Origin of the sequence: Streptomyces sp. NPDC091282, assembly GCF_044757385.1 — a bacterium.
Lineage (GTDB): Bacteria > Actinomycetota > Actinomycetes > Streptomycetales > Streptomycetaceae > Streptomyces > Streptomyces gramineus.
In genome coordinates this window covers 112,314-168,688 of sequence record NZ_JBIVUX010000003.1, presented here as the reverse complement: position 1 = coordinate 168,688, position 56,375 = coordinate 112,314, and the positions used below count along the sequence as shown (strand labels likewise).

At 71.1% G+C, this 56,375-nt stretch carries 55 protein-coding genes (2 of these 55 cut by a window edge); 14 read left to right on the top strand and 41 right to left on the bottom strand.

Features of this window, described 5'->3' with window-relative positions; translation table 11 throughout:
- Positions 1–592, bottom strand: partial view of an HAD family hydrolase gene (locus ACIQOE_RS14525; protein ID WP_365554932.1) — the 5' portion only. It extends 215 nt beyond the left edge of the window; 592 of the gene's 807 nt are visible here — the first part of the coding sequence; its start codon is at positions 590–592; its stop codon lies beyond the left edge, outside the window.
- Positions 593–868: 276 nt separating this feature from the next.
- Positions 869–2,113 (bottom strand): ATP-grasp domain-containing protein, encoded by a 1,245-nt coding sequence (locus ACIQOE_RS14520; RefSeq protein WP_401411750.1) that lies wholly within the window; start codon positions 2,111–2,113, stop codon positions 869–871.
- Between the two features lie 275 nt (positions 2,114–2,388).
- Between ACIQOE_RS14520 and fahA the strand changes: the two genes are divergently transcribed.
- From fahA to ACIQOE_RS14505, 3 genes are all read left to right on the top strand, one after another.
- Positions 2,389–3,606: a fumarylacetoacetase gene (fahA, locus tag ACIQOE_RS14515; RefSeq protein ID WP_401411748.1), complete on the top strand. Its 1,218-nt coding sequence runs from the start codon at positions 2,389–2,391 to the stop codon at positions 3,604–3,606.
- 252 nt (positions 3,607–3,858) lie between these two features.
- The gene (locus tag ACIQOE_RS14510) at positions 3,859–4,797 is read left to right on the top strand and encodes a M56 family metallopeptidase (RefSeq protein ID WP_351318035.1); all 939 of its coding nucleotides are present in this window, start codon (positions 3,859–3,861) and stop codon (positions 4,795–4,797) included.
- 149 nt (positions 4,798–4,946) lie between these two features.
- Positions 4,947–5,612, top strand: coding sequence for a tetratricopeptide repeat protein (locus ACIQOE_RS14505; protein WP_401411746.1), 666 nt, complete (start codon positions 4,947–4,949; stop codon positions 5,610–5,612).
- 102 nt (positions 5,613–5,714) lie between these two features.
- Here ACIQOE_RS14505 and recQ read toward each other — a convergent pair whose 3' ends face one another.
- Positions 5,715–7,724, bottom strand: a complete 2,010-nt coding sequence (recQ, locus tag ACIQOE_RS14500) for a DNA helicase RecQ (RefSeq protein WP_401412513.1) — start codon at positions 7,722–7,724, stop codon at positions 5,715–5,717.
- Between the two features lie 244 nt (positions 7,725–7,968).
- Between recQ and ACIQOE_RS14495 the strand changes: the two genes are divergently transcribed.
- The gene (locus ACIQOE_RS14495; RefSeq protein WP_351318029.1) at positions 7,969–8,490 is read left to right on the top strand and encodes a hypothetical protein; all 522 of its coding nucleotides are present in this window, start codon (positions 7,969–7,971) and stop codon (positions 8,488–8,490) included.
- Positions 8,491–8,577: 87 nt separating this feature from the next.
- Here ACIQOE_RS14495 and nuoN read toward each other — a convergent pair whose 3' ends face one another.
- From nuoN to ACIQOE_RS14425, 14 genes are read right to left on the bottom strand one after another with little or no spacing between them, the layout of a single operon-like run.
- On the bottom strand, positions 8,578–10,227 hold the full coding sequence (gene nuoN, locus ACIQOE_RS14490; protein ID WP_351318027.1) for an NADH-quinone oxidoreductase subunit NuoN: 1,650 nt from the start codon (positions 10,225–10,227) through the stop codon (positions 8,578–8,580).
- Positions 10,224–11,795, bottom strand: coding sequence for an NADH-quinone oxidoreductase subunit M (locus ACIQOE_RS14485; protein ID WP_401411743.1), 1,572 nt, complete (start codon positions 11,793–11,795; stop codon positions 10,224–10,226). Before ACIQOE_RS14485 ends, nuoN begins: the two co-directional genes overlap by 4 nt.
- Positions 11,796–11,800: 5 nt before the next feature.
- A complete protein-coding gene (nuoL, locus tag ACIQOE_RS14480) occupies positions 11,801–13,696 on the bottom strand; it encodes an NADH-quinone oxidoreductase subunit L (protein WP_365570499.1) in 1,896 nt (631 codons plus the stop codon).
- 14 nt (positions 13,697–13,710) lie between these two features.
- Positions 13,711–14,010, bottom strand: a complete 300-nt coding sequence (gene nuoK, locus ACIQOE_RS14475; protein WP_351318021.1) for an NADH-quinone oxidoreductase subunit NuoK — start codon at positions 14,008–14,010, stop codon at positions 13,711–13,713.
- Positions 14,007–14,849, bottom strand: coding sequence for an NADH-quinone oxidoreductase subunit J (locus ACIQOE_RS14470; RefSeq protein WP_351318019.1), 843 nt, complete (start codon positions 14,847–14,849; stop codon positions 14,007–14,009). Before ACIQOE_RS14470 ends, nuoK begins: the two co-directional genes overlap by 4 nt.
- A complete protein-coding gene (gene nuoI, locus ACIQOE_RS14465) occupies positions 14,849–15,451 on the bottom strand; it encodes an NADH-quinone oxidoreductase subunit NuoI (RefSeq protein WP_351318017.1) in 603 nt (200 codons plus the stop codon). Before nuoI ends, ACIQOE_RS14470 begins: the two co-directional genes overlap by 1 nt.
- A complete protein-coding gene (gene nuoH / locus ACIQOE_RS14460) occupies positions 15,444–16,814 on the bottom strand; it encodes an NADH-quinone oxidoreductase subunit NuoH (RefSeq protein ID WP_401411740.1) in 1,371 nt (456 codons plus the stop codon). Before nuoH ends, nuoI begins: the two co-directional genes overlap by 8 nt.
- A complete protein-coding gene (locus tag ACIQOE_RS14455) occupies positions 16,811–19,315 on the bottom strand; it encodes an NADH-quinone oxidoreductase subunit G (protein WP_365554947.1) in 2,505 nt (834 codons plus the stop codon). Before ACIQOE_RS14455 ends, nuoH begins: the two co-directional genes overlap by 4 nt.
- Positions 19,312–20,658 carry an NADH-quinone oxidoreductase subunit NuoF gene (gene nuoF / locus ACIQOE_RS14450; RefSeq protein ID WP_390633106.1) on the bottom strand — a complete coding sequence of 449 codons (1,347 nt, stop codon included), beginning with the start codon at positions 20,656–20,658 and terminating at the stop codon, positions 19,312–19,314. The genes ACIQOE_RS14455 and nuoF overlap by 4 nt, the downstream gene beginning before the upstream one ends.
- On the bottom strand, positions 20,658–21,515 hold the full coding sequence (gene nuoE / locus ACIQOE_RS14445; RefSeq protein WP_351318009.1) for an NADH-quinone oxidoreductase subunit NuoE: 858 nt from the start codon (positions 21,513–21,515) through the stop codon (positions 20,658–20,660). Before nuoE ends, nuoF begins: the two co-directional genes overlap by 1 nt.
- The gene (locus tag ACIQOE_RS14440) at positions 21,512–22,849 is read right to left on the bottom strand and encodes an NADH-quinone oxidoreductase subunit D (protein ID WP_351318008.1); all 1,338 of its coding nucleotides are present in this window, start codon (positions 22,847–22,849) and stop codon (positions 21,512–21,514) included. Before ACIQOE_RS14440 ends, nuoE begins: the two co-directional genes overlap by 4 nt.
- The gene (locus ACIQOE_RS14435; protein WP_351318006.1) at positions 22,846–23,589 is read right to left on the bottom strand and encodes an NADH-quinone oxidoreductase subunit C; all 744 of its coding nucleotides are present in this window, start codon (positions 23,587–23,589) and stop codon (positions 22,846–22,848) included. The genes ACIQOE_RS14440 and ACIQOE_RS14435 overlap by 4 nt, the downstream gene beginning before the upstream one ends.
- Entirely contained in the window at positions 23,586–24,140 is a 555-nt protein-coding gene (locus ACIQOE_RS14430; protein ID WP_351318004.1) for an NADH-quinone oxidoreductase subunit B family protein, read from the bottom strand. The genes ACIQOE_RS14435 and ACIQOE_RS14430 overlap by 4 nt, the downstream gene beginning before the upstream one ends.
- Positions 24,141–24,153: 13 nt before the next feature.
- On the bottom strand, positions 24,154–24,513 hold the full coding sequence (locus ACIQOE_RS14425) for an NADH-quinone oxidoreductase subunit A (protein ID WP_007383963.1): 360 nt from the start codon (positions 24,511–24,513) through the stop codon (positions 24,154–24,156).
- A 754-nt stretch (positions 24,514–25,267) separates the two neighbouring features.
- On the opposite strand from ACIQOE_RS14425, the gene ACIQOE_RS14420 reads away from it, so the two are divergent.
- The gene (locus ACIQOE_RS14420) at positions 25,268–26,074 is read left to right on the top strand and encodes a C40 family peptidase (RefSeq protein WP_362175112.1); all 807 of its coding nucleotides are present in this window, start codon (positions 25,268–25,270) and stop codon (positions 26,072–26,074) included.
- Between the two features lie 455 nt (positions 26,075–26,529).
- Positions 26,530–27,156, top strand: a complete 627-nt coding sequence (gene def, locus ACIQOE_RS14415) for a peptide deformylase (RefSeq protein WP_362640594.1) — start codon at positions 26,530–26,532, stop codon at positions 27,154–27,156.
- Between the two features lie 6 nt (positions 27,157–27,162).
- Here def and ACIQOE_RS14410 read toward each other — a convergent pair whose 3' ends face one another.
- Entirely contained in the window at positions 27,163–28,446 is a 1,284-nt protein-coding gene (locus tag ACIQOE_RS14410) for a geranylgeranyl reductase family protein (protein ID WP_351317998.1), read from the bottom strand.
- Between the two features lie 99 nt (positions 28,447–28,545).
- Here ACIQOE_RS14410 and ACIQOE_RS14405 point away from each other — a divergent pair, with 99 nt between their 5' ends.
- Positions 28,546–29,118 (top strand): GNAT family N-acetyltransferase, encoded by a 573-nt coding sequence (locus ACIQOE_RS14405; RefSeq protein WP_401411735.1) that lies wholly within the window; start codon positions 28,546–28,548, stop codon positions 29,116–29,118.
- A 110-nt stretch (positions 29,119–29,228) separates the two neighbouring features.
- The gene (locus ACIQOE_RS14400) at positions 29,229–29,537 is read left to right on the top strand and encodes a PASTA domain-containing protein (RefSeq protein WP_401411733.1); all 309 of its coding nucleotides are present in this window, start codon (positions 29,229–29,231) and stop codon (positions 29,535–29,537) included.
- 15 nt (positions 29,538–29,552) lie between these two features.
- On the opposite strand, the gene ACIQOE_RS14395 is transcribed toward ACIQOE_RS14400, so the two are convergent.
- The 4 genes from ACIQOE_RS14395 to ACIQOE_RS14380 are packed head-to-tail and all read right to left on the bottom strand — an operon-like array spanning position 29,553 to position 34,319.
- Entirely contained in the window at positions 29,553–30,248 is a 696-nt protein-coding gene (locus ACIQOE_RS14395; protein WP_351317992.1) for a demethylmenaquinone methyltransferase, read from the bottom strand.
- Positions 30,249–30,271: 23 nt separating this feature from the next.
- Positions 30,272–31,606, bottom strand: a complete 1,335-nt coding sequence (locus ACIQOE_RS14390; protein ID WP_401411731.1) for an acyltransferase — start codon at positions 31,604–31,606, stop codon at positions 30,272–30,274.
- A complete protein-coding gene (locus ACIQOE_RS14385) occupies positions 31,606–33,915 on the bottom strand; it encodes a bifunctional polysaccharide deacetylase/glycosyltransferase family 2 protein (protein ID WP_401411729.1) in 2,310 nt (769 codons plus the stop codon). Before ACIQOE_RS14385 ends, ACIQOE_RS14390 begins: the two co-directional genes overlap by 1 nt.
- A gap of 20 nt (positions 33,916–33,935) precedes the next feature.
- Positions 33,936–34,319 carry a hypothetical protein gene (locus tag ACIQOE_RS14380; RefSeq protein ID WP_365554959.1) on the bottom strand — a complete coding sequence of 128 codons (384 nt, stop codon included), beginning with the start codon at positions 34,317–34,319 and terminating at the stop codon, positions 33,936–33,938.
- 306 nt (positions 34,320–34,625) lie between these two features.
- Here ACIQOE_RS14380 and ACIQOE_RS14375 point away from each other — a divergent pair, with 306 nt between their 5' ends.
- On the top strand, positions 34,626–35,600 hold the full coding sequence (locus ACIQOE_RS14375; protein WP_401411726.1) for a chitinase: 975 nt from the start codon (positions 34,626–34,628) through the stop codon (positions 35,598–35,600).
- 35 nt (positions 35,601–35,635) lie between these two features.
- Here ACIQOE_RS14375 and ACIQOE_RS14370 read toward each other — a convergent pair whose 3' ends face one another.
- The 14 genes from ACIQOE_RS14370 to ACIQOE_RS14305 all read right to left on the bottom strand — a co-directional run bounded on the left by ACIQOE_RS14370 (position 35,636) and on the right by ACIQOE_RS14305 (position 48,381).
- A complete protein-coding gene (locus ACIQOE_RS14370) occupies positions 35,636–36,082 on the bottom strand; it encodes an imidazolonepropionase-like domain-containing protein (protein WP_351317982.1) in 447 nt (148 codons plus the stop codon).
- A gap of 7 nt (positions 36,083–36,089) precedes the next feature.
- A complete protein-coding gene (gene mqnC, locus ACIQOE_RS14365) occupies positions 36,090–37,289 on the bottom strand; it encodes a cyclic dehypoxanthinyl futalosine synthase (RefSeq protein ID WP_351317980.1) in 1,200 nt (399 codons plus the stop codon).
- Between the two features lie 73 nt (positions 37,290–37,362).
- Complete coding sequence (locus ACIQOE_RS14360; RefSeq protein WP_365570474.1) at positions 37,363–38,217, bottom strand: A24 family peptidase; 855 nt, start codon at positions 38,215–38,217, stop codon at positions 37,363–37,365.
- Complete coding sequence (locus ACIQOE_RS14355) at positions 38,214–41,171, bottom strand: BTAD domain-containing putative transcriptional regulator (RefSeq protein WP_401411723.1); 2,958 nt, start codon at positions 41,169–41,171, stop codon at positions 38,214–38,216. The genes ACIQOE_RS14360 and ACIQOE_RS14355 overlap by 4 nt, the downstream gene beginning before the upstream one ends.
- Positions 41,172–41,397: 226 nt before the next feature.
- On the bottom strand, positions 41,398–41,748 hold the full coding sequence (locus ACIQOE_RS14350; protein WP_351317974.1) for an SsgA family sporulation/cell division regulator: 351 nt from the start codon (positions 41,746–41,748) through the stop codon (positions 41,398–41,400).
- A gap of 143 nt (positions 41,749–41,891) precedes the next feature.
- Positions 41,892–42,353, bottom strand: coding sequence for a pilus assembly protein TadG-related protein (locus tag ACIQOE_RS14345; RefSeq protein ID WP_365555124.1), 462 nt, complete (start codon positions 42,351–42,353; stop codon positions 41,892–41,894).
- A gap of 2 nt (positions 42,354–42,355) precedes the next feature.
- Positions 42,356–42,784, bottom strand: coding sequence for a TadE/TadG family type IV pilus assembly protein (locus ACIQOE_RS14340; protein ID WP_351317972.1), 429 nt, complete (start codon positions 42,782–42,784; stop codon positions 42,356–42,358).
- Entirely contained in the window at positions 42,785–43,234 is a 450-nt protein-coding gene (locus ACIQOE_RS14335) for a TadE family protein (RefSeq protein ID WP_362175431.1), read from the bottom strand.
- A 37-nt stretch (positions 43,235–43,271) separates the two neighbouring features.
- Positions 43,272–43,523 (bottom strand): hypothetical protein, encoded by a 252-nt coding sequence (locus ACIQOE_RS14330; protein ID WP_351317968.1) that lies wholly within the window; start codon positions 43,521–43,523, stop codon positions 43,272–43,274.
- A gap of 49 nt (positions 43,524–43,572) precedes the next feature.
- Positions 43,573–44,493 (bottom strand): type II secretion system F family protein, encoded by a 921-nt coding sequence (locus tag ACIQOE_RS14325; protein ID WP_401411720.1) that lies wholly within the window; start codon positions 44,491–44,493, stop codon positions 43,573–43,575.
- Positions 44,490–45,479 (bottom strand): type II secretion system F family protein, encoded by a 990-nt coding sequence (locus tag ACIQOE_RS14320; protein ID WP_351935069.1) that lies wholly within the window; start codon positions 45,477–45,479, stop codon positions 44,490–44,492. The genes ACIQOE_RS14325 and ACIQOE_RS14320 overlap by 4 nt, the downstream gene beginning before the upstream one ends.
- A gap of 6 nt (positions 45,480–45,485) precedes the next feature.
- Positions 45,486–46,793: an ATPase, T2SS/T4P/T4SS family gene (locus tag ACIQOE_RS14315; RefSeq protein WP_365554971.1), complete on the bottom strand. Its 1,308-nt coding sequence runs from the start codon at positions 46,791–46,793 to the stop codon at positions 45,486–45,488.
- Positions 46,790–47,629 carry a hypothetical protein gene (locus tag ACIQOE_RS14310; protein ID WP_362175161.1) on the bottom strand — a complete coding sequence of 280 codons (840 nt, stop codon included), beginning with the start codon at positions 47,627–47,629 and terminating at the stop codon, positions 46,790–46,792. The genes ACIQOE_RS14315 and ACIQOE_RS14310 overlap by 4 nt, the downstream gene beginning before the upstream one ends.
- 14 nt (positions 47,630–47,643) lie before the next feature.
- Positions 47,644–48,381 (bottom strand): hypothetical protein, encoded by a 738-nt coding sequence (locus ACIQOE_RS14305; protein ID WP_365554973.1) that lies wholly within the window; start codon positions 48,379–48,381, stop codon positions 47,644–47,646.
- A gap of 455 nt (positions 48,382–48,836) precedes the next feature.
- Here ACIQOE_RS14305 and ACIQOE_RS14300 point away from each other — a divergent pair, with 455 nt between their 5' ends.
- Positions 48,837–49,505 carry a hypothetical protein gene (locus ACIQOE_RS14300; RefSeq protein WP_365570468.1) on the top strand — a complete coding sequence of 223 codons (669 nt, stop codon included), beginning with the start codon at positions 48,837–48,839 and terminating at the stop codon, positions 49,503–49,505.
- Positions 49,506–49,511: 6 nt separating this feature from the next.
- Here the strand turns inward: ACIQOE_RS14300 and ACIQOE_RS14295 are convergent, their stop codons facing one another.
- From ACIQOE_RS14295 to ACIQOE_RS14275, 5 genes are read right to left on the bottom strand one after another with little or no spacing between them, the layout of a single operon-like run.
- Entirely contained in the window at positions 49,512–50,111 is a 600-nt protein-coding gene (locus ACIQOE_RS14295) for a hypothetical protein (protein ID WP_401411717.1), read from the bottom strand.
- Entirely contained in the window at positions 50,111–50,806 is a 696-nt protein-coding gene (locus ACIQOE_RS14290) for a hypothetical protein (RefSeq protein ID WP_401411715.1), read from the bottom strand. The genes ACIQOE_RS14295 and ACIQOE_RS14290 overlap by 1 nt, the downstream gene beginning before the upstream one ends.
- On the bottom strand, positions 50,803–51,603 hold the full coding sequence (locus ACIQOE_RS14285; protein ID WP_401411713.1) for a hypothetical protein: 801 nt from the start codon (positions 51,601–51,603) through the stop codon (positions 50,803–50,805). The genes ACIQOE_RS14290 and ACIQOE_RS14285 overlap by 4 nt, the downstream gene beginning before the upstream one ends.
- A gap of 46 nt (positions 51,604–51,649) precedes the next feature.
- On the bottom strand, positions 51,650–53,056 hold the full coding sequence (locus ACIQOE_RS14280) for a hypothetical protein (RefSeq protein WP_401411711.1): 1,407 nt from the start codon (positions 53,054–53,056) through the stop codon (positions 51,650–51,652).
- Complete coding sequence (locus tag ACIQOE_RS14275; RefSeq protein ID WP_362640617.1) at positions 53,053–53,355, bottom strand: hypothetical protein; 303 nt, start codon at positions 53,353–53,355, stop codon at positions 53,053–53,055. The genes ACIQOE_RS14280 and ACIQOE_RS14275 overlap by 4 nt, the downstream gene beginning before the upstream one ends.
- A 467-nt stretch (positions 53,356–53,822) precedes the next feature.
- Here ACIQOE_RS14275 and ACIQOE_RS14270 point away from each other — a divergent pair, with 467 nt between their 5' ends.
- The 4 genes in view from ACIQOE_RS14270 to ACIQOE_RS14255 are tightly spaced (at most 58 nt apart) and all read left to right on the top strand, a layout consistent with a single transcriptional unit that may run on beyond the window.
- Complete coding sequence (locus ACIQOE_RS14270; RefSeq protein ID WP_401411709.1) at positions 53,823–54,185, top strand: hypothetical protein; 363 nt, start codon at positions 53,823–53,825, stop codon at positions 54,183–54,185.
- Positions 54,173–54,919: a hypothetical protein gene (locus ACIQOE_RS14265; protein WP_401411706.1), complete on the top strand. Its 747-nt coding sequence runs from the start codon at positions 54,173–54,175 to the stop codon at positions 54,917–54,919. The genes ACIQOE_RS14270 and ACIQOE_RS14265 overlap by 13 nt, the downstream gene beginning before the upstream one ends.
- Positions 54,916–55,218 carry a hypothetical protein gene (locus ACIQOE_RS14260; protein WP_351317944.1) on the top strand — a complete coding sequence of 101 codons (303 nt, stop codon included), beginning with the start codon at positions 54,916–54,918 and terminating at the stop codon, positions 55,216–55,218. Before ACIQOE_RS14265 ends, ACIQOE_RS14260 begins: the two co-directional genes overlap by 4 nt.
- Positions 55,219–55,276: 58 nt before the next feature.
- Positions 55,277–56,375, top strand: partial view of an enoyl-CoA hydratase/isomerase family protein gene (locus ACIQOE_RS14255; protein ID WP_365570451.1) — the 5' portion only. The gene runs 101 nt beyond the window's last position; only the first 1,099 of its 1,200 coding nucleotides appear in the window; it begins with the start codon at positions 55,277–55,279; its stop codon lies beyond the right edge, outside the window.

The window sequence follows — 56,375 nt, the reverse complement described above, 5'->3', positions numbered from 1 at the left end:
TCGCCTTGGTCACGCCGCACGGCTGCAGCTCGACCGTCCCCGGTCCCGACATGGTGACCGTCGCCAGCGACCCGACCACCGCGCGGGCGGTCGCCGCCAGTTCGTCGTCGGACAGGGCGTGGTGGCGCAGCAGCACCTTGCTGATGGGCGCGCGCCACAGGTCGTCGCGCCGGCCGACCCGCAGCGCGGGCAGCGTCGGGTGGGGCATCCGGTAGCCCGGCTCGATGAGCGTGAGCCCGTCCACGCCGTCCTGGTCGACCGCCGCGTACACCTGGCCGACCTCGGCCTCGATCTTGCCCAGGGCGGTCTCCGCCAGGTCCCGGTCCAGGGTCACCGACCAGAGCAGCCGGTCCGCGCCGGCGTCGTACACCTGGGCGCCCTGGCCGCAGACCGCGAGTCCCGTGCAGCCCAGGTCCCCCAGGAGAGGGCGCACCCTCGGCGCGGGGCGCCCGGTCACCACGAGATGCCGGGCCCCGGCCCGGGCCGCCCGCGCGAGCGCGGCGAGCGACCGTTCCGACACGGTGTCGTCGGCACGCAGCAGCGTGCCGTCCAGGTCGGTGGCGATCAGTGAGTACGGCGTGGGTGCGACCATGATCAGAGAATACGGACAGCACGCCCGGGAGACTCACCGCGCGTTCCGGCCTCAAATGACGCCCGCGTCCACGGTGATGGGACGTCCGATGGGGCGTCCCGCTACGGAGCACGTGCCGTCCGCGGCGGGACGGGGTCGGCGGACGACGGGACGCGGTCGGCGGTCGGCGGTCGGCGGTCGGCGGTCGGCCGAGAACGGCAGACGGCAGACGGCAGACGGCAGACGGCAGACGGCCGGGAACGGCGGCCGCGGCCGGTGCGGACGGTGGTCCGGTGGCTAGTTCGTGGACGTGCCCGAGCCGCGGCGGTTGGTGCGCCACAGCTCGTACAGGTGCTTCGCGCCCGGTCGCACGAGGCGGGCGAGCATCGTGACGAACGGCAGCGGATCGTCACCGGCGAGCCAGGCCAGCTCGGTGCCGCTCGGCCGCCCCGGCGCGTGCGGTGTGGTGTAGCCGCTGCGCCGGTAGGCGAGGAGGGCGGGCAGGTCGATGTTCTCCACCACGTACCGCTGCCCGGCCCGCTGTTCCCCCTCCGGGACCCGGCGCCCGGTCAGGTCCAGGTGCATCGCGCGGACCACGTCCACCCCCGACTCGCTCTCGAAGAGCCGGAACTGGGCGCCCATCCGCGGGTTGAAGTCGAGCAGTTTGTACCGCCCGTCGCGGCGGTCGAAGCGCAGGTCGAGGTCGATGACGCCGGTGAAGCCGATCTGTTTGACGAAACGCGCGGCGAGGTCGGCGAGTTCCGGGTTGTCGACGACGTACGCGTTGGCCGTCATGCCCGCGTGCGGCGGCCACGAACGCACCTTCACGCCGGTGAACAGGGCGAGCGGGTTCGCGTCGGCGTCGGCGTAGGCGTGCACGATCCAGTCCTCGGCGTCCTCCCTCGGCAGGTACTCCTGGAGGATGACCCCCGGACGGGTGCCCCAGTCGCGCGCGAGAGCGAGCAGTCCCTCGCGCGTGGCGATCTTCGTCGTGCCGTTGACGGCGGGCCTGCTGCGCCGTACGAAGGCCTCGCGGTTCTTCGCGACGATCGGGAAGCGGGCCTTCTCGGCGAAGTCGGCGATGTCGTCGTACGACTGCGGGAAGGCGGCCGCGGGGCTGGAGATGCCGTGTTCCGCGCACAGTTCGTGCAGTCCCTGCTTGCTGGCGAGCCGGCGCGGCAGCGCGGGGTCCACGCGCGGGAAGAGGAAGCGGTCGCCGAGCGCGTCCTGGTGCTCGGCGATCAGGACGGCGGCCTCCTCGTCGGTGGGGATCAGCACGGTCGGACGGCCGATGCGGCGGCCGATGCGGAGCAGTCCCTCGACCAGGTGGTCCGGTTCCTCGGCGCCGGTCGTCGGCCACACGAACGCCCGTTTGAGGTAACGGGAGGAGGCCGCCGGCGTGTAGGCGTCCTCCGTGATCGCGTACATGGGAACGCCCATGCGGCCCAGGCTGCGAATCGCGCCGACCCCGCCGTGATGCAGCGGATAGTCGCCGAACTTGACGATCAGGCCCGGTACCTCGCGATCCGCGTCGAGCGGCATGCTGACGGCACTCCCGGCCACGGGTCCCCCCACGTGTTCCCCCTACGGACCGGACCCACCCCGTCCGTGTCCCCCAAAGGACGCTAAGCCGGAATTGCACCCTCCGACAAGGCTTATCCGGACATTGCGAACTCTTTAGACACTGCCGCGACAGCCGACTCACCCGTAACGTGTGGCGCGACCACATGGAATGCCGCGCGACGTCGAAACGGCGTCACCACACAGTCGGCCAGGCGCGGCACGGATGAGAGCGAGGCAGCCACCCCATGCCCCCCTTGCCCCCTTTCGAGGTCCCCGAGGGTGACCCCTTCGGCCCGCACAATCTTCCGTACGGCGTGTTCTCGACCTCCGGGAGCACGCAGCGGAGGGTCGGCGTCCGCCTCGGCGACCACGTCCTGGACGCGGGGGCCGCGGCCCTCGCGCTCGGCTCCCCCTACGCCACGCTGCTGGCCCGCCCGACCCTCAACCCGCTGCTGGCCGCGGGCCGCACCACCTGGTCGGACGTCCGGCGCGCCCTGACGGCCTGGGTGACCGTGCCCGCCCACCGCGAGGTGCTCGAACCCCTCTTCCACCCGCTGGCGGCGGTGACCCTGCACCTCCCCTTCGAGGTCGCCGACTACGTGGACTTCTACGCCTCGGAGAACCACGCCCGGAACGCCGGCCGCATCTTCCGCCCCGACGCCGCCGAGCCGCTCACCCCCAACTGGAAGCACCTGCCGATCGGTTACCACGGCCGCGCGGGCACGGTCGTGGTGTCGGGAACGGACGTCGTACGGCCCTCCGGGCAGCGCAAGACGTCCCCCGACCCGGCGGAGGCACCCGTGTTCGGGCCCTCCGTCCGGCTGGACATCGAGGCGGAGGTCGGCTTCGTCGTCGGCGCGCCGTCGGAGCAGGGACGGCCGGTGCCGCTCGGCGACTACCGCGAGCACGTGTTCGGGCTGACCCTCCTCAACGACTGGTCCGCGCGCGACATCCAGGCCTGGGAGTACGTCCCGCTCGGCCCCTTCCTCGGCAAGTCGTTCGCCACCTCGGTCTCGGCGTGGATCACGCCGCTGGACGCGCTGGAGGACGCCCGCGTCGCGCCGCCCGCGCGGACGCACCCGCTGCTGCCGTACCTCGACGACACCGCCGAGGAACCAGCGGGCTACGACCTGCGGATGTCGATCGCGATCAACGGCCACGTGGTCTCCGAGCCGCCGTTCTCCACCAATTACTGGACCGCCGCCCAGCAGCTCGCCCATCTGACCGTCAACGGCGCCTCCCTGCGCACCGGCGACCTGTACGGCTCCGGCACGGTGAGCGGCACGGAACCGGCGCAGCGCGGTTCGCTGCTGGAGCTCACCTGGAACGGACAGGATCCGCTCGAACTCCCGGACGGCAAGCGGACGTACCTGGAGGACGGTGACGTGGTGACGATGTCCGCGTGGGCTCCGGGACCGGGCGGCGTCCGGGTGGGACTCGGGGACGTCAGCGGGCGGATCGTCGCGGGGTGAGGGCGGATCGTGGCCGGGTGGGGGCAGGCTGTGACGAGGACGGTCGAATCCTCTTCGATGCCTGACTCGGTGCTCCCGGTGCCGTCATACTGACGGGACACGCACCATGCGATGCGCCCGCACGCGCACCATGCGAGGCGACGGCGCACCTGTCACGTGATGCGCCGGCGTACGCACTCCGTCGCGCAACGGCGCATCACCCCCAGCACCACGCCACCCGCACGCCCCTCGACCGGGAAACGGAGCCTCGGCATGACCGTCTGCCTGCTCCTGCTGAGCGTCGTCGCCCTGACGGCCGCGGTGCCCGCGCCGCGCGCGCTGGTGCGGGCCCTGTGGCCGGAACGGGAGCCGGTGGTCGCGCTGTGGGTGTGGCAGTGCCTGGTCGCCACGGTGCTGATGTGCTGCCTGACCGCGCTCGTCCTGGGCGCGGCGGCCGTCTTCCACACCGTGCGCGACCGGGTGTTCGCGCCGGCGCCACCGGCGGTCACCGCGGCCTACGACCTCTCCGCCGCGCCGCTGTGGGCGGACGCCCTCACGGTGCTGCTCGCCTGCGGGGCCGCGTGGACGACGGCGATGCTCGCCCGCGAACTGGTCGAGGCCCGGCGCAGCCGCGGCCAGACCCGCGCGCACCTGCGGGAACGGGCCCCGGAACTGCCGGCCGGGCTGCCGGCCGCGCGCGGACCGATGCTGGTGCTGGAGGACGAGTACCCGGACGCCTGGTGGATGCCCGGCCATCCGGCGCAGCTGGTCGTGACGACCGGGGCGCTGCACCGCCTCACCGACCACCAGCTCGACGCCGTGCTCACCCATGAGCGGGGCCACGCCCGTGCCCACCACGACTGGCTGCTGCACCTGTCCAGCGCGCTGGCGACGGGCTTCCCGCGCGTGCCGCTGTTCTCCCACTTCTGCGACCAGACCCACCGGCTCGTCGAACTCGCCGCCGACGACGCCGCGTCCCGTCGCTGCGGCCACCTCACGACCGCCCTGGCGCTGATCGAACTGAACCAGCACCGCGGGGTGCTGTCCTGCGCGTCCAGCCGACGGCTGCTCGGCGAGCGGGTCGACCGGCTCCTGGAGCCGCCGCCGCGGCTGCTGCGCCGCCAGCGGGCCCTGACGACGACCGTGGCCGCGCTCGTCCCCCTCCTCCCCCTGCTGATCACCTTCGCCCCGGGCCTGACAGCACTCGGCTGACCCTCCGTGGACCGCACAGCCCGAACAGCCTTCTCCGCAAGGAACTTGGGACGGACCTGAGCCCCCGCCGCGCGCGAAATCCCCCGGCCGTCCGCGGTGGGCCGGGGATAGCCTCGGCACCGACAGCGTCCGACGGGGAGGAACAGACCATGACGAACGACGGGGACACGCGGGGCCAGGACTGGGTCGCGCGTGCGGGAGAGCTGTTCGAGGCGGCGATGTTCGACGGCGACGGGAGCGCACTGGACAGGTCCGACGACGTGCTGGACGCCGTCGAGGCACCGCTCTGCATGGCGCGGGGCAAGGTGCTGCACGTGCGCTTCCTGCACGACCACGCGGCGGACGAACGGGAACTGGCGCTCTTCGAGCGGGCGGCCGAGCTGTACGGGCGGCTGGAGGACGCGTCGGGTGAGGCGGAGGCCCTGTTCTGGATCGGCTGCTGGTATCAGGTGGTCAAGGACGACGGTCCCGGCGGGGTGCCGTACTTCGAGCGGTCGTACGCGCTGGCGCAGACCGTCGACGACCGGAAGACCATGTCCTACGCGATACGCCATCTCGGTTTCGCCGACCGGGACGCCGGTGACCTCGACCGGGCCCGCGCGCGGCTGACCGAGTCGGTCTCGCTGCGCCGGGCGATCGGCTTCCGGCCCGGTGAGGCGGCCGGCCTGGTGGCACTGGCCCACCTGGCGGCCGAGACCGGGGACAGGACGGCCGCGCTCCGCCACCTCGACGAGGCGCAGGCCGTCGCCGAAGCCTGCGGGGCCAAGGCCGTGCAGGGCTGGATCGAGCAGGCCCGCACGGCGGCCGAGGCCTAGCCGACCGACGCAGTACGTCCGGGGCTCCCTCCCGTGCCGTGCCGGACAGGTCCTGTCCGGCACGGGGCTCCGGACGGGGCTCCGCGTCCCTGCGGGACGGGGCTACTCCCAGTCCTCCGGTTCCGGCTCCGTGTCCAGCTCGGGCCAGTGGTCCTCGTGCTCGGCCGCGGGCGCGGGGGTCTCGGGGGCTGCGGGCGCGGGGGTCTTGAGGGAGGCCAGGACGCCGAGCACGCCTTCCCCGTAGGTCAGGAGCTTCTTCTCGCCGATGCCGCCGATGGTGCCCAGTTCGGCGACCGACGCGGGCCAGCGGCCGACGATCTCCCTCAGGGTCGCGTCGTGGAAGATCACGTAGGCCGGTACGCCCTGTTCACGGGCCTGTTCGGCGCGCCAGGCGCGCAGTGCCTCGAACGCCGGGAGCAGGTCCTCGGGCAGCTCCGCCACCGCCGCCTTCGCCTTGCCCTTGCCGGAGGACCCGGACGACCCGGAGGACCGGGAGACCGCCGGCTTCTTCGGCTCCTTGCGGAGCGGAACCTCCCGCTCGCGCCGCAGCACCGTCCCGCTGGCCTCGGTGAGCACCAGCGTGCCGTACTCGCCCTCGACGGCCAGCAGCCCCTGGGCGAGCAGCTGTCGCACGACGCCACGCCATTCGCCTTCGTCGAGGTCGGTGCCGATACCGAAGACGGACAGCTGGTCGTGGTCGAACTGGATGACCTTGGCGGTGCGCTTGCCGAGCAGGATGTCGACGATCTGGAGGGCGCCGAACTTCTGCCCGCGTTCGCGCTGGAGCCGGACCACCGTGGACAGGACCTTCTGGGCGGCCACGGTGCCGTCCCAGGTCTCGGGTGGGACGAGGCAGGTGTCGCAGTTGCCGCAGCCCTCCGCGGTGGGCTCCTGGCCGAAGTACTTGAGCAGCTGCCCGCGGCGGCACTGGGCGGTCTCGCACAGCCCGAGCATCGAGTCGAGGTGGGACTGGGCGCGGCGCCGGAACGCCTCGTCGCCCTCACCTGACTGGATCAGCTTGCGCTGCTGCACGACGTCGTTGAGGCCGTAGGCCATCCACGCGGTGGAGGGCCGGCCGTCGCGGCCGGCCCGGCCGGTCTCCTGGTAGTAGCCCTCGACGGACTTGGGCAGGTCGAGGTGGGCGACGAACCGGACGTCGGGTTTGTCGATGCCCATGCCGAAGGCGATGGTGGCGACCACGACCAGGCCGTCCTCGCGCAGGAAGCGGGACTGGTGGGCCGCGCGGGTGGCCGCGTCCAGGCCGGCGTGGTACGGGACGGCCTCCACGCCGTTGCGGGAGAGGAATTCGGCCGTGGACTCGACCGACTTGCGGGACAGGCAGTAGACGATGCCCGCGTCGCCCTCGTGCTCCTGGCGGAGGTACGCGAGCAGCTGCTTCTTGGGGTCGGCCTTCGGGACGATGCGGTACTGGATGTTGGGCCGGTCGAAGCTGGCCACGAAGTGCCGGGCGGCCGGCATGTGCAGGCGCTGGGTGATCTCCTCGTGGGTCGCGCGGGTGGCGGTCGCCGTCAGCGCGATGCGCGGGACGTCCGGCCAGCGTTCGCCGAGGAGGGAGAGGGCGAGGTAGTCCGGGCGGAAGTCGTGGCCCCACTGGGAGACGCAGTGCGCCTCGTCGATCGCGAAGAGGGAGACCTTGCCGCGGGCCAGCAGGTCCAGCGTGGAGTCCAGGCGCAGCCGCTCCGGCGCCAGGTACAGCAGGTCCAGCTCACCGGCCAGGAACTGCGCCTCGACCACGCGCCGCTCGTCGAAGTCCTGGGTGGAGTTCACGAAGCCCGCGTTCACGCCGAGGGCGCGCAGGGCGTCCACCTGGTCCTGCATGAGCGCGATGAGCGGCGAGACCACGATGCCCGTACCGGGTCTGACCAGGGACGGGATCTGGTAGCACAGCGACTTTCCGCCGCCGGTGGGCATGAGGACCACGGCGTCCCCGCCGGCCACCACATGCTCGATGATCGCTTCCTGCTCGCCCCGGAAGGCGTCGTACCCGAAGACCCTGTGGAGCGTGGCCAGTGCCTCGCTGTCCGCCGGTCCTGGCGTCTGTCGCGCTTCCGGCGGCTCGGTCGTCCCTGGCATCTCGCCCGTCCCGCCCATCGTCATGTCCCCCGTACGTCGTCCCTCGACCACTGCCTCCACGATAGGGGCTCGGACCGACAGCGCCGGAGTTGTCCACAGGCCCGACCGCCGTCTCGGGCCGGTGGTGCCCTCAGCCCTTTGGCCGTCCTCGCGTGGCGGCGCCGAACCGGCGCGGGCCATGCTGCACGGGCGGGACCGGGGAGGCCCGCGCTGTACGGAGGCACCGCACCAGCGTGTCTCCTCCGCCCCAAGGAGCACCACGATGTCTCTCAGGTCCCGCACCGTCGGCGCCGTGCTGGCGCTGGGTGTGCCGTTCGCTCTGGCCGCGGTTCCCGCCGACGCGGCTCCCGTCCCCGAGGCCGACCCGTTCGTGTGGACGGATCTGACCCCGACGTACACGGCGACCACGGACTACCAGTACGAACCGTTCGCGGTGACGGACGGGTACGCGCCCCTCGGCGCGTGCGCGCGGGACACCGTGACGGGTGAGGGAGGCGCGGGCCTGCACTACGTGAACCCCGCCCATGTCGGCAGCCTCGACCCGGCCGCGCCCGCGGCCCTGCTCTACGAGACCGACGGCGACGGCGCCCGTGCCCTGGCGGGGGTGGAGTGGATCGTGCGCGCCGACGCCGGCACCGGCGCGCCGACGCTGTTCGGGCAGACGTTTCAGGGGCCGGCGAAGCTGGAGGGCGTGGGGTCGGTGTACACGCTGCACGCCTGGATCTGGAAGGACAATCCGAGCGGCCTGTTCGCGCCGTGGAACCCGACGGTGACGTGCCCGTAGCCGGTGCCGGTGACCCCGGGGCCGTCCGCATGCGCGTGGGCCCCGGTTCCTCGGAAGGAACCGGGGCCCACGGCCGTACCGGAACGGTCAGCGCACGAAGACGCCCGCCTGGCTCGCCAGGTCCAGGAAGTACTGCGGGGCCACACCGAGCACCAGCGTGACCGCCACGCCGATGCCGATCGCCGCCATGGTCAGCGGTGACGGGACGGCGACCGTGGGGCCGTCGGGCCTGGGCTCGCTGAAGAACATCAGCACGATCACGCGGATGTAGAAGAACGCGGCGATCGCCGACGAGATCACACCGACGACGACCAGCGGGGCCGCGCCGCCCTCCGCCGCCGCCTTGAAGACGGCGAACTTCCCGGCGAAGCCCGAGGTCAGCGGGATGCCCGCGAAGGCCAGCAGGAACACCGCGAAGACGGCCGCGACCAGCGGTGAGCGCCGGCCGAGACCGGCCCACTTGGACAGGTGGGTGGCCTCGCCGCCGGCGTCGCGCACCAGGGTCACCACGGCGAAGGCGCCGATGGTCACGAAGGAGTATCCGGCCAGGTAGAACAGCACGGACGACACGCCGTCCTTCGAGGTCGCGATGACACCTGCGAGGATGAATCCGGCGTGCGCGATCGACGAGTAGGCGAGCAGCCGCTTGATGTCGGTCTGGGTGATCGCGACGATCGCGCCGCCCAGCATGGTGATGATCGCGACGGCCCACATGACCGGCCGCCAGTCCCAGCGCAGGCCGGGCAGGACGACGTACAGCAGCCGCAGCAGCGCGCCGAACGCGGCCACCTTGGTCGCCGCGGCCATGAAGCCGGTCACCGGGGTGGGTGCGCCCTGGTAGACGTCGGGCGTCCACATGTGGAAGGGCACCGCGCCGACCTTGAAGAGCAGGCCCATGACGACCATGGCGGTGCCGATCAGGAGCAGCGCGTCGTTGCCCATGGTGTCGGCGAGGGCCGGGTCGACGCTGGTGACGGTGCCGTCGACGACCTGGGAGAGCGTCGCGTAGGACACCGAGCCGGCGTAGCCGTACAGCAGGGCGATGCCGAACAGCGTGAACGCGGAGGCGAAGGCGCCCAGCAGGAAGTACTTGACCGCGGCTTCCTGGGACATCAGGCGCTTGCGGCGGGCCAGGGCGCACATCAGGTAGAGCGGGAGGGAGAAGACCTCCAGGGCCACGAAGAGCGTCAGCAGGTCGTTGGCCGAGGGGAACACCAGCATGCCCGCGATCGCGAACAGGAGGAGCGGGAAGACCTCGGTGGTGGTGAAGCCCGCCTTCACCGCGGCCTGCTCGCTGTCGCTGCCGGGCACCGAGGCGGCCTGTGCGGCGAAGGAGTCGACGCGGTTGCCGTGGGCGGCCGGGTCCAGGCGGCGCTCGGCGAAGGTGAACAGGGCGAGCAGACCGGCCAGCAGGATCGTGCCCTGCAGGAACAGGGACGGTCCGTCGACGGCGATCGCGCCCATCGCGGCGATGTGCGCCTTGGTGGTGCCGAATCCGTCCGCGGCCAGGGCGACGACTGCCGCGAAGGCGGCGCACAGCGCCACGGCGGAGACGAAGACCTGTGCGTAGTAGCGGGACTTGCGCGGCACGAACGCCTCGACGAGCACCCCGACGAGCGCCGCGCCGAGCACGATCAGGGTGGGGGACAATTGTCCGTATTCGATCTTCGGCGCGTCGATCTTCGCGATCGGCTCCGCCGCGGTTGTCCACAGGCTGTGGACGGCTGCTGCGCTCACTTGGCCGCCTCCACTGCGGGCTTCGGGTCGGTCTTGTGTACGTCCGACATGGTCTGCTTGACCGCCGGGTTGACGATGTCCGTGACGGGCTTCGGGTAGACGCCCAGGAAGATCAGCAGGACGATCAGCGGCGTGACGACCAGCAGCTCACGCGCGCGTAGGTCGGGCATCGCCGAGACCTCCGGTTTCACCGGGCCCGTCATCGTCCGCTGGTACAGGACGAGGGTGTAGAGCGCGGCGAGGACGATGCCGAGGGTGGCGATGATGCCGAGGGCCGGGTAGCGCGCGAACGTGCCGACCAGGACCAGGAACTCGCTCACGAAGGGGGCGAGTCCCGGCAGCGACAGGGTGGCCAGGCCGCCGATCAGGAAGGTGCCGGCGAGCACCGGGGCGACCTTCTGCACACCGCCGTAGTCGGCGATGAGCCGCGAGCCGCGCCGGGAGATCAGGAAGCCGGCGACCAGCATCAGCGCGGCGGTGGAGATGCCGTGGTTGACCATGTACAGCGTGGCGCCGGACTGGCCCTGGCTGGTCATCGCGAAGATGCCCAGGATGATGAAGCCGAAGTGCGAGATGGACGCGTAGGCGACCAGCCGCTTGATGTCCCGCTGGCCGACGGCGAGCAGCGCGCCGTAGATGATGCTGATCACGGCGAGGACGAGGATGGCGGGGGTCGCCCACTTCGAGGCCTCGGGGAACAGCTGGAGGCAGAAGCGGAGCATCGCGAACGTGCCCACCTTGTCGACGACCGCCGTGATGAGCACGGCGACCGGCGTCGTGGACTCCTGCATGGCGTTGGGCAGCCAGGTGTGCAGCGGCCACAGCGGCGCCTTCACCGCGAAGGCGAAGAAGAAGCCGAGGAACAGCCAGCGTTCGGTGCTGGTCGCCATGTGCAGCGAGCCGTTCGCGCGGGCCTGCGCGATCTCCGCGAGGGAGAAGTTCCCGGCGACCACGTAGAGGCCGATCACCGCGGCCAGCATGATCAGGCCGCCGACCAGGTTGTAGAGCAGGAACTTCACGGCGGCGTACGACCGCTGGGCCGCCGCGTTCTCGTCGGAGCCGGAGTGGGCGCGGTCCCCGAAGCCGCCGATGAGGAAGTACATCGGGATCAGCATGGCTTCGAAGAAGATGTAGAAGAGGAAGACGTCGGTGGCCTCGAAGGAGATGATCACCATCGCCTCGACGGCCAGGATCAGGGCGAAGAAGCCCTGGGTCGGCCGCCACCGCTTGCTGCCGGTCTCCAGCGGGTCGGCGTCGTGCCAGCCCGCCAGGACGATGAACGGGATCAGCAGGGCGGTCAGCGCGATCAGGGCGACCGCGATGCCGTCGACGCCCAGTTCGTAGCGGACGCCGAAGTCCGAGATCCAGGCGTGGGACTCGGTGAGCTGGTAGCGGGCGCCGCCCGGGTCGAAGCGGACCAGGACGGCGACCGCGAGGGCCAGGGTGGCGAGCGAGACCAGCAGCGCGAGCCATTTGGCGGCGGTGCGCCGGGCGGCCGGCACGGCGGCCGTGGCGACCGCCCCGACGGCCGGGAGCACCGCCGTCGCTGTCAGCAGAGGAAAGGACATCGGTATCAGACCGCCCTCATCAGCAGGGTCGCGGCGACCAGGAGGGCGGCGCCGCCGAACATCGAGACCGCGTACGAGCGCGCGTAGCCGTTCTGGAGCTTGCGCAGCCGGCCGGACAGTCCGCCGAAGCCCGCCGCCGTGCCGTTGACGACCCCGTCGACCAGGGTGTGGTCGACGTAGACCAGGGAGCGGGTGAGGTGTTCGCCGCCGCGGACCAGTACGACGTGGTTGAAGTCGTCCTGGAGGAGGTCGCGGCGGGCCGCGCGGGTCAGCAGCGAACCGCGCGGGGCGACGGCCGGGACGGCACGGCGGCCGTACTGGAGCCAGGCGATGCCGACGCCGATGACCAGGCACACCATGGTGGCGCCGGTGACGGTGGCCGCGCTCAGCGGGGAGTCGCCCTCGCTGTGGCCGGTGACCGGCTCCAGCCAGTGCAGGAAGCGGTCGCCGATGCTGAAGAACGCGCCGCCGAAGACCGAGCCGATCGCCAGCACGATCATCGGGATCGTCATGGACTTCGGGGACTCGTGCGGGTGCGGCTCGTGGCCGTGCTCGTCGGGCTGCCAGCGCTTCTCGCCGAAGAACGTCATCAGCATCACGCGGGTCATGTAGAACGCGGTGATGGCCGCGCCGAGCAGGGCGCAGGCGCCGAGGATCCAGCCCTCGGCGCCGCCCTTGGCGAACGCCGCCTCGATGATCTTGTCCTTGGAGAAGAAGCCGGACAGGCCCGGGAACCCGATGATCGCGAGGTAGCCGAGGCCGAAGGTGATGAAGGTGACCGGCATGTACGAGCGGAGGCCGCCGAACTTGCGCATGTCGACCTCGTCGTTCATGCCGTGCATGACGGAGCCCGCGCCGAGGAACAGTCCGGCCTTGAAGAAGCCGTGCGTCACCAGGTGCATGATCGCGAACACGTAGCCGATCGGGCCGAGGCCGGCGGCGAGCACCATGTAGCCGATCTGCGACATGGTCGAACCGGCGAGCGCCTTCTTGATGTCGTCCTTCGCGCAACCGACGATCGCACCGAACAGGAGCGTGACGGCGCCCACGACGGTGACGACGAGCTGTGCGTCCGGGGCCGCGTTGAAGATCGCTCCGGAGCGGACGATGAGGTAGACGCCGGCGGTCACCATGGTCGCCGCGTGGATGAGGGCGGAGACCGGGGTCGGGCCCTCCATGGCGTCGCCCAGCCAGGACTGCAGCGGGACCTGGGCGGACTTGCCGCAGGCGGCGAGCAGCAGCATCAGGCCGATCGCGGTGAGCTTGCCCTCGGAGGCGTCGGTGGCGTGGGTGAGGACCGGGCCGAAGGCGAACGTGCCGAACGTCGTGAACATCAGCATGATCGCGATGGACAGGCCCATGTCGCCGACCCGGTTGACCAGGAAGGCCTTCTTGGCCGCCGTCGCCGCGCTGGGCTTGTGCTGCCAGAAGCCGATCAGCAGGTAGGAGGCGAGACCGACGCCCTCCCAGCCGACGTACAGCAGCAGGTAGTTGTCGGCGAGGACGAGCAGCAGCATCGCCGCGAGGAACAGGTTCAGATAGCCGAAGAAGCGGCGGCGGCGCTCGTCGTGCTCCATGTACCCGATCGAGTACAGGTGGATGAGCGAGCCGACGCCGGTGATCAGCAGGACGAACGTCATCGACAGCTGGTCGAGGCGGAAGGCGACGTCCGCCTGGAAGCCCTCCACCGGCACCCAGGTGAACAGGTGCTGCATCAGGGTGCGGTGTTCGGCGTCCTTGCCCAGCAGGCCGGCGAAGAGGATCACGCCGAACACGAAGGACGTCGTCGACAGGAGCGTGCCGATCCAGTGGCCCACGCCGTCCAGGCGACGGCCGCCGACCAGGAGGACGGCCGCTCCGAGCAGGGGCGCCGCGATCAGCAGCGCAATCAGGTTCTCCACGATTCAGCGACCCCTTACAGCTTCATCAGGCTGGCGTCGTCGACCGAGGCCGAGTGGCGGGTACGGAACAGCGACACGATGATCGCGAGCCCGACCACGACCTCCGCGGCGGCGACGACCATCGTGAAGAAGGCGATGATCTGGCCGTCGAGATTGCCGTGCATGCGGGAGAAGACGACGAACGCGAGGTTGCAGGCGTTGAGCATCAGCTCGACGCACATGAAGACGACGATCGCGTTCCGTCTGATCAGCACGCCGGTGGCGCCGATCGTGAAGAGCAGGGCGGCGAGATAGAGGTAGTAGACCGGGTTCACTTCGACGCCTCCTCGGGCCGCTTGAGGTTCTCCGGCTCGATCGGGGTCCGCTCCAGCCGTTCCTCGGCGCGCTGCTCCAGGGCCCGCAGGTCGTTCAGGGCCTCCGTGGACACGTCACGGATCTGGCCGCGGTCGCGCAGCGTCTTGTTGACCGTGAGCTCGGACGGCGTGCCGTCGGGCAGCAGGCCGGCGATGTCGACGGCGTTGTGCCGGGCGTAGACGCCGGGGGCGGGCAGCGGCGGCAGGTGCTTGCCGTCGCGGACGCGCTGCTCGGACTGCTCGCGCTGGGTCTTCGCGCGCTCGGTGCGCTCGCGGTGGGTGAGCACCATGGCGCCGACCGCCGCCGTGATGAGCAGGGCGCCGGTGATCTCGAAGGCGAAGACGTACTTGGTGAAGATGAGGGCGGCGAGGCCCTCGACGTTGCCGTTGGCGTTGGCCTGGCCGGTGCCCTCGAAGTTCTTGAGGGAGGCGTTGGCGATGCCCGCGAGGAGCAGCACGCCGAAGCCGACACCGCACACGAGGGCCAGCCAGCGCTGGCCCTTGATGGTCTCCGACAAGGAGTCGGCGGCGGTCACGCCGACCAGCATCACCACGAAGAGGAACAGCATCATGATCGCGCCGGTGTAGACGACGATCTGCACGATGCCCAGGAAGTAGGCGCCGTTGGCGAGGTAGAAGACCGCCAGGATGATCATGGTGCCGGCGAGGCAGAGCGCGCTGTGCACGGCCCGCCTCATGAGGATGGTGCCCAGGGCGCCGAGCACGGCGACGGTGCCGAGGACCCAGAACTGGAAGGCCTCGCCGGTGGAGGTGGCGTAGGCGGCGAGCTGCGGACCCATCACGCCTCCACCCCCTCTTCCTCCGGCTTCTCGCCCTTGGAGACGGCCACCTGCCGCACGGTCCCGGGCGCCGCCTCGGTCACCAGGCCCCGGTAGTAGTCCTGTTCGTCGGTGCCCGGGAAGATCGAGTGCGGCGAGTCGACCATGCCCTCCTCGAGACCGGCGAGCAGCTGCTCCTTGGTGTAGATGAGGTTGGCGCGGCTGGTGTCGGCGAGCTCGAACTCGTTGGTCATCGTCAGCGCGCGCGTGGGGCACGCCTCGATGCACAGGCCGCACAGGATGCAGCGGGCGTAGTTGATCTGGTAGACGCGGCCGTAGCGCTCACCCGGCGAGTAGCGCTCCTCATCGGTGTTGTCGGCGCCCTCGACGTAGATGGCGTCGGCGGGGCAGGCCCAGGCGCACAGTTCGCACCCGACGCACTTCTCCAGGCCGTCCGGATGGCGGTTGAGCTGGTGCCGTCCGTGGAACCGCGGAGCCGTGGTCTTCTTCTGCTCCGGGTACTGCTCGGTCAGCCGCTTCTTGAACATGGCCTTGAAGGTCACGCCGAAGCCGGCCACGGGGTTCAGGAAACCGGGCTCGGTCTCCTTGGGCTCCTCAGCCATCGGACGCCTCCTTTCCATCCGTAGATCCGTCACTGACAGCGTCCGGTCCACCACTGACAATCAGCTCCCGCTCCCGGCGCGGACTGCGCCGGGGCACCGGCGGCAGCTCCTGTCCGGGCAGCGGCGGCACGGGGTACCCGCCCGCCATCGGGTCGAACGCGGCCGGCTCGTCGGCCGGCCGCGCCGCGGCCTCCTTGCCGCCCTTGTCGCGGAACATGTCGGCGACGAAGGAGAGCAGGAGCAGGGCGAGCACTCCGCCGCCGACGTAGAGGGCGATGTCGGCGAAGTCGTAGTTCTCGTTGCGCAGGGCCCGCACGGTGGCGACGAGCATCAGCCAGACGACCGAGACCGGGATGAGGACCTTCCAGCCGAGCTTCATCAGCTGGTCGTAGCGCACGCGCGGGAGGCTGGCGCGCAGCCAGACGAAGACGAACAGCAGCGTCACGACCTTGGCGACGAACCAGAGCATGGGCCACCAGCCGTGGTTGGCGCCCGCCCAGACGGTGCTGATCGGCCAGGGGGCTCGCCAGCCGCCGAGGAACAGCGTGGTCGACACGGCGGCGACCGTCACCATGTTGACGTACTCGGCGAGCATGAACATCGCGAACTTGATCGACGAGTACTCGGTGTTGAAGCCGCCGACCAGGTCGCCCTCGGACTCCGGCATGTCGAACGGGGCGCGGTTGGTCTCGCCGACCATGGTGACGACGTAGAGGATGAACGACACCGGCAGCAGCACGATGTACCAGCGGTCGTGCTGCTGGGCGACGATCGTGGACGTCGACATGGAGCCCGAGTACAGGAACACCGAGGCGAACGAGGCGCCCATGGCGATCTCGTAGGAGATCATCTGCGCGCAGGAGCGCAGGCCGCCGAGGAGCGGATAGGTGGATCCTGAGCTCCAGCCGGCCAGGACGATGCCGTAGATGCCGATGGAGGCGACCGCGAGGATGTAGAGCATCGCGATCGGCAGGTCGGTGAGCTGCATCGTGGTGCGGTGGCCGAAGATCGAGATCTCGTTGCCCGCCGGACCGAAGGGGATGACCGCGATGGCCATGAACGCCGGGATGGCCGCGACGATCGGCGCGAGGATGTAGACGACCTTGTCGGCCCGCTTGACGATGAGGTCTTCCTTGAGCATCAGCTTCACGCCGTCGGCCAGCGACTGGAGCATGCCCCAGGGACCGTGCCGGTTGGGGCCGATGCGCAGCTGCATCCAGGCGATGACCTTGCGCTCCATGACGATGGAGACCAGCACGGTCACCATCAGGAAGGCGAAGCAGAAGACCGCCTTGATGACGACCAGCCACCACGGGTCGCGGCCGAACATGGAGAGGTCTTCAGCAGCGAGGTACGGGGTCATGCCTCCACCTCCTTGGGGGCCTCACCGGCGGTGGCCGCCGGGCCGATGCGGACGAGGGAGCCGGGCTGCGCCCCGGTGTCGGAGGCGACACCGCCGCCCACGGAGTTCAGCGGCAGCCAGACCACGCGGTCGGGCATCTCGGTGATCCTGAGCGGGAGTTCGACGGTGCCGGCCCCCGAGGTGACGGCGACCGGGTCACCGTCGGCGAGACCGGCCTCGGCGGCGGTCGCCGCGGACAGCCGGGCGTGGGCGGCGTGCCGGGTGCCGGCGAGCGCCTCGTCGCCCTCCTGCAGGACGCCCTGGTCCAGCAGGAGCCGGTGTCCGGCGAGCACGGCCTCCCCGGCCGCCGGGCGCGGCAGCGGTCCCGCCGTCTCCCGCGGCTCGGAGGCCTTCGGCCCGTCCCAGCCGCCGAGCCGGTCGAGTTCCGCGCGCGTGGTGCGCAGGTCGGGCAGGCCGAGGTGGACGTCCATGGCGTCGGCGAGCATCTGCAGCACGCGCGCGTCGGTGGGCGCAAGCCGCCGGGTCATCTGCTCGGGCTTGAGCGCGGCCTCGAAGAGCCGCACCCTGCCTTCCCAGTTGAGGAAGGTGCCGGCCTTCTCGGCGACGGCGGCGACCGGCAGGACGACGTCGGCGCGCTCGGTGACCTCGCTGGGCCGCAGCTCCAGCGAGACCAGGAAGCCGACGGCTTCGAGCGCGGCACGCGCGCGCGTGGGGTCGGGCAGGTCGGCTACCTCGACGCCGGCGACCACCAGCGCGGAGAGCTCGCCGCGGGCGGCCGCCTCGACGATCTGGCCGGTGTCGCGGCCGTAGCGCAGCGGCAGTTCGGCCACGCCCCAGGCGGCGGCGACCTCGTCCCGCGCGCGCGGGTCGGTGGCCGGACGGCCGCCGGGCAGCAGCGACGGCAGTGCGCCCGCCTCGATCGCGCCCCGCTCACCGGACCGGCGCGGGATCCACACCAGCCGGGCGCCGGTGGCGGTGGCGGCGCGTACGGCGGCGGTCAGGCCGCCGACGACCGACGCCAGCCGCTCGCCCACGACGATGACCGCGCCCTCGGCGCGCAGCGCCTCGGCGGCCTGCGTGCCGGGCTCCTCCAGGCCGACGCCGCCGGCGAGCGCGTCCAGCCATTCGGTCTCGGTTCCGGGGGCGGCCGGCAGCAGCGTGCCGCCGGCCTTCTCCAGGCCGCGGGTGGCATGCGTGGCCAGCGAGAACACCCGCTGCCTGCGCTTGCGCGAGGCCTTGCGCAGCCTCAGGAAGACGCCGGGCGCCTCTTCCTCCGACTCGAACCCGACCAGCAGGACGGCGGGCGCCTGTTCCAGCGAGGTGTAGGTGACGCCCTCGCCGTCGAGGTCACGGCCGCGGCCCGCGACCCGGGCGGCCAGGAAGTCGGCCTCCTCGCTGCTGTGCACGCGCGCGCGGAAGTCGATGTCGTTGGTGTCGAGCGCCACGCGCGCGAACTTGCTGTACGCGTAGGCGTCCTCGACGGTGAGCCGGCCGCCGGTGAGGACACCGGCCCGGGAGCGGGCCGCGGCCAGTCCGCGGGCGGCCGCGTCGAGCGCCTCCGGCCAGGAGGCCGGTTCGAGCACGCCCTGGGCGTTGCGGACCAGCGGGGTCTCCAGGCGGTCCTTCTGCTGCGCGTACCGGAACGCGAAGCGTCCCTTGTCGCAGATCCACTCCTCGTTGACCTCGGGGTCGTTGGCAGCGAGCCGCCGCATGACCTTGCCGCGCCGGTGGTCGGTGCGGGTGGCGCAGCCGCCGGAGCAGTGCTCGCACACGGACGGCGAGGAGATCAGGTCGAAGGGCCGGGAGCGGAAGCGGTAGGCCGCCGAGGTCAGCGCGCCCACCGGGCAGATCTGGATGGTGTTCCCGGAGAAGTACGACTCGAACGGGTCGCCCTCGCCGGTGCCGACCTGCTGGAGCGCGCCGCGCTCCACGAGTTCGATCATCGGGTCGCCGGCGACCTGGTTGGAGAACCGGGTGCAGCGGGCGCACAGCACGCACCGCTCGCGGTCGAGGAGCACCTGGGTGGAGATCGGGACGGGCTTCTCGTAGGTGCGCTTCTTGCCTTCGAAGCGGGACTCGGCGTTGCCGTGCGACATCGCCTGGTTCTGCAGCGGGCACTCGCCGCCCTTGTCGCAGACCGGGCAGTCCAGCGGGTGGTTGATGAGCAGCAGCTCCATCACGCCGTGCTGGGCCTTCTCGGCGACCGGGGAGGTGAGATGGGTCTTCACGACCATGCCGTCGGTGCAGGTGATCGTGCAGGACGCCATGGGCTTGCGCTGGCCCTCGACCTCGACGATGCACTGGCGGCAGGCGCCGGCCGGGTCGAGCAGGGGGTGGTCGCAGAAGCGCGGGATCTCGATGCCGAGCTGTTCGGCGGCTCGGATGACCAGGGTGCCCTTGGGCACGCTGATCTCCGCGCCGTCGATCGTCAGCGTGACGAGGTCCTGCGGCGGGACCGCCGCCGTTCCCCCCGAGGAGGGGGAACTCGTGGTCACGGTCATGCGTTCACCTCCGGGCGGTCCGCCCAGGCCGTCGACTTGGCCGGGTCGAAGGGGCAGCCCCGGCCCGTGATGTGCTGTTCGTACTCCTCGCGGAAGTACTTCAGTGAGGAGAAGATCGGGGACGCGGCGCCGTCGCCGAGGGCGCAGAACGACTTGCCGTTGATGTTGTCGGCGATGTCGTTCAGCTTGTCGAGGTCGGACATCACGCCCTTGCCGGCCTCGATGTCGCGCAGCAGCTGCACGAGCCAGTAGGTGCCTTCGCGGCAGGGAGTGCACTTGCCGCAGGACTCGTGGGCGTAGAACTCGGTCCAGCGGGTGACGGCGCGCACCACGCAGGTGGTCTCGTCGAAGCACTGGAGTGCCTTGGTGCCGAGCATGGAACCGGCGGCGCCCACTCCCTCGTAGTCCAGGGGGACGTCGAGGTGTTCGTCGGTGAACATGGGCGTCGAGGAACCGCCCGGCGTCCAGAACTTCAGCCGGTGGCCGGCGCGCATCCCGCCGCTCATGTCGAGGAGCTGGCGCAGGGTGATGCCGAGCGGTGCCTCGTACTGGCCGGGGCTGGTGACGTGGCCGCTGAGCGAGTACAGCGTGAAGCCGGGCGACTTCTCGCTGCCCATCGACCTGAACCAGTCCTTGCCCCGGTGCAGGATCGCGGGAACCGACGCGATGGACTCGACGTTGTTCACCACAGTGGGGCAGGCGTAGAGGCCCTCGACGGCCGGGAAGGGAGGACGCAGTCGCGGCTGGCCGCGGCGGCCTTCGAGCGAGTCGAGCAGCGCGGTCTCCTCACCGCAGATGTACGCGCCGGCGCCGGCGTGCACGGTGAGGGTCAGGTCGAGCCCGCTGCCGAGGATGTTCTCGCCGAGGAAGCCGGCCTCGTAGGCCTCGCGCACGGCCTCGTGCAGCCGCCGCAGGACGGGGACGACCTCACCGCGCAGGTAGATGAAGGCGTGCGACGACCGGATGGCGTAGCAGGCGATGACGATGCCCTCGATGAGGCTGTGCGGGTTCGCGAACAGGAGCGGGATGTCCTTGCAGGTCCCGGGCTCCGACTCGTCGGCGTTGACCACCAGGTAGTGCGGCTTGCCGTCTCCCTGCGGGATGAACTGCCACTTCATCCCGGTGGGGAATCCGGCGCCGCCGCGGCCGCGGAGTCCGGACTCCTTGACGTAGGCGATCAGGTCGTCCGGCGACATGGCGAGGGCCTTGCGGAGCCCCTCGTATCCGTCGTGGCGCCGGTAGACGTCCAGCGTCCAGGACTCGTCCTCGTCCCAGAAGGCCGACAGCACGGGTGCGAGCAGCTTCTCGGGGCTGGTGTCCTTGAGATCGGGTACCACCGTCATCACTCCCCCTCCTCGGCGGCGGGTCCTGCCGGGTGCGACGGGTCGGAGGCCGAGGTCTCCTGCGGTGCGTCGTGGGAACTGAGGTGCTCGGCCGGTGACGGCTCGTGCACCGTGCGGTCCTGCGGGCCCGGACGCGGATGGACCACGCGCGCGGGTGCGGCCTCTCCCCTGGACAGGTGGAGTCCCACCAGGGAGGCGGGTCCGGCGCTGCCGCTCTCGGCGACGGCACCGGGCCGCTCGTCGGGGAAGCCGGCCAGGATCCGCGCGGTCTCCTTGAAGGTGCACAGCCTGGCCCCGCGGGTGGGCTCGACGTCCCGGCCCGCGCGCAGGTCGTCGACCAGGCGACGGGCGCTCGCGGGGGTCTGGTTGTCGAAGAACTCCCAGTTGACCATCACGACCGGTGCGAAGTCGCAGGCCGCGTTGCACTCGATGTGCTCCAGGGTGACGCTGCCGTCGTCGGTGGTCTCGCCGTTGCCGACGCCCAGGTGCTCCTGGAGGGACTCGAAGATGGCGTCGCCGCCCATCACCGCGCACAGGGTGTTGGTGCAGACGCCGACCTGGTAGTCGCCGGAGGGCTTGCGCCGGTACATCGTGTAGAAGGTGGCGACCGCGGTGACCTCCGCCGTGGTCAGCTTCAGCACGTCGGCGCAGAACCGCATCCCGGTGCGCGTGACGTGCCCTTCCTCCGACTGCACGAGGTGCAGCATCGGCAGTAGGGCGGACCGGGAGTCGGGGTAGCGCGCGATGATCTCGCGCGCGTCCGTCTCCAGCCGGGCCCGGACGTCGTCCGGAAACGCGGGCGCGGGCAGCTCGGGCATGCCCAGGCTGACGCCCCGCTCCGAGGAAGAGGTGTTCACCGGTCGACGCCTCCCAGTACCGGGTCGATGGACGCGATGACGACGATGACGTCGGCCACCTGGCCGCCCTCACACATCGCCGCGATGGCCTGCAGGTTGGCGAAGGACGGGTCGCGGAAGTGGACCCGGTAGGGGCGGGTGCCGCCGTCGGAGACGACGTGCGCCCCGAGTTCGCCCTTGGGTGACTCGATGGCCGTGTAGACCTGTCCGGGCGGCACCCGGAAGCCCTCGGTGACCAGCTTGAAGTGGTGGATCAGGGCCTCCATGGAGGTGCCCATGATCTTCTTGATGTGGTCGAGGGAGTTGCCGAGTCCGTCGGGTCCCAGGGCCAGCTGCGCGGGCCAGGCGATCTTCTTGTCGGCGACCATGACCGGTCCGGGCTCGAGCCGGTCCAGGCACTGCTCGACGATCCTGAGCGACTGGCGCATCTCCTCCAGGCGGATCAGGAAGCGGCCGTAGGCGTCCGAGGTGTCGGCGACGGCGACGTCGAAGTCGTAGTTCTCGTAGCCGCAGTACGGCTGGGACTTGCGCAGGTCGTGCGGCAGGCCGGTGGCCCGCAGGATGGGGCCGGTGGCGCCGAGGGCCATGCAGCCGGCCAGGTCGAGGTAGCCGATGTTCTGCATACGGCCCTTGAAGACGGGGTTCCCGGTGGCGAGCTTGTCGTACTCGGGGAGGTTCTTCCGCATCTTCTTGACGAACTCGCGGATCTGGTCGACCGCGCCGGGCGGCAGGTCCTGGGCGAGTCCGCCGGGCCGGATGAAGGCGTGGTTCATCCGCAGGCCGGTGATCAGCTCGAAGAGGTCGAGAATCATTTCACGATCACGGAATCCGTAGATCATGACCGTGGTGGCGCCCAGTTCCATGCCGCCGGTGGCGATGGCCACCAGGTGCGAGGACATCCGGTTCAGCTCCATCAGGAGCACCCGGATGATCGTCGCGCGGTCGGGTACCTGGTCCTCGATGCCGAGGAGCTTCTCGACGGCGAGACAGTAGGCGGTCTCGTTGAAGAAGGACGTCAGGTAGTCCATGCGCGTGACGAAGGCGGAGCCCTGGGTCCACGTGCGGTACTCGAGGTTCTTCTCGATGCCGGTGTGCAGGTAGCCGACGCCGCAGCGGGTCTCGGTGACGGTCTCGCCGTCGATCTCCAGGATCAGCCGGAGCACTCCATGGGTGGAGGGGTGCTGGGGACCCATGTTGACGACGATGCGCTCGTCGTCGGCGCGGGCCGCGGACTGGACGATCTCGTCCCAGTCGCCACCGGTGACCGTGTAGACGGTGCCCTCGGTGGTCTCGCGCGCCGAGGCGGCGGCCGCGGATGCTGACTGTGTGCTCACGAGTACGACCTCCGCTGGTCCGGAGCCGGGATCTGGGCGCCCTTGTACTCGACGGGGATGCCGCCGAGGGGGTAGTCCTTGCGCTGCGGATGGCCCTGCCAGTCGTCGGGCATGAGGATCCGCGTCAGGGCCGGGTGACCGTCGAAGACGATCCCGAAGAAGTCGTAGGTCTCCCGCTCGTGCCAGTCGTTGGTCGGATACACGGAGACCAGGGATGGGATGTGCGGGTCGGCGTCGGGGGCGCTGACCTCCAGGCGGATCACCCGGTTGTGGGTGATCGAGCGCAGGTGGTAGACGGCGTGCAGCTCGCGGCCCTTGTCCTGGAGGTAGTGCACGCCGCTGACGCCGGTGCACAGCTCGAACCGGAGCGCGGGATCGTCGCGCAGGGTGCGGGCGACGCGCAGCAGGTGCTCGCGCTCGATGTGGAAGGTGACCTCGCCGCGGTCGACGACCGTCTTCTCGATGGCGTTGGCGGGCAGCAGTCCCTGTTCCTCCAGGGCGCCCTCCAGCTCGTCGGCGACCTCGTCGAACCAGCCGCCGTAGGGGCGGGCCGCCGGTCCGGGAAGGCGGACCGAGCGGACCAGGCCTCCGTAGCCGGAGGTGTCGCCGCCGTTGTTGGCGCCGAACATGCCGCGCTGGACGCGGATCTCCTCGCCGCCCTGGCCGCGCTGGCCGGGAAGGTTGTCGGCGGCGAGGTCCTTCTCGGGGTTGGCCCCGTCGTGACCGTTCGCGTCACTCACCGCAGCAGCCCCTTCATCTCGATCGTGGGCAGCGCCTTGAGCGCCGCCTCCTCCGCCTCGCGGGCCGCTTCCTTCGCGTTGACGCCGAGCTTGCCGTTCTGGATCTTCTGGTGGAGCTTGAGGATCGCGTCCAGCAGCATCTCGGGGCGGGGCGGGCAGCCGGGCAGGTAGATGTCGACCGGGACGATGTGGTCGACGCCCTGGACGATGGCGTAGTTGTTGAACATGCCGCCCGAGGAGGCGCAGACGCCCATGGAGATCACCCACTTGGGGTTGGGCATCTGGTCGTAGACCTGCCGCAGGACGGGCGCCATCTTCTGGCTGACCCGGCCGGCGACGATCATCAGGTCGGCCTGGCGCGGTGAGCCGCGGAAGACCTCCATGCCGAACCGCGCCAGGTCGTACCGGCCCGCGCCCGCCGTCATCATTTCGAAGGCGCAGCAGGCGAGGCCGAAGGTGGCGGGGAAGACGGACGCCTTGCGCACCCAGCCCGCGGCCTGCTCGACGGTGGTCAGCAGGAATCCGCTCGGCAGCTTTTCTTCGAGTCCCATGACTTAAAGCCCCTCAGTCCCATTCCAGGCCGCCGCGCCGCCACACGTACGCGTATGCGACGAAGACGGTGAGCACGAAGAGCAGCATCTCCACGAGCCCGAAAACACCCAGGGCGTCGAAGGTGACGGCCCAGGGGTAGAGGAAGACGATCTCGATGTCGAAGACGATGAAGAGCATCGCCGTCAGGTAGTACTTGATCGGGAAACGCCCGCCGCCGGCCGGCGTGGGGGTCGGCTCGATGCCGCACTCGTAGGCTTCGAGCTTGGCGCGGTTGTACCGCTTCGGACCGATCAGCGTGGCCATGACCACGGAGAAGATCGCAAAGCCTGCCCCGAGGGCTCCCAGTACGAGGATGGGCGCATACGCGTTCACCGCTCCTCGCTCCTCTCAGTCGGCACTGACTGGTGGCGGTTCGACCGGGCCCACTCGCCTCATCCGTCACACGAACCCCGCACGTCCCGGGCGAAGATCGCGAACATGTGAAGCAGGTCACAAGCCCGACTGCCTCGCATCTTATGCCCGTCGCTCTGTGATCTGCGACACGGGGTATTACACAAGCTTTGTGATCTCCACCACCTGACGATCGATCATGAAGTCGGATGAGTGGTGATCTTCATACTCGAAGCGTTCACCTGATCACCAGAGGTGACATTTTTGACCGTCGACGCAGGCCGGAGGGGGTTCCGGGCGGGCGTCTCCATATCAAGAGGGTTCCTCTGCATGCAAATTCGCGGTGGACCGACCGTCCTGATAGAGGAGCGCGTTCACACGTCGGAGGGAGGTGCGAGGGGTGATGTGGACGCGTGCACGCGTTCACGAACTCGGTCCGCCTCGAACCGCACGCGAGACGCACCCCTCCCGGTAACCGTTCCGTGACCTCCGCCACATTGATGAGAGGCCGATGAGAACCGGGCTTGGCCAAACATCTCAACCGATGGTAGGTGGGGGGCAATTCGGACGTTATGGCGAAAGAACGTGATCACATGCATGATCACGGACGCCCGCAATGTCCGTTACGGCGTCAATAAAGAATGACAAGGGCGGGATTCTCAGGCCGGATTGAACAACTGTGGCGCAGCACACGTTTCTTGAAGATATGAAGGAGCCCCTGGTACCGGTTGTTCCCATGTCCCACACCGCTCACATACGCAGCCACCGGAAACCCCGCCGCAGCGCGACGACAAGCATCGCCGTGCGCGCCGGAGTTGCCAGTGGCGTCCTCGGCATGGCAGCGGCGGGCGCGGCCTCGGCGAGTGCCGCCGAACCCGTGACGCAGACGCTCGAACTGCCCACCCTGACGGCCGACCTGGCCACCCAGGTGGCCCAGTCCGCCGACGCCACACAGCAGGCCGCGGCGAACTACGCGCTCCAGGCCGAGCGCGACGCGGCCGCCACAAAGGCCGCGAAGCAGGCCAAGTCGGACCTCGCCGAAGCGAAGAAGAAGGCCGAGGCCAAGAAGAAGGCCGAGGAGGCCCGCAAGGAGGCCGCCGCGCGCGCCGCCTCCCGCAGCGCCGAGCGGACCGTGCTCAGCGCCGCCTCGACCGGCTCCAGCGCCTCCACGAGCACGTCCACGGCGACCGGTTCGGCCGCCGCCGTGGTCGCCTTCGTGAAGGCGCAGATCGGCGACGCCTACGTCTCCGGCGGCACGGGCCCCAACTCGTGGGACTGCTCGGGTCTCGTGCAGGCCGCCTTCAAGTCGGTCGGCGTCAGCCTGCCGCGCGTCTCCCAGGACCAGTCGACGCAGGGCACCCAGGTCTCGCTGAGCAACCTGCAGCCCGGCGACATCCTCTACTGGGGCAGCGCCGGCAGCGCGTACCACGTGGCCGTGTACGTCGGTGACGGCATGTTCGTGGGCGCCCAGAACCCCTCCAGCGGCGTCGGTGAGCACCCGCTGTCGTACGACCCGCCGAGCGGCGCGGTGCGGGTGCTCTGAGAACAGGGGCATCCTGGAACAACCCGAGACAACTCGGGCAACGCACAAGCACGGTGGGGCCGCAGCCGCTCGGGGGCAGCGGCCCTACCGGCGCACCGGCCGGGGCCCGGCCCCCGCCCGCACCCGGCCGCCGGCCCACTCCCGGCCGCCCAGCCGCCCGGCGTCCTGCCGGCCCGCCGGGGGCCCGCCGTCCCGTGATGGGCCGCCGTCCCGCCGAGGACTCCCGTCAGGGCCGCCCCTCCTCGGGCGCCCTCGGGCGCCCGCTCCCCGGACATCTCCCGGGCCCCGCCTCCGCCTGTCCACAGGCCCCTGCCTCCGGTCGTCCACAGGCGACTCGTCCACAGAGGCGATCCGCCCCCGTTTTCCACAGGCCCGCCCGCGTTCGGGCGACTCCTGGGATTCTCGATGCGTGCCGCTCGCACGGAGCGGCACGAGATCCGAGGAGGGACACCGCGATGCCACGCGTCTTCGTCCAGGGAAACCCCGTGGACCACTACCCCCGTCACGCCCCCGAGGCCCTGCGCGGTTCGGTGCGCAGGATCACCGAGACCGGCGAGGAGGTCCTGCACAGGCCGTGCCGGGACGTCACGGAGTTCGGACCCGACCTCGCCGCGCTCGTCGACGACATGTTCCTCACGATGTACATCGCCGAGGGAGCCGGCCTCGCGGCCAACCAAGTCGGTGTCGACCTGCGCCTGTTCGTGTACGACTGCCCCGATGACGATGGTGTCCGACATGTCGGCCATGTCGTCAACCCGGTGCTGGAGCCGCAGGACCCGGCCGGGCGGCGGCTGCTCGACGAGGGCGAGGGCTGCCTGTCGGTGCCCGGTGCCGTCATGGACGTACCGCGCCCGGACCGGGCGGTCGTGCACGGATTCGACAAGGACGGCAATCCGCTCACCGTCGAGGGAACGGGATATTTCGCCCGCTGCCTGGCGCACGAGACCGACCATGTGGACGGACGCGTGTACCTGGACCGGCTCTCCGGCCGGGAGCGCAAGGAGGCGCTGCGGCAGATGGCGGCCCGGCGGGAGGAGGTCCACGCCCGCAGAGCCGCCACCGTCGAGGCGCTCACCTCGTAGCGGCGCTCACGCCTTCGGGGCCACCTTGCTCAGCCCGTTGATGATGCGGTCCATCGCGTCGCCGCCGGTCGGGTCGGTGAGGTTCGCCAGGAGCTTCAGGGTGAACTTCATGAGCAGCGGGTGGGTCAGACCGCGCTGGGCCGCGATCTGCATGACCTTCGGGTTGCCGATGAGCTTCACGAAGGCGCGGCCCAGCGAGTAGTAGCCGCCGTAGGTGTCCTTGAGGACCCGCGGGTAGCGCTGCAGGGCGATCTCGCGCTGGCCGGGCGTGGCCCGCGCGTGCGCCTGGACGATGACGTCGGCGGCGATCTGGCCGGATTCCATGGCGTAGGCGATGCCCTCGCCGTTGAAGGGGTTCACCAGGCCGCCGGCGTCACCGACGAGCAGCAGGCCGCGCGTGTAGTGGGGCTGGCGGTTGAAGGCCATCGGGAGGGCCGCGCCGCGGATCGGGCCGGTCATGTTCTCCGGGGTGTAGCCCCAGTCGGCGGGCATGGAGGCGCACCAGGCCTTGAGGACCTCGCGCCAGTCCAGTTCCTTGAAGGAGTCGGAGGTGTTCAGGACACCCAGGCCGACGTTGGAGGTGCCGTCGCCCATGCCGAAGATCCAGCCGTAACCGGGCAGCAGGCGGTCCTGGGGGCCGCGGCGGTCCCAGAGCTCCAGCCAGGACTCCAGGTAGTCGTCCTCGTGACGGGGGGAGGTGAAGTAGGTCCGCACGGCCACGCCCATCGGGCGGTCCTCGCGGCGGTGCAGGCCCATCGCGAGGGAGAGGCGGGTGGAGTTGCCGTCGGCGGCCACGACGAGCGGCGCGTGGAAGGTGACCTCGCGCTTCTCCTCGCCGAGCTTGGCGTGCACGCCGGTGATCCGGCCGGTGCGGTCGTCGACGATCGGGGCGCCGACGTTGCACCGCTCGTAGAGGCGGGCGCCCGCCTTCTGCGCCTGCCGGGCGAGCTGTTCGTCGAAGTCGTCGCGTTTGCGGACCAGGCCGTAGTCGGGGAAGGAGGCGAGATCCGGCCAGTCGAGCTGGAGGCGGGTGCCGCCGCCGACGATGCGCAGGCCCTTGTTGCGCAGCCAGCCGGCCTCCTCGGAGATGTCGACGCCCATGGCGACCAGCTGCTTGACCGCGCGCGGGGTGAGGCCGTCGCCGCACACCTTCTCGCGGGGGAACTCGGTCTTCTCCAGCAGCAGCACGTCCAGACCGGACTTGGCGAGGTGGTACGCCGTCGTGGAGCCGGCTGGCCCCGCGCCGACGACGATGACATCGGCGGTGTTTTCGGAGAGGGGCTCGGTCACGGCAGGGTCTCCCCAAGGCTAGAAATCTGCGTGCCGACCGGCACTGGACATGGGCAGTCTATTCAGCGGTACTGATCACCCGGCTGAAGGGCTGCCCCTGTGAACCGAGCTCTCCCCGCGGTAAGGCTGCGTGTGCCCACGCACGAGGACGCGTTCGCCTGGTACCGGGTCTTCGACGACCCGGATGTCATGGAGTTCCACGGCGGCAGGTCCGCGGAGCTGTCCGTCTACGAGGAGCTCACCGCCCGGCAGCGCCGGCACGACGCGGAGTTCGGTTTCTGCCTGTGGACGATGGCCGACGAGTCCGGCCGGGTCATCGGTTTCACCGGCGCCCAGCCGTGGCCGCAGGACTGGGGGCCCAAGGGGGAGATCGAGATCGGCTGGCGGCTCGGCCGGGAGTTCTGGGGCCAGGGATACGCCACGGCCGCGGCGCTGGCGACGCTGGAGCGGCTGCGGGCCGCGGGCGTGCCGAGGGTGGTGGCGATGGTGCGGCCCGGCAACGAGCGGTCGGTCGCGGTGACCCGCCGGCTCGGGATGGAACTCGCGCAGACGTTCCCGCACCCGAGGCTCGCGGAGGGCGCGCTCTGCTTCCGGCTCGACCTGTCGGACGACAACTCGGGCAAAGTCCCGGACATCACCCCTGACGATCGCTTGACTGGCAACCGAGAGTAACGATCTGTTACAGAAAGACACTTGGCGCTTCCGGCCGCCATATGCCGGGGGTTACCCTTCCAGTACCGCTGGGGGTGACATCTGTGCATATAACGCCCAAAACACCCGAAGTGCGCGTGCCACGGCTGGTCGGACTGATGGCCGTGGACGCGCGTGAGACCGCCCGGGCGCGGGGACTGTTCCTCAACGCGCCGGACCGGCCGGAGTTCCATCTCACGGTCGTCGACTACGTCGTACGCCAGTTCCCGCAGGCCGGCGCCGAGGTGCCGCGGGATTCGATGGTGTACGTGTGGTTCGACTTCGGTGAGGGCGAGGGCGGCGGAGGCGTGCGCGAGCCACGCATCCCACGGCCGCCGTCGGGCGGACTGCAACGGGAGCTGGACCGGCCCGGTGACACCTTCGAGGTGATCGGCGGGTGACGCCCGGCGCCGGACTCAGGCCTCCTTGAAGCCCCGGTGCAGGGCGACGACCCCGCCGGTGAGGTTGCGCCAGGCCACCTTCGACCAGCCCGCCTCGCGCAGCCGTCCGGCCAGCGCGGGCTGGTCGGGCCAGGCACGGATGGACTCGGCGAGATAGACGTAGGCGTCAGGATTGGAGGAGACCGCGCGGGCGACCGGCGGCAGCGCGCGCATCAGGTACTCGGTGTAGACGGTACGGAACGGCGTCCAGGTCGGGTGCGAGAACTCGCAGATCACCACCCGTCCGCCGGGTCGGGTGACCCGGTACATCTCCCGCAGGGCCGCGTCGGTGTCCTGCACGTTACGCAGGCCGAAGGAGATCGTCACGGCGTCGAAGGTGTCGTCCTTGAACGGCAGCCTGGTGGCGTCCCCGGCGGTGAAGGGCATCCAGCCGGTGCGCCGCTTGCCGACCTGGAGCATCCCGAGGGAGAAGTCGCAGGGCACCACGTAGGCGCCGGCCCGGACGAAGGGCTGGGAGGAGGTGCCCGTGCCGGCGGCGAGGTCGAGGACCTTCTGCGCGGGCCGCGCGTCGACCGCGCGGGCGACCTCCTTCCGCCAGTGGCGGTCCTGGCCGAGCGACAGCACGTCGTTGGTCAGGTCGTACCGTTCCGCCACGTCGTCGAACATCGAGGCGACTTCGTGCGGCTGCTTGTTCAGGGAGGCGCGGGTCACCTCGCCATTCTTGCAGCCCCCCGTCACGGCAGGAGCCGGGGCTTCTTCTTCGCCGCCACGTCCTCCACCCAGCCGCACAGCACGACGAACACCGCGATCAGGATCCAGCCGACGCCGAACATGAACCACTGGCTGTCCAGCGGGAGCCACTTCTCGAACGCCGGGACGTCCCACATCCGGTCGATCAGCGGGACCGCCAGGATCAGGGCGATCTCGTGCCAGAGGTAGACGGTCACCGCGCGGGCGTTGAAGACGGTGACCGTCCGGTCCAGCCGCCGGAAGCGGGTCAGTGCGGCGAAGTCGATCCGGTAGTACTCCTTCGCCCACATCAGCAGCAGCACGAACCCGGCCGACCAGAAGGCCTGTGCGAGGGGGTTCTCGTCCAGGTCGTAGGTGCCGAAGCCGGCCTGGTGCGAGAAGGCGTACCAGCCGCCGTACCCCATCGCCGCGAGGGAGGCGGCGACCGCCAGGACCGGCTTCAGCCGCCGGAGCACGCCGTCGCGGTGGGCGAAGCCGAGGATCCAGCAGAAGAGGTAGGTCGACAGGTCCCACAGCGCGCTGCCGAGCCGGCCGTCCGGACCCGACCAGGCGAAGTTCAGCACCAGGACCGGGACCAGGGAGAGGACCAGGACCGGTACGGGCGCCTTGCGGAAGAGCCACAGCAGGGCCGGGGAGAGGAGGACGAACCAGAGGTAGGTCCGCAGGTACCAGAGGATCTCCCACGCCTGCTCGCCCCACGCGTTGCCCGGCGGGTCCCCGAGCGGCAGCACCCAGTAGACGATCTGCGGGCCCGGCATCCAGCCGTGGACCAGCATCGCCAGCACGACGAAGAACCCCCAGAACCAGAACGGCGGGAGGAGGCGGCGCAGCCGGCTCCTGACCACCTTCGCCGCCGGGCGCTCCAGGGACTTCGCCATCAGCGTGCCGGCCAGGCCGAACATGATGCCCATGGAGGGGAACACCATCCCGCACCAGGCCCACCCGAAGGTGTGATAGGTGACGACCCGGACCAGGGCGACCGCCCGGAGGGTGTCGAAGTAGCGGTCCCTGCCGGGCGGCCGGGACCGCGGGGCGGGGGCGGGAGCGGGTTCCTCGACAGCGGATGCCGGCTCGGCCGCGGGGATCGGCTCCGGCTCCGCCACCGGCAGCGGGGCCGTCTGCTCCGTCACCGGGACGCCCCCGTACCCGGCTCCGTACCCATACCCATACCCGGACCCGGCGTAGGGCTGGTGCGGCGGGTACTGCTGCTGCGGCTGCTCGCCTTGGCCCTCGTAGCCATGGCCGGGGTCTTGGCCATGGCCGTAGTCCCCCTGGTACGGGTACGGGTACGCGGAAGGGTTCTGCTGGTCCCAGGTCATCAGCCGTTCGCTCCTGCCGGGGTGCCTACCTCGCCGGTGCGCTTGAGCTTCTGCCAGCGCAGGCGGCCGCCGGTGAGGGCGGTGACGCAGGAGTGGATGAGGACGAGGTACATCATCTGACGGTAGGCCAGTTGCTGGAGAGGCATCATGAGGAGGTACCGGTACTTCTCCCTGTCGAGCCGGAACGCGTAGGCGGCGCACGCCAGTTGGACGCCCAGCACCGCGAACCAGGCCAGCAGGGCCGCCCGGAGGTCGACGAAGATCATCGAATAGGCCGTGAAGACGTCGATGAGCGGGGCGAAGAGCGGCGTGACGATCTGGAAGAGGACGACCAGGGGCATGCCCACCCGGCCGAACCGGCCCGACGGCCCCTTGTCCGTCAGGCACTTGCGGTGCTTCCACAGCGCCTGCATGGTGCCGTACGACCAGCGGTAGCGCTGGGACCACAGCTGTGCGAGCGAACCGGGCGCCTCGGTCCAGGCGCGGGCGTGCTCCTGGTAGACGACCCGCCGGCCGGCGCGGTGCAGGGCGATGGTGATGTCGGTGTCCTCGGCGAGGGTGTCCTCGCTCATCCCGCCGGCCTCCAGCACCGCGTCGCGCCGGAACGCGCCGACGGCACCCGGGATCGTCGGCATGCAGCGCAGCAGGTCGTACATGCGGCGGTCCAGGTTGAAGCCCATCACGTACTCGATGTGCTGCCAGGCGCCGATGACCGTGTCGCGGTTGCCGACCTTGGCGTTGCCGGCGACCGCGCCGACCTCGGGATCGGCGAACGGCTGCACCAGGTGCCGTACGGTCTCCGGCTCGAAGACCGTGTCGCCGTCCATCATCACGACGATGTCGTGACGGGCGCTGCGTACGCCGTTGTTGAGGGCGGCCGGTTTGCCGGCGTTCTCCTGGCGGAGGATCCGGACGTCGGTCATGCCGAGCCGGTCGGCCGCGGCCCTGGCGATCTCCGAGGTGCCGTCGGTGGAGCCGTCGTCGACGACGACGATCTCGATCGGGTGGGTGCTGCGGGCCAGTGACTCCAGGGTGTTGGCGATGCACTCCTTCTCGTTGTACGCCGGGACGATCACGCTCACCGGTCGGGTGACCGCCGGACCCCAGCTGAACCGGCGTCTGTTGCGCAGCCGGTGGTGGCGGCGGGCGACGAGCAGCATCAGCCCGAAGCGGCCCATGACCGCGACGCCCACGACGAGCAGCAGGCCCGACAGCACCGGCAGGGCCCACTCGGCGATCGCGACCGCCACCAGGAGCGCCTTGCCCTCGTAGAGCGTCATGCCGGTGGCGGTGCGATGGGCGGCCTGGAGGCCGCCGGAGGTGGTGTCGCCCCGGGCCGTCCCGGTGCGGACGCCGGTCTCTGCTCCCCGTCCGGCGGAGGTGCCCGCGGCGCCGGACGCGGTGGTGGCGGACGGGCCGCCGGCCGTGTCCTGCTTCTCGATCGCCCCGCTGATGGTGGTGAAGGTGTAGCCCTTCGCCCTCATCTTCTCGATGTACCGCGGCAGCGCCTCGATCGTCTGCGTCCGCTCGCCGCCCGCGTCGTGGAAGAGCACCGAGGCGCCCTTGCCCTTCTTCGGCGTGGCCCAGTCGATGATCTTGGAGACGCCCGGTTTCTTCCAGTCGTCGCTGTCGGTGTCGACGAAGACGCTGGTGTAGCCCTCCTTGCCGAGCCGCTGGTAGACGGGCCAGCTGTAGTCGTCGATGGCGTCCGTCTCCGAGGAGTACGGCGCGCGGAAGAGCGTGGTCGTGATCCCGGCCGCGCCGGCGAGCGCGAGCTGGCTCTGCCGCATCTCGCGGTTGACCCGGGCGTTGCTCTGGTACGACAGGTCGACGTGCGTGAAGGTGTGGATGCCGACCTCGTTGCCCTGGTCGACCATGGTCTTCACGATGCCCGGGTAGCGCGACACCATCGAGCCGACCAGGAAGAACGTGGCCGGGACGTCGTACCGGTGGAGGATCTTCAAGACCTGCGGCGTGTAGGTCGGGTCGGGGCCGTCGTCGAAGGTGAGCGCGATGGTCTTCGCGGGGACCGACACGGTGGCCGCCCGGCCGCCCCGGAACGTGAGGATCGGGCCGCCGTTCAGGATCCGGTCCGGTACGTCGGCGGAGCCGGCGCCGGTGCGCACCCGCTGGTCGCCGCCGACCTCCGCGCGCAGGTAGCCGTCGAGGAGCAGTACGCAGGTCAGTGCCAGCAGGAGCAGCAGGGCGAGGATGACTCGTGGTTTCTGCAGGGCCGCGGCCCGGCCCGCCGCCCGCTCGATACGGGAGGGGGCGCGCCTGCGGCCGCGTGCGGAGGTCGGTGCGGTCATGGAGAGGGCCTGCGTTCCGGTCAGTCGGCGGTGGCGGACGCCGTGGCCGGGGCGGACGGGGTGGCGGTGGTCGAGGGCGGCGCGGACGGGCCGCCGCCGGACCGGCCCGTCCGGCGTTCGGCGCCGCCCTGCGGCCGGGTGCCGCCGGGGTCGCCGCCCGCGCGTGCGAAGTCGGGGACGAGCGAGTCCGGGGTGAGCGCGGTGCCCCAGCCCAGGAAGGCGGCGCCGAGCACGCCCGTGTAGGCGAGGCAGACGACGCCGAGGAGCAGGCCGGCGCGGCGCAGCAGCTTGGAACGGCGTCCCGAGGAGTCGACGAACACGGGCCCTTCGGCGGACCCGTTGCCTTGTTTGCGGCGGCGACCACGCACTGCGGCGCGGGTTTCGATGGCGGGCTCGGATTGCATGTCCGGGGATATTAGGGAGGGTTTATGTGATCGCCTTCGGAGTCCTTGTGAGGCGGCCATGAGAAACGCCTTCACCTGTAATTTCACTGAGAGATTCCGTGAACACCTGCGAGGATCGTCCGGAGCGGTAATGGTGCTCAACATCCGCTTTGCGAAGTCTCGTTGATCCGGTTCACCACGTTCGTTCCATGAATTTCCCCTGTGATGACCGACGAGTTGAACACCATGTACGTGTGAGACGTTTTCCTTTCGAATCAGGGCTCTTTTCGATCCTGAGACGCACATCACGAAAGCGGGTGCATCTTGATGCGGGGTTTCCTCAGGCCGGCTGCCGGGCTCGTCTGCCTGTTTGCCATGGCAGTGACGGGGTGTTCCGCGGACACCTCGCGGACGGCGGCCCCGGCGGGTACGGCCTACGCCCCCTACGTCAGCGCGACCGAGGCCGCCGCCACGGACGGCGCGGGCTCGCCGTCGGTGTACAACCTGGCCTTCGTGATCTCCGGCGGCAGCGGCTGCACGCCGAAGTGGAACGGCACGACGGCGATCGGCAGTCCGGCCGTGCGGTCCCGCATAGCCGGGCTGAAGCGCGACGGCCGCTCGGTGCGGGTCTCCTTCGGCGGCGCCTCGGGCAGGGAACTCGCGACGACGTGCACCGGCGCCGCCGAACTCGCCGCGGCGTACGGCGCCGCACTGGACGCCGCGGGCTCCACCCGGGCCGACTTCGACATCGAGGGCGGCACGCTCACCGACTCCGCGTCGGTCGCCCTGCGGTCCCGGGCGATCGCCCTGCTCCAGAAGGAACGGCCCGGCCTGGAGGTCTCCTTCACCCTGCCCGTGATGCCGTCCGGGCTCGACGCCGGCGGCCTCGCGCTGCTCGACTCCGCCAACACGTACGACGTGCAGGTCTCCACGGTCAACATCATGACCATGAACTACGGCGAGTCCTACGACGGGGACATGGGCGACTACGCGCTCACCTCGGCGAAGGCCACGCACGCGCAGCTGAGGAAGGTGTTCGGGCTGTCGGACGCGGGGGCCTGGGGCGGGATGGCGCTGACCTCGATGATCGGCGTGAACGACGTGGCCGGGGAGACCCTCACGCTCGCGGACGCGGCCGACGTGCGGGCGTTCGCGGAGAGGAAGGGGATCGCCTGGGTCTCGATGTGGTCGACGTTCCGGGACGTGCCGTGCCGCAGCGGTACCGCGGACGACGACGCCGCGACCGACTGCAGCGGTGTCGCGCAGCGTTCCGGGGCGTTCGGGAAGGCGTTCGCGGGCTGAGCCGCCGCGGGCGGAGGCGCCGCCGGGCCGTCGCGCTACCTACGCCGGTGGACGAGCCGCCCCGCGCACACCGTCGCGACGCACTCCCCCGCCGCGTCGAACACCGCGAGGTCGGCCCGGACCGTCTCGGTGAGCCGCGCGGCGCGGGCCGCCGCGACCACGGCGACGTCGTTGCGTTCCGCGGCCGCCCGGAGCGCGGGCGAGTCGGCGTACGCCGCCAGGACCGCCACCGCGCCCCGCTTCAGCACGGCGTGCACCCGCTCGCGCGGGCTGGGCGCGTCCGGAAGGGGGCCGTCGTGGGTCCGGGCCGGGCCGAGGGACCCCGGCCACCTGCGCACCCGCGCCCGCGGGAACCGCTCGCGCAACTCCTCGTAGGGCCCGACGGCACCGATCCGGTCCCGTACGACGACCACGGCGCCGTCCTCGACCGGTGCGGCGTCCCAGGCGGTGAAGACCCGGTCCGCCGCGTGAATCGTCTCCACGCCGGGGTCAGTTGGCGGTGAGGAGCTTCAGTTCCGGGTGGGCGGTCCCGCCCTCGATCGCCGTCGAGGAGATGTGGGACATCACGCGCTCGTCGACCGGGTCGTTCGCCGGGTCGTCGTGGACCACGAGGTGCTCGTAGGTCGTCGCGCGCTGCGCCGGGACCCGGCCCGCCTTGCGGATCAGGTCGATGATCTCCAGGCGGTTGGAGCGGTGCTTGGCGCCGGCCGAGGAGACGACGTTCTCCTCCAGCATGATCGAGCCGAGGTCGTCGGCACCGTAGTGCAGCGAGAGCTGGCCGACCTCCTTGCCGGTGGTCAGCCAGGAGCCCTGGATGTGGGCCACGTTGTCGAGGAAGACCCGGGCGATCGCGATCATCCGCAGGTACTCGAAGAGGGTCGCCTGCGTGCGGCCCTTCAGGTGGTTGTTCTCGGGCTGGTAGGTGTACGGGATGAAGGCCCGGAAGCCGCCCGTGCGGTCCTGGACGTCCCGGATCATCCGCAGGTGCTCGATGCGCTCGGCGTTGGTCTCGCCGGTGCCCATGAGCATCGTGGACGTGGACTCCACGCCCAGGCCGTGCGCCGCCTCCATGATCTCCAGCCAGCGCTCGCCGCTCTCCTTGAGGGGCGCGATGGCCTTGCGGGGGCGCGCGGGCAGGAGTTCCGCGCCGGCGCCGGCGAAGGAGTCGAGACCGGCCTCGTGGATGCGGGTGATGGCCTCTTCGACCGAGACACCGGAGATCCGGGCCATGTGCTCGACCTCGGACGCCCCCAGGCTGTGGATGACCAGCTGCGGGAACGCGTCCTTGATCGCCTTGAAGTTGCGCTCGTAGTACTCGACGCCGAAGTCGGGGTGGTGGCCGCCCTGGAACATGATCTGGGTGCCGCCCAGTTCGACGGTCTCCGCGCAGCGGCGCAGGATGTCGTCGAGCTCACGGGTCCAGCCCTTGGCCTGGTCCTTGGGGGCCGCGTAGAAGGCGCAGAACTTGCACGCGGTGACGCACACGTTGGTGTAGTTGATGTTCCGCTCGATGATGTACGTCGCGATGTGCTCGGTACCGGCGTACCTGCGGCGGCGTACGGCGTCGGCGGCCGCGCCCAGCGCGTGCAGGGGCGCGTCGCGGTAGAGGTCGAGCGCCTCTTCCGGGGTGATCCGCCCACCGGCGGCGGCACGGTCGAGGACAGACTGGAGGTCGGCCTTCTCGGTCACCTTGGGCGTCCCTTTCGTCAAGGGTTGTGGACAGACTCCGCCAGCCTACGCCAGGCCTTCGGACGGCCCGACCTCAGGCCGTGTACGCGCCCACCAGCAGCGCCGCGAACGCGCCCGCGATCAGGAACGGGCCGAACGCGATCGCCGTCTTGCGCCCGGCCCGCCGTACGACGACGAGGGCGCCGCCGTACAACGCGCCGAGCAGGAACCCGGCGAAGGTGCCGAGCAGCACGGTGGGCCAGCCGTACCAGCCGAGGACGGCGCCCGTGCCGAGGGCCAGTTTCACGTCGCCGAAGCCCATGCCGCCGGGGTTGACCAGGAACAGGACGAAGTAGCCGGCGCCGAGCGCGAGGGACGCGTAGAGCGCGGTGAGCCAGTCGCCGGCGTGCTCGGGGAGCAGCGCGGCACCGCCGAGGAGGGCGAGGGCGGCCGCGGCGAAGGGGAGGGTGAGGGGATCGGGCAGGCGCTGCACCCGGAAGTCGACGGCCGCCAGCAGCACGCCGACCGGCGCGAGCAGCAGCCAGACGACGAGTTCGGGGCGGGTACCGGTGGCGCCCGCCAGGGCCGCGCAGACCAGCGCGGTGGCGACGGCGAGGGGGGCGGTGCGGGGGCCGTGGGCGGCGCGCGGGCCGGAGGCGGGCGGGCGCGGGTCGCCGGGGTCCGGCTCGGCGCCGTCGTCGGCGGCCGGTTCCGGTGCGTCCGCCTGTGCCGGGGTGAGCGGCGCGTCCTGTGCCGCGCCGGCCGTCGCGCAGGCGGCGCAGCGGGCCCGGCCCAGCCAGCCGCCGAGCGGATGGTCCGCGGGGCAGGCGGTGCGCCACGGCTCGCCCGCCGGGGCCGAGAAGCGGTACGCGGCGCGGGGCAGCAGGGTGCCGCTCGCCGCGCCCCAGAGCGCGGCGGCGGCCACGAGGACGAGGTCCTGGCCGGTCATCCCGCCGCCTCGGCGCCCTCGCGCCAGGTCGGCAGGAGTTCGTCGAGGAGGGCCTCGGTGCGCGGGGGCAGGCCGCGTGCGCCGCTGCGGGCGACGAGGTCGGCGGCGAGGGCGCGGAGCCGGTCCGGGTCGCCGGTGGCGTGGGTGGCGCGCAGCAGCTCGTGCCACAGGCGCTCGTCGTCCGGAGCGGTCCGCAGCGCCGCGCCGAGCGCCTCGATCGCCTTCTCCGCGCGGTCCTTCTCCAGGTGGAACGCGGACAGCGCGAGGCCGATGTCGGCGACCAGCAGCGGCAGTTGGGCGTCGACGATCTCGTGGGTGAGCCAGCGGTAGCGGCCGTCGGCGCGGTCGGCGAGCAGCGGGCCGCGCACCAGCACGAGCGCGTCGGTGAGGAGACGGCCGCGGACGGCCCGGCTGTCGGCGCCCTTGCCCTGGGTGGCCTCGTAGTAGAGGGACCGCAGGACGTCCAGGTCGGAGACGACGGACTTGGCGAGCACCAGCCGGCCGGTGGTGTCGGTGCGCAGCCGCGGGCCGCCGTCGGGGGCGGTGCCCAGCCAGGCGCGCAGCCGCTCCAGCAGCGCGTCGCGGACGTCCTCCGTCACTCCGCGCGGCCACAGCGCGGACGACAGCACGCGCGGGTGCACGCCCTCGCGGTGCAGCAGGAGCAGCGCGAGCGCCTCGTGGAGCAGGGCGCTGCGGTCTCCGTCCGGGGTGTCGAGGCCGATGATCTCGTACGGGCCGACCAGCCGCGCGTAGACCGCGGGGCGGCCCTGTTCGCTGATGTCGACGAGGAACGGCGGGGCGTTGGTCGGCCCGTCCGGGTCGCGCTCGGGGTCGGCCTCGACGAACAGCTCGACGACCGCGCGCTGCTGCACGGCGGGCAGCAGCTGGGCTTCGAGTTCGAGGCCGAGCAGCGGGGCGAGGAGCTTGCCGTCCGGGGTGATCTCCATCGCCCAGGCGGCGCCCGGCAGGTCCGCGCTCTCGGTGCCGACGAGGTAGCCGATGCCCAGCCGGGCCGCGTCGGCGGCGAGTTCGGCGAGCCGCAGCGCGTCCTCGGCGGACGGCTGGGCGGCGAGCAGCACCAGGTTCGGCGCCCAGCGGGTGTGCTGGGCCGGGCCGGTGCGGCCGGTGAGGACGGAGTCGTGTCCGGCGGCGCCGAGCGCCCCCCGCCGCTGCCGGGTCTCCGCCTCCATCACCTCGAAGAGCGCGTCCGCGTCGTCGAGGTGCCGCAGCCGGTTGGGGGCGAGCGGGGTGAGGTCGGCGCCGAAGCCGACGAGCGTGATGGTCATGCGGTCCGACCAGCCGTTGGTGGCGAGTTCGGCGGCGACCGAGGAGAACACGGCGGCCCGGTCGGCCTCCCGGCCGCTCAGCGAGACGATGCCGGGCACGGCCTCCAGGTTGAGCAGCAGCCGCGAGTCGTCCATGGTGCCGAGGCTGACCAGGCCCGGGTACGGCGCCGCGGTGTCGGTGTCCTCGTAGCGGTCGGCGTCCGCGCGGGACAGCGTCCAGAACGTCTGGTCCTGGCCGAGCTGCCAGGGCGCCGGCGGCTTTCCGGCCGGCTGGGCGAGCTGGAGGTGCAGGTCGCCGTGGCTGAGCCAGGCCGCGTAGACGACGGGCAGCGAACGGGACTCGGCGGTGAGGGCGGCGGCCAGTCCGCGCAGGGACCGGTCGAGCTGGCGTACGCCTTCGGGGTCCGCGCCGACCAGGAGGGCGTCCTGCACGTCCTGGGCCTCGCCGTGCGGGGTCGGCGGCTCCATGCCGCGCCGCCCGCCGACGGCGCCGAGCGCCGACTGCCACAGGGCCTGCCGGCGGCGGCGGCCGAGCGCGGCGAGCAGGCCGGCGGCGAGGAACGGGGCGCCGAGCAGCGCCTCCGGGAGGCCGAAGGCGTGGCCGGAGCCGTCCTGGGCGTGCGTGGCGGGTGTGGCGGTGTCACCGGCCCGGCGCGGGCTGGGCACGGTGATCCGGGCGGTGGCGCCGTCCTCGGCCGCGTGCCCGCCGCCGCCCTGCTCCTGGTGCTGCTGCTGGGCGTGGTCGCCGGTCCTGGCGTAGTCGCCGATCTGCTGCCGGACCTCGGGCGAGACGTGCGCGTCGGGGTTCTCGACGAGTTCGCCGCCGTGCGCGTCGCCGGGCATCTCCATGATCCAGCCGGGCCGGATGAGGCTGGCCTCGGAGAGCCGGGAGCCGTCGGGCTGGACGCGGTCCTTGTTGAGCTCGTAGATCTCCTTGTACCGGCGGCCGTCGCCGAGGTGGCGCTGCGCGATCTCCCACAGGGAGTCGTGGTGGCGGCCCTCGGGCGGCTGGATCCGGTAGTACTTCGTCGCCCCGTGCGCGGCGGCGGAGCCGTGCTCGGCCTGGGCGGCGACATGGCCGGCCTGTTCGGCGAGGGCGGCGGCGGTGCTCTTGGCCTGCTCCTGCTGCTGGGCGAGGAGGCCGGGGGTCGCCTGGGCAGCGGCCACGGTGCCCTTCTGGTTGCCCTCCATGCCGTGGCCGAGCTGCGACAGGCCCGGGGTGAGACTGGCGGCGGTGGCGCCGACCAGCAGCAGTGCGGCGACCAGCTGCCGGGCGAGCAGCTGGCTGGGGCCGGCGCCGGGGACCCGGCCGGGCAGGCCCACGCCGGAGACGGCGGCCTTGACCTCCACCAGCACGCAGGCGGTGAACTGGGCCCAGGCCAGCCAGACGATGACCGTCAGCGTGTTCAGGAACACGTCGACGCCGATCGGCTCCGACAGCCACTCCGTCTTCGGGGCGCTGTGCGGCAGGGGCCAGCCGACGGACACGGCGAGCGCGCCGGGGACGCCGACGACGAGGACGAGCAGGGCCAGGAAGGCGAGGAAGGCCTTGACGAAGTCGCCGGCCGTGCGCCGCCGCATCCGCACCGGCTGCGGGGTCCGGTTCCGCGGACCCGACGGGGTCCCCGTCGGTCTTCCCGTCGAGCTTGATGTGCTGCGTCGCGCCATGGCGGGTGTCCTGGGGTCGTGTGTGGAAGGAGCGGGCCGAGGGCACCACGAGCCTAACGAGCCCCCTTCGACGATCCTATTGACTGGAACCGACAGCGTCGAAGGGCAGAACACCGAACGGGCGCCCGGTTACGGCCCGTTCATCGACTCATGCCCGATTGGCCGGAGTTGTCGTCCGCCGCCCCGCACACCGTCCCTCCACACATCCCTCACCGGCTTCGGCCGGTCAGTCGCCGACGCGCAGCGAGGAGACCAGGAAGCGGCGCAGGACGGAGGTCGCGAAGGTGACGGCCGCGACCCCTTCCTCGGCGCGGAGTTCGACCACCGTGCGCGAGGGGCCGTACGGGCGTACGTGCACGTTTCCGAGGACGGCGGGGGTCTGCATGCCCTGCTCCAGGAGCACGCGCGCGAACCTCCAGGTGACCTCCTCGCCGTCCAGGGAGATCCACGGCGGGAACACGAAGTGCACGGACTGCGGGTCGGCCGAGGTGTAGCGGAGGGTCGCGGGTACCGCCAGCTCCTGCTCGTCGGCGGTGAGCAGGCGGGCGCCGGTGGCCTGCTCCAGGGTGATGGGCACGGGCGTACTCCGTCGGTGAGGAAGGCGAGGGCGGGAGCCGTCGTAGATATGGAGTGGCTCGTCCGCGTCTGATTACGCAGGAAAAGCAGGTCACTTGAGTGACATGCGTCACCTTCCGGTCCGGCGGGGCGCTCCCGTGCCGGTCAGCCGACCTCGTTCTCGGCCGTCGCCTCTCCGTGCACGACGATCGCGCCGCCGTAGAACATGCCCGTGAACACCGGCTCGTACGTCAACTGCACCTGGACCTGGACCTGCTGCGCGTCGGCCGCGGTGCAGTGCGTGCCCGCGATGTCGGCGGCGGACATGTCCATCTCGCGGGCGAAGGTCTTCACCCGGGCGTCGCAGTCCTGGAAGTTGATCGGCGCGGTGCCCTGGCCCTCGTACAGCTTCTCCCGGTCGATGTCCTGCGCCGCGTAGCGGGCCGCCTGTTCGGCGATGTCGGCGGCGCGTTCGCGCTTGGAGATGGACAGGCCGCCGTCGATGACGAACGCGGAGAGGGAGAGGAAGACCAGCGCGAAGATGATGACCGCACCGGCGCCGGACCCCCGGTCGTCCAGGCGGAGCCGGCGCGCGGTCCACCAGGTGCGCAGCAGCGCGATGCTCAGGCTCACGCCGACCTCCGCAGCGGATCCAGCGGCGAGGAGAAGCTCGCGGTGAGGGTGGTGGGGATGTCCAGGCCCAGCATGGCCAGACCGCGCACCTGGCAGCTGACCTCGACGGTGAAGATGCTGTCGGGCTCGAAACCCTGGCTGGTCTGGACGACGGAGACCGGCCCGGAGCAGACGTCCGCGAGGTCGGCCTCGGCGGCCTTGCGCGCCTCGGACATGGCCGTGCCGTGGTCCTTCTGGATGGAGCCGGCGCGGGCCGCGTCCCGGGCGGCGCCGTCGACCGCGCCGCGCCCGTCGACGAGCTGGCCGAAGGCGACCAGCACGAGGATGAACAGGATCATGACCGGGGCGAGGATGACGACCTCGACGGTCGACAGCCCCCCGTCGTGCGTCGGCTCGTCGTGCGTCGTCCCGTCGTGGGCGGACATCTAGTTGTCCTCCACGAATCGCTCGACCGGGCCCGACGACTGCGCGTGCACGGTCAGGTCCAGGCCCGGGAACACCGTCGGGATGCGGGCCGTGATCTCGACACCGACCGTGTTCTGCTCCGGCTGCAGCATCTTCACGTCGGGCGCCAGGACCAGTTGCGGCCCGAGCTGGCTGATGTAGGAGTCGACCACGTCCTGGGCCTTGCCGCGCCAGGCACCGGGTTCCGCGTCGGCGGTGGCTCGGGCCTTGCGGGCGCCCGCCTGGGCCGCGGCCTGGGCCACGTGGTCGGCGAAGAAGTACAGCGCGAACTGCACCGTGGCGAAGATCATGAAGAACAGGACGGGGGTGAGGAACACGAACTCGATCGCCGTCATCCCCGAGTCACCGCGCGCGGCCGCCGCCCGGCGGCGCACCCAGCCGCGCAGGCCCGTGCTCACGCCCTCGGACATCCCCGTCACCCCCGTCACCCCGTCGTCGTACGCGCGCTCAGCAGGTCTTGCTCGCGCTGGCGCCCTTGATGCAGTCGCCGACCTTGTTGGCGCCGTCGCTGAGCGCCGCGTTGATGATGGCGGCCACCACGCCGACGATCGCCACGACGACCGCGGAGATGATGACCCACTCGACGGCGGAGGCACCGCGGTCGAGTTCGCCGGAGCGGGCGCGCTGCACCCGGCCCTGGAGGAAGGTGACCAGGAAGTCCATCGCCGGGATCCCGGTGCTGTAGTTCCGTCCGTTCATGGTGTGTTGTCCTCTCGAAACAGCAGTTGGCGAAGGTTCACGCAAGAGATCAGACCTGGAACACCCGCATCGCCGCCGGGAAGATCAGGAAGACCAGGAAGCCGGCGCACAGCAGCAGCTGGGCGACGAGCATCGACTGGGACTTCTCGCCCGCGCTGCCCTCGATCTCGGCGAGTTCGCGGTGCCGCATGGTCTCGGCGCGGGAGGCCAGGGACTCGCGGACCTTGGCGCCGTCGTCGGCGACGAGCGCCAGGGACGCCGACAGGTCCTTCAGCTCCTCGACGCCGAGTTCCTCGCCGAGCGCGCCCAGCGCCTGCCACTGGCTGACGCCGGTGATGCGGGCGTCGGCGAGGGCGTTGCGGATGCGCTGGTTGGCCCAGCCGTCGGAGACGTCGGCGGCCGCCATCAGGGCCTCCGGGAGGCCGCGGCCGCCGGCCAGGCTCATCGACACCAGGTCGAGGTAGGCGCCGATCACCCGCCTGAGGTCGCGGCGCTTGTCGGCGGCGTCCCGCCGCACCTCCAGGTCGGGCAGGAAGAAGAACAGGGCCGCGCAGGCCAGGGAGAGCCAGACCGGGATGACCGGGCTGTGCCCGAACCCCATCGTGTAGACGACGGCGAACAGGAACGGGCCGAAGATCAGGCCGGCCGCCGCGAGCAGCACCTTGGTGGCGAGGAACTTCTCCCAGCTGCGGTCCAGGACGGCGAGGTCGGCGCGGAGCGAACGCTGCTCCCAGCCCTGCTGCCGGTAGAAGTCGGCGACGCGCTGCCCGACTTCGGCGCGCAGGGATCCGAACCGGCCGGTGTCCTGGGTCTGCCGCGCGGACTCGTAGGCGGCGCCGCGCGCCCGCATCGCGTCGATCCGGGCGACCTGGGCGACCGCGCTGCGCTTGGACGGCATCAGCGCGCGGACCAGGACGTACACGCCGAGGCCCAGGACCACGCCGACGAGGATCGGCATCGTGAGGTTCACCGGCGTACCCCTTCCTCGGTGGGCAGCGTCTGCTGACCGGGCTGACCCGGCTGGCCGGGGGCGGTGCGGGGCGGCCTGACGAACTGGACGGAGGACTGGTCGCGGACCAGGAACCGTTCCGGGGTCTCGATGGTGGACAGCTTGCGCAGCCACCAGAAGCCGAGCGCGAACAGCCCGCAGACCAGGGCGAGGACGAGCTGGCCGACGGCGGTGCCGTACGGCGAGACGAAGTCGCGGTTGAAGACGGCGAGGCCGAGCACGAACGCGACCGACACGGCGACGACGATCTGCACCGACCGCCGGGTGGACGCCCGTTGGGCCATCACACGCTGCCGCATGTCGACCTCCTCGCGCGCCGACTTGGCGAGCGCGCCGAGCACCTGCCGCAGACCGGGGCCGCGCAGGCGGGCGTTGAGCATGAGCGCGGCGACGATGATGTCGGCAGACGCGTCGTCGATCTCGTCGGCGAGGTGCTGGAGCGCGTCCGGCAGCGGGGTGCGGGCGCGCAGCCGGTCGACCAGGGCGTCGAGGTGCGGACGCAGGATCGGTGCCGCGGCCCGCGCCGACGCCGGGATGGCCTGCTCCAGGCCGACCGCGCCGGCGATGGTGTCCCGCAGCGACTCGGTCCAGGAGGCCAGCGCCTCCACGCGCTTCATCGCGGCGCGTTCCTCGGCGGCGCCGCCGAACAGCTTGTCCCAGAAGAAGACCAGGACGCCGGCGGCGACACCGGCCACCGCCCAGCGGGTCATCAGCAGGACCGCGAGGCCGACGATGGCGGCGAGGGAACCGCGCCGGCCGGCGAACCGGATGAGTTCGGCGGCCCGGTCGTTCGCCTTCTGCTTCTCGTGGTCGGGCTTGGCGGGCAGGCCGCGGACCGCGAGGATCAGCAGCGCGAGGCCGCCGCCCGTGGCGACACCGCAGCCCAGCGCGTACAGGACCTCGGTGGAGAAGAGGCCGCCCATGGAGCCCAGGGAGTCCAGGTTCATGTCACATCACCCCCAGGCCCCGTGCGGCTGGTAGCCGTAGGCCATCAGGTCCTCCAGGCAGGCTAGGGGCGCGTGCGGTACGACCCGGCCGTCGGGGGCCTCCGCGAACACCTCGCTGGACAGCACCCGCCCGTCGACGCCGTTGACCTCGCGGACCGAGGTGACCATGCGCTGAAGGCGGCCGCCGGTCTGGTAGTTGTTGCGCCGCTGGATGAAGACGACGAAGTTCACCGCGCCCGCGATCAGCATCTGGCTGGCCTCGATGGGCAGCCGTTCGGAGGCCTGGAGCGCGTAGGTCGAGATGCGGTTGAAGACCTCGCTTGAGCTGTTGGCGTGGATCGTGGAGAGTGATCCGTCGTTGCCCTGCGACATCGCGTTGAGCATGGTGACGATCTCGTCGCCGAGGACCTCGCCGACGATGACCCGCGAGGGGTTCATGCGCAGCGAACGGCGGACCAGTTCGGCCATGGAAATGGTGCCCTGGCCCTCGGAGTTGGGCAGCCGCTCCTCGAACGCGACGACGTTCGGGTGCAGGTCGGGGAAGGTGTCGAGGCCCAGCTCCAGCGCGCGCTCGACGGTGATGAGGCGCTCGTGCGGCGGGATCTCGTTGGCGAGGGCCCGCAGCAGGGTCGTCTTGCCCGCGTTCGTCGCCCCCGCGATCATGATGTTCTTGCGGGCGCGGACCGCGCAGGCCATGAAGTGCGCGACCTCGGGCGTCAGGGTGCCGTTGCCGACCAGGTCGGAGATGAAGACCTTGCCCATGCGGGCGCGGCGGATGGAGAGCGCGGGCCGCCGGGTGACGTCCATGACGGCGGAGAGCCGGGAGCCGTCGGGCAGGCGGAGGTCGAGCTGCGGGTTGGCGGAGTCGAAGGGCCGGGAGGAGAGACCCGAGTAGGCGCCGAGCACCTGGATCAGCTCGACGAGTTCCTCGTCGGTCTCCGCGACGGGGTCCCCTACGGTCTCGCGGCCGTCGCTGTAACCGACGAACACCTGGTCGCAGCCGTTGATGTCGATGTTCTCGACGTCGGGGTCGTCCAGCAGCGGCTGGAGGCGTCCGACGCCGAACAGGGCCGCGTGCACGGCGGCCGCGTACTGCTCCTCGGTCTCCGCGTCCAGCGGCGTGCGCCCGGCGTTGATGTCCGCGCGGGCGTACTCCTCCAGGATCTGGGCTATGACCGCGCGGGCGTACTGCCGTTCGTCCTCGTTGGACATCGGCGTGACACCGGACGTCTGGTCCTGACGGCGCTGCTCGGCGATCCGGTCGCCGGCGTCCTGCCGGAACCGCTTGACCAACTGGTGGTCGACAGCGGTCATCGGCCGGCCCCCGCATGGGGTGCCTGGGTCGGTACGGTCCAGGCGGCGCCGTACTGCTGGTGGATGTCGGCGGTGACCTTGCGGGCCGAGCGGATGAGCAGCGACTTGTCGAGCCGCCCGCGCTTGCGGCCGGCCAGCTGGTCGGCGCCCGCGGCGTCGTCGGCGATCGTGCCGACCACCCGGGCCCCGGTCTGGGCGTGCACGAGCATGTCGTTGACCTGGTTGACCAGCTTGCCGGAGCTCGACGGATCGGCGACCAGGACCACGCCGATCAGCGGGGTGGCGAGCGAGGCGGCGCCGCGCGGGCCGCCGTGCAGCTTCTGCGCGAGGGCGGCGGCGCGGTCCCGGACCCGGGCCAGCGCCTCCGGCTCGGTCCGCGAGACCAGCAGCACGAGCGCGGCGTGCGGGAACAGCTCCACGGCCGGGGTGTCGCCGCTGATCCGGCCGCAGTCGGCGATGACGTCGGCGGGGGCGTTCGGGGAGTCGGCGAGGGAGGCGAAGGCGTGGCCGAGGGTGGGCCACAGGCCGGCGAGCCCGGCGGCCTGCTCGGCGATGCCGAGGCCGACGACCACTTCCAGTCCGCCGCTCAACGGCTGGACGTGGTCCCAGAGTTGATCGGGGACCAGGCCGCGCCGGGCGGTGGCCGCTATGGAGAGCATGCCGGTGTTGGGGTTGAGCGGTCCGCCGTGCGCGGCGGCGCTGCGGTAGACCAGGTCGCCGCCGGCCGGGTCGGCCTCGGCGAGCAGGACCCGACGCGGCCAGACCGCGGCCAGCGCGACGGCCGCGGTGGTGACGCCGGGAGAACCCTTGTCGGCGGCGATTGCGATGAGCGCCATGGGTGGGCCGCCTTCTAGTTGCCGGTGCCGGGAACGTGCACGATGGCGACCGCGCCGGCGGCCGCGGCCCGCGCGACCGCGGCGGCGTCGCTCTCGTCCACGAGCAGCGTCAGCGAGAGGTTGCCGGTGCTGATGGTGGAGTCACTGTCGTCGGACCTGGTGTTGACCTTGGCGTCGGGGACGATCGGCGCACCGGACGAGGAGGAGGACGACGAGTCCGAGCCGCCGGATCCGGAGCCGGAGCCCGAACCGGAGTTGCCGGTACCCACGTTGTAGACGGCGACGACGTCACCGGGCTTGATGTCCGCCGGGTACTGGCCCTCCTTGAGGGCGACACCGACGGAGGCCTTGCCGGCCGGCAGCGAGCTGCCCTGGGTGAACATGTCGCCGATGACGACGGTGCCCTTGTAGATGGTGGACTTGGCCTTGTAGGACTTCAGGGAGTCCAGCTGCGACCACTTGACGTAGTTGATGCTGTCGTCGGCCGCGACCAGGACGGACGTCGTGTTGCTCGTGCCGACGGACTCGCCGGCCTGGATGTCGGCGGTCACCTTGACGACCTCGATCCGGTCGCCCGCCTGGAGCACGAGTGTCGTGGCGCCCAGCGCGCCGAGCAGGATCAGCAGCACCGCGAGCGCGGCGAGCGCGGGCTTGCGTTCACGGGGCGGCGTAGGAAGCCGGTCTCCGACCGAAGGCTGAGCCGGGCCCGTGGAACGACCGGCGCCCGCCCCCGTACGCTCTTGGATCTTCACGCAACCGCTCCCCGTTACAGCCAAGAAAAAAATTGTCTGCCCTGAAACTCTGTCAACGCCGTAAAAGCGGACACTCGACGCCAACCGCCCGATCCGGCCGAATACTCGGCGGCAGGGCGAGTGTCAAGCGATCGCACCGTATCAGCCGCACATAAGCCCCTCAAGGCGCGCTCGGACACCTTGACCTCAATGGAATCGACGTTGCGATCTGCAACGGCGGTGACCTGAGCGGCGGTTGAGATTCCAGCCACGTCAAGGGACACCGACGTGTGCGCCGGTGAATCCTCCCGCCCCCGTCCACGACCGGCCCGCACGCGATGCCGTCACCGTGCGCCCATGAGGCCTGCACGAAGTGCTCACGACGACGACCGGTCCCGGACCGCGGCCTGACTAGGATTTCGGATCACCCGGCCGGACGAGGGGTCCGCCGCCGTCGACCGTGAGGACCGCCGACCGTGACCGTGCCGCACCCCAAGTCCTGGCTGCCCCCGGCCGGCGAGGAACTCGTGGCACGCGCCCCGGTGTCCTTCGCGACCGGCGCCGGGGACCGGGTCAAGGGCCGGCGCTGGTTCCGTGACCCCGCACGGCGCGACATACAGGGCGAGTTGCCGGGCTGGCCGCCCGGACCGGTCTACCGGCTCAGGTCGAGGACCGGCCTCGTGCTGCGGACCGTCCTGGGCATCACGTTCCTCCTGGGTGTGCTCGCCCTGGCCGTGGTCGCCGACGGCAACGTGCCGTCCGGCAGCGGCCCCGCCGGTGCCGGACTGGGCAGGAGCAAGGACCCGGAGAACGAGGAGGAGGACTTCCCGGTGCTGTGGGCCGCCCCCGGCGCCGTCGCCCGTACCCTCCCCTGGGAGCTGGACCCGGCCCGCCGCCCCGGGACGGACGTCACGCACCTGGTCCTGACCGACCGCCGGCTGCTGGTCCTCGGCGGGCTCCAGGACCCCAGGGACCCCTGGGAGGAGGTCCTGTGGGAGGTGGAGCTGAGCGCGGTGGCCGGCGTCGAGCGGTGCCCGTTCAGCGTCGGCGGGCGGGACTTCAGGATCACCTTCACGGACGGCTCCTGGTGCCGGCTGACCTCCCTGGAGGGTGAGGGGCTCGTCGCCCGGCTGACGGCCGCGTGATCCGGCCTAGACGGTGACCCGGACCGTCCGGGCCAGTTCGTCGGTCAGCTCGCACAGGGCGTCGGTGCGGGCCGGTGCCCGCCAGGACGTGAACAGCACGAGCGCCCAGGCCGGGTCGGCGCGGATGCCGTACGCGCAGGTCTCCGTGACGGTGCCCAGCCCGTCCGCGTCCACGTCCTGGACGTAGGCGTGCCGTACCCGCACCGCCGGGCCGGCGGGCAGGGTGCGCGGCTCGCTCTCGGGCGGCCGGTAGGACACCGGGGTCGGAGCGGCGAGGAAGCGCCGCAGGAGATCGACGGTCATCGTCGGGTGCGTGGCGTCGGCGACCAGCGCGGTCAGTTCGACGCGGGCCAGTTCGCCGAGGCGGGGTTCCGGGACGTACGACAGCGCGGTGACCGGCCCGCGCTCGCGGGAGTCCGCGGCGGCCTCGCGGAGTTCGGCGGCGAGGGCCCGCCGGAGCCGCTGCCGTCCGCCGTCCGTACCGACGCGGCGGGCCGCCGCCTCCGCGGACCACGCGTCCAGGTCGACGTCGGCCGCGCGCACCGGCAGGGCTATGGCGTCCCGCGGCACCCTCATACGCACCGTGGACGCGGCGAACTCGGGCATCAGGCCATCCATTGCAGAGTGCGGGCGACGGAGTCGAAGAGGCCGACCAGGGCGTCGGCCAGCGGTTCCATCGGCGTGGAGAAGGAGAGCAGCAGCCGCTGATCACTGCGCGGGACCGTGAGATGGACGTCCAGGTGCGTGACGGCGAGCTTGTTGCCGTCGGGGTCGTCGGCGGCCGGCCGGCGCAGGCGGCGGTGGCGTACGGCGGGGCCGGCGGGGAGGTCGACAAGGGTGACCGTCTCCTCGGCCGTCGCGCGCAGGGCGAGGGCGCGGGCGACGTCCCCGAGATCACCGGCCTCGGTGCCGGGAGGCGGCCGCAGCAGGGTGACCACCAGACCGGCGGAGACCGGGACCCGGCCGAGGATCCGGTTCATCAGGTACATCTCGACACCGCCGTGGGCGTGCGCGGCCTCGGCCTGCTTCCGCATCCGCTCCGCGAGCGCGGCCGCCAGCCGGGGATCGGCCGCCGTACGCCGGAGACCGCGCTTGACGATCTTGTCGATGCGGTAGCCCCACCGTTCGGGATCGAGCACGATCCGCTCCCAGCCCTCGGGAACGGCGAGGCGGTAGTCGGAGGGCGGCGCGGTCCCGTCCGCGTCGGCGCCGGGGCCACGGGAGGTGCCGGAACCGCCGGCGGCACCGGGGCCATAGGAGGTGCCGGAACCGCCGGCGGCACCGGCGTTCCCGCCGTTCACCGCGCCGCCCCGGCCGTCCGGCCGTACCGCCGCCTGCCCATGACCACGGCCGTCGCCGGCGCCAGCACGAGCACCACGGCGGCGCCCAGGCAGAGGTAGCCCTCGGGGACGCCGCCGATCGAGGACCTGGTCCCGAGCGCGGGCTTGTAGTGGCCCGCCGGGTCGACGACGGCGGTGACCGTGCGGCCCACCGCGTCGGCGCAGTCGTCCTTGTCGGCGACCACCTCGCGGACGGACCCGTCCCGCAGCCGGACCCTGCAGTACGTCTCGCGGGTCCCGTGCGTCCACTGGTGGGCCGGCGCGACGACGGTGACCGTCTGTTCCGTCCCTCGCAGGTGCAGGTACCAGGCGTTGGCGAAGGCGGAGCCGACCAGCACCAGGACGAGGTAGGCGGCCGCGGTGACGTACCGGGCGACGGAGGCGCCGCGCGTGTCACGGGTCTTGAAGGCCACCCAGAACACCGGCAGCGCCAGCAGCAGGCCGACGAGCGCCGCCGCCTTGCCGATGAACAGGCTCGCGCCCAGGCAGACGACGGCCGACACGGCGGCCACCAGGACCAGCCGGGCCCACGGCCACACCGGGGCGACCCCGCCGTACCCGGCCCGCGCGCTCCGCCCGGCGGGCGCGGGTTCGGAGAACTCGGCGAGGATGGTGCGCACCCGCCGCATGCCGTCCGGGCCGGCCGCGACACGGCGCAGCTCCGTCAGGCCGAGGCCCACCTCCTCCAGCGACTGCCGCCACTTCTCCGGCAGTTCCGCGAACAGCTCGTCGACGGACCTCTCGTCGTCACTCGCCACGTGATCCTTGCTCTCTCCGCTCCGGGACGTCCCACGGCCGACCGGGTCAGCCGCCGGTGTTCCAGTGCCAGTTGTAGAACGGTGTGCCGCCGGCTCCGACGCCCGGGATCTCCTTCACGTCCTGGAGGAGGTTCGGGCCGGTGGCCCATGGTTCGCCGGAGTGCGCGGGTGCCAGGTTCGACCAGCCGGCCAGCAGCGGCAGCACCTGGCTGCCGTAGTAGAGCGCCTTGGCCTGGCCGGCCATGGTCTTGAACGAGGAGTCCGCGATCTCCGACAGTTCCGGCGCCGACTCCGCGAAGGCCTTGGCGGCGGCGTGCGCCGCGGGGGCGTCACGGATGTCGGTCGCGAACGCCTTGAGGTTCAGCGACTCCTTGACCACCGACCGCATCCGCGGCAGGAGCCGGGCGGGGCCCTCGGAGAGCGCCTTGCCGATCTCGCCGGGCTTCACGCCGTTGACGGTCTCGGCGAGTTCGCGGGCCGCCGTCGGGTTCAGCCCGATCTCCCGGGCCAGTTGGAGGTCCTTGACCGCGGAGGCGCCGCGGGCCGCCGTGGCCGCTTCCCTGGCCGTCGTCCCGAGGATCCGGCCGGCGCCGAACGACAGCACACCGACGGCGTCGATGGCGACGTCCAGCCAGGTGCCCTTGCCGTCGAGTGCCGAGACGGTGTCGCAGACCAGGGCGACCACCGAGGCGATGAGCGCCAGCGCGCCCAGCACCTCGCCGAGGACCGGAACCCAGCTGAGGGCGAGGGCCAGCACGCCCAGCACGGCCGCGGCCACGCCCGCCCAGTGCCCGACGTCGGCGACCCAGTCCTGCCAGTGGTCCCACCAGTGGTGCTCCGGGTCCTTCAGGCCGTCGTGGTCGACGGCGTCCCGGATGGCCCTGGCCGCGTGTCCGGCCTGGGTGTCGCGGTAGTCGAGCGCGGCCCGCAACTCCCGTTTCACGGCGTCGAGTTCCCCGTCCGAGGCCTCCTTCTGCCGCTTCAGTCTCCGCTTGTCGGGGTGGTTGTCGTCGCCGGAGGGATGCTGGTCGAGCTGCCTCTGGTAGCCACGGCTGTCGGTGTCGGCCGCGGCGGCCCTCCGGAGCGCGGTACGGACCCGGTTCTGCGCATGACCGAGCGCGGTGGCCCAGTTCTCCCGGACCTGGTCCGCGATCGGCTCGTACGGCACGGAGGACCCGAGGGCGGCACCGGCCGCCGCGTACCGCCGGTGCGACTGGCCGAGCAGCTTGACGGTCTCCCCCGTCTTCCGGGTGAACTCGCGTCCCGCGTCGGAGTCCCACCCGTTCCCGTCGACCAGGTTGTTCAGCTTGGCGGCCTGCTCCTCGATGAGCCTGGCCGTGTCGGAGATCCGCTTCCCGAGCCGCGCGACCTCGTAGGGATCCCCCGGCGTGAACTCCTGGTCGTCGTAACGTGCCGTCTGCCAGTCGACGCCGGAGAAGTCGTGATCGCTCACGTGTCCCCCGGCCGGGCCTTGAGCAGCGCGTCGGCGAGGTGCTGGTCGAGACCGTCGTAGGCCTTGGCCGCCGCGCCCGCGGTCCTCCCGAGGAACTCCAGCCCGTCGCAGAGCTGCTTGCGCTTCTTCTTCCAGTCGTCCGCGAAGTCGTCCAGCGCGCCGGCCACGTCCCCGGAGCCGATCTCGGCCCCGTACGAGTCGACGAGATCCTTCGCATGCTCGAAACCGGACTTCAACTTCGCGACGGACCGGCTGATCTCCCGCAGCTCCGCCGCGGACACCTTGACGTGATCCGCCACTCCTACCCCCGTGAACACCTGCCCGCACGACCGCCCCACGAGACGCGGGGAGTCAGGGTCACTGTGGGTCGGAGGTTTCCACGGCTTCAACCAACGAGCCGCAAAGGGCGGGCCAAGGAGGGTCACCGGGGTGGTGGGAGCCGGTGTCTCCGCACACTTGCGGTGGTCGAGGACACGATCCGCACACAGAACCCAGCGGTCGGGGGCCCCGTGCGAGGGTTCTCCCTCCTGCGGCACAGGTTCGCGCTGGCGAACCGAGAACCACGCCGATAGCGTCTGTACCCCTGCCGAACTTCATTCTCACGGGGAGCCCACAGTGAAGCGCCGCGCTTTGCCCGTCACTGCCGCACTCGTCGTCTCCGCAACCCAGCTGCTCACGGCATGCGGAGGCGGAGACGACGGCTCGAAAAGCAATGACAAGATCGCGGGCGCAGCCACTGACGGCACGAAGGGTTCGGCTTCCCCGAGTGCGAGTGCCGCCGGCAGGCCGGAGATCACCGGCGCTCAGCTTCTACTACAGCGGCGGCGCCCTCGCCGACGCCAAGGACTGGGTCGAGTCCATCGCGAAGGACGGCTACTCCATCACCGGCACCAACCGGTACTACAACGCCGAGATCGACGTCTTCGACTCGTCGTCGGCGGGTGTCGTCTACTGCGAGGACCAGAGCAGGGCCTTCGCGAAGGTCCGCAGGACCGGCAAGGTCCTCAAGACCGAAGTGAACGACGATGCGTACGTCATCTGCACGACACGCCTCGAAAAGAACAAGCAAGGCGTATGGCGGACGACCAAGCTCACCTCGGAGCGGGGTAGCAAGTCGTGCACGCCGTGACGTCCGGCGGCCGGTACGCCTTGGCGGGACTTCTCTCGGGTGCCCTCGTCCTCACCCTCCCGGGAACGGCGTCCGCAAGTTGGCCACCCGGCAAGGGATCGCAGGGCAACACCAGGCAGAGCGGCAGCTCCAAGGCCGGCACGCTGACCTCCAAGGTCACCTACTCCGGCTCCGTCCGCTCGCGCGGCAGCGGTACCGCCGTACAGCCGGTCGGCAACTGGACCCCTCCCGCTTGCTGGTACGAACCGCGCTCGGCCGACGAGTTCAAGGACTACGTCGAAACGATGTACGCGGAGACGATCAACACTCCCGGCCAGGCCAATTACGCCAAGGCAGCGGTGGGTGAGTTCCGCGACATCTGCAAGGACGGAAAGTACAAGGACTGCAACACCGGGGACGCCGGGACATATCCCGCATCCGGTGTCTGCACCCCGAACGCAGACGGCTCGATCGGCGAGAAGTACGCCCGGGGCGACGCCGATCGTGTCCCGTCCTGCGGTATCAGGTACCTGCGCTCGTCAGGGCACGGTACCTACCACCTCAAGGCGACCATCACCTGGCGGATCAGCTGGAACGGAAGCGGGGGTGCGGGCGGTGACCTGCCGGACGGGACCTTCGGCACCACCCAGGACATCGCCGTCCCGAGATCCAGGCCGTCAACCGCTGATCAGCGCTCGGGGACTCCACAGCCTCGGCAAGCCCTCCCGTCAGAAGAGACCGGAATCCGAACATGACCGACCTGCGCCTCGAAGACACGATCTTCCAGGATCTGAAGAAGACCTTCTCGTCGATCAGTGACCGCATGGAGACGACCCGCCGCACGCTCCGCAGCGCGGACGCCACGGCCGTCGGCGAGAAACACCTCGTCGAAGACGTCCAGGACTTCGCCGACGACTGGGAATACGGCATCAAACAACTCGGCAAGCACACCCAGGGCGCCGTGAAAATGATCAACAAGATCGGTGAGAGCTTCGGCAAGCTCGACCTCGACCTGGCCGAGTCCCTCAAGGCTCCGCAGCAGAAGGGCAAATGACGTGGCTGGGCAACGGCCTGCGTTCCCCCACATAGGCTGGGATCCGACTCCGGGCAGCGTGGAGGACACCCGCGACCTCGCCAAACAGCTCGGCAAGCTGGCCGGCGAACTCGGCACGGCACTGCAGGAGCTGGAGCGCATCGAATGCGGCGCCTGGAAGGGCAAGACCGCGATCGCGTTCACCGACTACATCGGCCAGGACGTCACCCCGCTCGTCCGCAAGAGCCATGACTCCTTCGACAAGGCCTCCCGAGCCCTGCACCGCTGGGCCGGAGACCTCCAGGACTTCCAGGACCGGGCCGACCGCCTGGAGAAGAGCGCCGGCGAGAAGCTCAGTGCGAAGGCGGATGCCCAGGCCAAGGCCGATCAGAAAGGCGACGGCAAGGGCAGCGAGGAATTGGGCAAGGCCTCCAGCGCGGTCGACGGCGTCATCCGGCAGGTCCACCAACTGGAGGAGGACTACCGGGCCGCCGCCCGCCAGATCAGCAAGGAACTGGACAAGGCCGGCGACATCGCACCCGACGAGCCGGGTTTCTGGGACAAGCTCGGGCACGGGATCGCAGATGCGTGGGACGCCACCGGCGACTGGATGAAGGACCACGCCGATCTGATCAAGCTGGTCGGTGACCTGCTCGGCGATCTGAGTGGCATCCTGACCGTATTGGCGATCATCACCGCGCCGTTCGAACCGCTCGGCGCCATCTTCGCCGTGGCGGCTGTGGTCAGCAGCGGACTGGCACTGGTCACCCACCTCGTGGCCAAGGCGGCAGGGGCGGACGTCGGCTGGACGAGCATCGGAGTCGACGCGCTGGGGGCGATCCCGGGCATCGGGGCCTTCAGCAAGGGTGTCAAGGTCGCGGACGAGGCCACCGCCGTGGCCCGCGCGGGGAAGCTCGGCCGTGGTTTCGAGGGGTTGGAGACCGCCGGTCGGAACATCATCGGTGTGGGCAAGGGGGTCTCCGGCGCCAAGAGCTTCACGGTGTTCGGCAAGACGGTCGGTCTCTGGGGCACCAAGACCGGAGGGGTCATCAAGGCCGAGGGCATCATGAACCGGATGAGTCTCGTCGCCGAGAAAAACATCCGCAGCGGGCAGTGGCTCGGGACTCGTGGCATCCCGGGCCTGAAGAAGATCGACTCCATGAGCGTGCTGGGGAGAG

Coding starts and splice junctions, on each gene's coding strand:
- ACIQOE_RS14495 (WP_351318029.1), top strand. CDS start 7,969: ATGTCTCTCAGGTCCCGCACCGTCGGCGCCGTGCTGGCGCTGGGTGTG.
- ACIQOE_RS14340 (WP_351317972.1), bottom strand. CDS start 42,784: ATGTCCGCCCACGACGGGACGACGCACGACGAGCCGACGCACGACGGG.
- ACIQOE_RS14310 (WP_362175161.1), bottom strand. CDS start 47,629: ATGGCGCTCATCGCAATCGCCGCCGACAAGGGTTCTCCCGGCGTCACC.
- ACIQOE_RS14385 (WP_401411729.1), bottom strand. CDS start 33,915: ATGACCGCACCGACCTCCGCACGCGGCCGCAGGCGCGCCCCCTCCCGT.
- ACIQOE_RS14360 (WP_365570474.1), bottom strand. CDS start 38,217: ATGACCGGCCAGGACCTCGTCCTCGTGGCCGCCGCCGCGCTCTGGGGC.
- ACIQOE_RS14470 (WP_351318019.1), bottom strand. CDS start 14,849: ATGGGTCCGCAGCTCGCCGCCTACGCCACCTCCACCGGCGAGGCCTTC.
- ACIQOE_RS14260 (WP_351317944.1), top strand. CDS start 54,916: ATGACCGACCTGCGCCTCGAAGACACGATCTTCCAGGATCTGAAGAAG.
- ACIQOE_RS14375 (WP_401411726.1), top strand. CDS start 34,626: ATGCGGGGTTTCCTCAGGCCGGCTGCCGGGCTCGTCTGCCTGTTTGCC.
- nuoF (WP_390633106.1), bottom strand. CDS start 20,658: ATGACGGTGGTACCCGATCTCAAGGACACCAGCCCCGAGAAGCTGCTC.
- ACIQOE_RS14295 (WP_401411717.1), bottom strand. CDS start 50,111: ATGCCCGAGTTCGCCGCGTCCACGGTGCGTATGAGGGTGCCGCGGGAC.
- ACIQOE_RS14430 (WP_351318004.1), bottom strand. CDS start 24,140: ATGGGACTCGAAGAAAAGCTGCCGAGCGGATTCCTGCTGACCACCGTC.
- ACIQOE_RS14380 (WP_365554959.1), bottom strand. CDS start 34,319: ATGCAATCCGAGCCCGCCATCGAAACCCGCGCCGCAGTGCGTGGTCGC.
- nuoH (WP_401411740.1), bottom strand. CDS start 16,814: ATGACCCCGTACCTCGCTGCTGAAGACCTCTCCATGTTCGGCCGCGAC.
- recQ (WP_401412513.1), bottom strand. CDS start 7,724: ATGGGCGGGACGGGCGAGATGCCAGGGACGACCGAGCCGCCGGAAGCG.
- ACIQOE_RS14420 (WP_362175112.1), top strand. CDS start 25,268: ATGTCCCACACCGCTCACATACGCAGCCACCGGAAACCCCGCCGCAGC.
- ACIQOE_RS14320 (WP_351935069.1), bottom strand. CDS start 45,479: ATGAACCTGGACTCCCTGGGCTCCATGGGCGGCCTCTTCTCCACCGAG.
- nuoI (WP_351318017.1), bottom strand. CDS start 15,451: ATGGCTGAGGAGCCCAAGGAGACCGAGCCCGGTTTCCTGAACCCCGTG.
- ACIQOE_RS14510 (WP_351318035.1), top strand. CDS start 3,859: ATGACCGTCTGCCTGCTCCTGCTGAGCGTCGTCGCCCTGACGGCCGCG.
- ACIQOE_RS14505 (WP_401411746.1), top strand. CDS start 4,947: ATGACGAACGACGGGGACACGCGGGGCCAGGACTGGGTCGCGCGTGCG.
- ACIQOE_RS14315 (WP_365554971.1), bottom strand. CDS start 46,793: ATGACCGCTGTCGACCACCAGTTGGTCAAGCGGTTCCGGCAGGACGCC.
- ACIQOE_RS14390 (WP_401411731.1), bottom strand. CDS start 31,606: ATGACCTGGGACCAGCAGAACCCTTCCGCGTACCCGTACCCGTACCAG.
- ACIQOE_RS14520 (WP_401411750.1), bottom strand. CDS start 2,113: ATGCCGCTCGACGCGGATCGCGAGGTACCGGGCCTGATCGTCAAGTTC.
- ACIQOE_RS14355 (WP_401411723.1), bottom strand. CDS start 41,171: ATGGCGCGACGCAGCACATCAAGCTCGACGGGAAGACCGACGGGGACC.
- ACIQOE_RS14330 (WP_351317968.1), bottom strand. CDS start 43,523: ATGAACGGACGGAACTACAGCACCGGGATCCCGGCGATGGACTTCCTG.
- ACIQOE_RS14335 (WP_362175431.1), bottom strand. CDS start 43,234: ATGTCCGAGGGCGTGAGCACGGGCCTGCGCGGCTGGGTGCGCCGCCGG.
- ACIQOE_RS14455 (WP_365554947.1), bottom strand. CDS start 19,315: ATGACCGTGACCACGAGTTCCCCCTCCTCGGGGGGAACGGCGGCGGTC.
- def (WP_362640594.1), top strand. CDS start 26,530: ATGCCACGCGTCTTCGTCCAGGGAAACCCCGTGGACCACTACCCCCGT.
- ACIQOE_RS14485 (WP_401411743.1), bottom strand. CDS start 11,795: ATGTCCTTTCCTCTGCTGACAGCGACGGCGGTGCTCCCGGCCGTCGGG.